This window comes from Bacillus sp. ISL-75, from assembly GCF_018613095.1.
The window spans coordinates 1-54,075 of the sequence record NZ_JAGGQX010000033.1 but is presented as its reverse complement, the minus strand read 5'-3'; the positions used below and the strand labels follow the sequence as shown (position 1 = coordinate 54,075).

The 54,075-nt window shown below is 39.3% G+C and carries 45 protein-coding genes, 1 rRNA gene and 1 riboswitch; of the genes, 19 read left to right on the top strand and 27 right to left on the bottom strand.

All coding sequences use genetic code 11. The features are described from left to right. Positions 1-324: 324 nt before the first annotated feature. A riboswitch (cyclic di-GMP riboswitch) is annotated at positions 325-410 on the bottom strand. 501 nt (positions 411-911) lie between these two features. Next, on the bottom strand, positions 912-1,379 hold the full coding sequence (locus J7E63_RS15240) for a VanZ family protein (protein ID WP_215013770.1): 468 nt from the start codon (positions 1,377-1,379) through the stop codon (positions 912-914). 323 nt (positions 1,380-1,702) lie between these two features. Between J7E63_RS15240 and J7E63_RS15235 the strand changes: the two genes are divergently transcribed. Together J7E63_RS15235 and J7E63_RS15230 are read left to right on the top strand one after the other, a co-directional pair. Then, entirely contained in the window at positions 1,703-1,906 is a 204-nt protein-coding gene (locus J7E63_RS15235; RefSeq protein ID WP_215013768.1) for a DUF3311 domain-containing protein, read from the top strand. After that, complete coding sequence (locus J7E63_RS15230; RefSeq protein WP_215013766.1) at positions 1,906-3,405, top strand: sodium:solute symporter family protein; 1,500 nt, start codon at positions 1,906-1,908, stop codon at positions 3,403-3,405. The genes J7E63_RS15235 and J7E63_RS15230 overlap by 1 nt, the downstream gene beginning before the upstream one ends. Before the next feature lie 94 nt (positions 3,406-3,499). Here the strand turns inward: J7E63_RS15230 and J7E63_RS15225 are convergent, their stop codons facing one another. Beyond that, positions 3,500-4,132, bottom strand: coding sequence for an FMN-dependent NADH-azoreductase (locus J7E63_RS15225; RefSeq protein ID WP_215013764.1), 633 nt, complete (start codon positions 4,130-4,132; stop codon positions 3,500-3,502). Between the two features lie 439 nt (positions 4,133-4,571). On the opposite strand from J7E63_RS15225, the gene J7E63_RS15220 reads away from it, so the two are divergent. Beyond that, positions 4,572-4,769, top strand: coding sequence for a twin-arginine translocase TatA/TatE family subunit (locus J7E63_RS15220; RefSeq protein WP_215013763.1), 198 nt, complete (start codon positions 4,572-4,574; stop codon positions 4,767-4,769). 62 nt (positions 4,770-4,831) lie between these two features. Beyond that, positions 4,832-5,554 (top strand): twin-arginine translocase subunit TatC, encoded by a 723-nt coding sequence (gene tatC / locus J7E63_RS15215; RefSeq protein ID WP_215013760.1) that lies wholly within the window; start codon positions 4,832-4,834, stop codon positions 5,552-5,554. 145 nt (positions 5,555-5,699) lie between these two features. Here the strand turns inward: tatC and J7E63_RS15210 are convergent, their stop codons facing one another. The 3 genes from J7E63_RS15210 to J7E63_RS15200 form a co-directional block, all read right to left on the bottom strand. Next, complete coding sequence (locus tag J7E63_RS15210) at positions 5,700-7,142, bottom strand: alkaline phosphatase PhoX (RefSeq protein ID WP_215013751.1); 1,443 nt, start codon at positions 7,140-7,142, stop codon at positions 5,700-5,702. A 660-nt stretch (positions 7,143-7,802) separates the two neighbouring features. Next, positions 7,803-8,030 (bottom strand): DUF2187 family protein, encoded by a 228-nt coding sequence (locus J7E63_RS15205; RefSeq protein ID WP_215013749.1) that lies wholly within the window; start codon positions 8,028-8,030, stop codon positions 7,803-7,805. A 237-nt stretch (positions 8,031-8,267) separates the two neighbouring features. After that, the gene (locus J7E63_RS15200) at positions 8,268-8,723 is read right to left on the bottom strand and encodes an N-acetyltransferase (RefSeq protein WP_215013747.1); all 456 of its coding nucleotides are present in this window, start codon (positions 8,721-8,723) and stop codon (positions 8,268-8,270) included. 334 nt (positions 8,724-9,057) lie between these two features. Between J7E63_RS15200 and J7E63_RS15195 the strand changes: the two genes are divergently transcribed. After that, positions 9,058-9,828 carry an IclR family transcriptional regulator gene (locus J7E63_RS15195; RefSeq protein ID WP_215013745.1) on the top strand — a complete coding sequence of 257 codons (771 nt, stop codon included), beginning with the start codon at positions 9,058-9,060 and terminating at the stop codon, positions 9,826-9,828. Positions 9,829-10,090: 262 nt separating this feature from the next. Then, on the top strand, positions 10,091-11,440 hold the full coding sequence (locus J7E63_RS15190; protein WP_215013743.1) for an MFS transporter: 1,350 nt from the start codon (positions 10,091-10,093) through the stop codon (positions 11,438-11,440). A gap of 171 nt (positions 11,441-11,611) precedes the next feature. Here the strand turns inward: J7E63_RS15190 and J7E63_RS15185 are convergent, their stop codons facing one another. The 11 genes from J7E63_RS15185 to J7E63_RS15135 all read right to left on the bottom strand — a co-directional run bounded on the left by J7E63_RS15185 (position 11,612) and on the right by J7E63_RS15135 (position 24,702). Then, positions 11,612-12,070: an IS200/IS605 family accessory protein TnpB-related protein gene (locus tag J7E63_RS15185; RefSeq protein WP_308161963.1), complete on the bottom strand. Its 459-nt coding sequence runs from the start codon at positions 12,068-12,070 to the stop codon at positions 11,612-11,614. After that, positions 12,071-12,385, bottom strand: a complete 315-nt coding sequence (locus J7E63_RS15180) for a transposase (protein ID WP_308161962.1) — start codon at positions 12,383-12,385, stop codon at positions 12,071-12,073. Beyond that, positions 12,361-13,107, bottom strand: coding sequence for a hypothetical protein (locus J7E63_RS15175; RefSeq protein WP_215013737.1), 747 nt, complete (start codon positions 13,105-13,107; stop codon positions 12,361-12,363). The genes J7E63_RS15180 and J7E63_RS15175 overlap by 25 nt, the downstream gene beginning before the upstream one ends. 492 nt (positions 13,108-13,599) lie before the next feature. Next, on the bottom strand, positions 13,600-13,758 hold the full coding sequence (locus tag J7E63_RS15170) for a hypothetical protein (protein WP_215013735.1): 159 nt from the start codon (positions 13,756-13,758) through the stop codon (positions 13,600-13,602). A gap of 702 nt (positions 13,759-14,460) precedes the next feature. Further along, a complete protein-coding gene (locus tag J7E63_RS15165) occupies positions 14,461-16,065 on the bottom strand; it encodes an amidohydrolase (RefSeq protein WP_215013733.1) in 1,605 nt (534 codons plus the stop codon). Positions 16,066-16,082: 17 nt separating this feature from the next. Further along, on the bottom strand, positions 16,083-17,915 hold the full coding sequence (locus tag J7E63_RS15160) for a hypothetical protein (protein ID WP_215013731.1): 1,833 nt from the start codon (positions 17,913-17,915) through the stop codon (positions 16,083-16,085). A 428-nt stretch (positions 17,916-18,343) separates the two neighbouring features. Beyond that, complete coding sequence (gene argB, locus J7E63_RS15155; RefSeq protein ID WP_215013729.1) at positions 18,344-19,117, bottom strand: acetylglutamate kinase; 774 nt, start codon at positions 19,115-19,117, stop codon at positions 18,344-18,346. An 18-nt stretch (positions 19,118-19,135) separates the two neighbouring features. Beyond that, positions 19,136-20,365 carry a bifunctional ornithine acetyltransferase/N-acetylglutamate synthase gene (gene argJ / locus J7E63_RS15150; RefSeq protein WP_215013721.1) on the bottom strand — a complete coding sequence of 410 codons (1,230 nt, stop codon included), beginning with the start codon at positions 20,363-20,365 and terminating at the stop codon, positions 19,136-19,138. Between the two features lie 12 nt (positions 20,366-20,377). After that, on the bottom strand, positions 20,378-21,412 hold the full coding sequence (argC, locus tag J7E63_RS15145; protein ID WP_215013719.1) for an N-acetyl-gamma-glutamyl-phosphate reductase: 1,035 nt from the start codon (positions 21,410-21,412) through the stop codon (positions 20,378-20,380). Positions 21,413-21,480: 68 nt separating this feature from the next. Then, positions 21,481-23,466, bottom strand: coding sequence for a hypothetical protein (locus J7E63_RS15140; protein WP_215013717.1), 1,986 nt, complete (start codon positions 23,464-23,466; stop codon positions 21,481-21,483). A gap of 15 nt (positions 23,467-23,481) precedes the next feature. Then, positions 23,482-24,702 carry an ATP-grasp domain-containing protein gene (locus J7E63_RS15135; RefSeq protein WP_251033551.1) on the bottom strand — a complete coding sequence of 407 codons (1,221 nt, stop codon included), beginning with the start codon at positions 24,700-24,702 and terminating at the stop codon, positions 23,482-23,484. Positions 24,703-24,907: 205 nt separating this feature from the next. On the opposite strand from J7E63_RS15135, the gene J7E63_RS15130 reads away from it, so the two are divergent. The 4 genes from J7E63_RS15130 (at position 24,908) to J7E63_RS15115 (ending at position 29,024) form a co-directional block, all read left to right on the top strand. Further along, positions 24,908-25,471 carry a GNAT family N-acetyltransferase gene (locus J7E63_RS15130; protein WP_215013713.1) on the top strand — a complete coding sequence of 188 codons (564 nt, stop codon included), beginning with the start codon at positions 24,908-24,910 and terminating at the stop codon, positions 25,469-25,471. Positions 25,472-25,822: 351 nt separating this feature from the next. Continuing rightward, the gene (locus J7E63_RS15125) at positions 25,823-26,563 is read left to right on the top strand and encodes a GntR family transcriptional regulator (RefSeq protein WP_215013773.1); all 741 of its coding nucleotides are present in this window, start codon (positions 25,823-25,825) and stop codon (positions 26,561-26,563) included. A 273-nt stretch (positions 26,564-26,836) separates the two neighbouring features. Then, positions 26,837-27,556: a purine-nucleoside phosphorylase gene (gene deoD, locus J7E63_RS15120; RefSeq protein WP_215013711.1), complete on the top strand. Its 720-nt coding sequence runs from the start codon at positions 26,837-26,839 to the stop codon at positions 27,554-27,556. A 91-nt stretch (positions 27,557-27,647) separates the two neighbouring features. Then, positions 27,648-29,024 carry an MFS transporter gene (locus J7E63_RS15115; RefSeq protein ID WP_374193739.1) on the top strand — a complete coding sequence of 459 codons (1,377 nt, stop codon included), beginning with the start codon at positions 27,648-27,650 and terminating at the stop codon, positions 29,022-29,024. Between the two features lie 206 nt (positions 29,025-29,230). Here J7E63_RS15115 and J7E63_RS15110 read toward each other — a convergent pair whose 3' ends face one another. The 4 genes from J7E63_RS15110 to J7E63_RS15095 form a co-directional block, all read right to left on the bottom strand. After that, a complete protein-coding gene (locus tag J7E63_RS15110) occupies positions 29,231-30,871 on the bottom strand; it encodes a bifunctional metallophosphatase/5'-nucleotidase (protein WP_215013707.1) in 1,641 nt (546 codons plus the stop codon). A 220-nt stretch (positions 30,872-31,091) separates the two neighbouring features. After that, positions 31,092-31,514 (bottom strand): HIT family protein, encoded by a 423-nt coding sequence (locus J7E63_RS15105; RefSeq protein WP_215013699.1) that lies wholly within the window; start codon positions 31,512-31,514, stop codon positions 31,092-31,094. 204 nt (positions 31,515-31,718) lie between these two features. Further along, the gene (locus tag J7E63_RS15100; RefSeq protein ID WP_215013697.1) at positions 31,719-33,167 is read right to left on the bottom strand and encodes a L,D-transpeptidase family protein; all 1,449 of its coding nucleotides are present in this window, start codon (positions 33,165-33,167) and stop codon (positions 31,719-31,721) included. A 444-nt stretch (positions 33,168-33,611) separates the two neighbouring features. Further along, a complete protein-coding gene (locus J7E63_RS15095; protein ID WP_215013696.1) occupies positions 33,612-34,778 on the bottom strand; it encodes an IS256 family transposase in 1,167 nt (388 codons plus the stop codon). A 508-nt stretch (positions 34,779-35,286) separates the two neighbouring features. On the opposite strand from J7E63_RS15095, the gene J7E63_RS15090 reads away from it, so the two are divergent. Further along, complete coding sequence (locus J7E63_RS15090) at positions 35,287-35,769, top strand: sigma-70 family RNA polymerase sigma factor (protein ID WP_215013695.1); 483 nt, start codon at positions 35,287-35,289, stop codon at positions 35,767-35,769. A 319-nt stretch (positions 35,770-36,088) separates the two neighbouring features. After that, positions 36,089-37,198 (top strand): FtsZ/tubulin family protein, encoded by a 1,110-nt coding sequence (locus J7E63_RS15085; RefSeq protein ID WP_215013694.1) that lies wholly within the window; start codon positions 36,089-36,091, stop codon positions 37,196-37,198. 75 nt (positions 37,199-37,273) lie between these two features. Here J7E63_RS15085 and J7E63_RS15080 read toward each other — a convergent pair whose 3' ends face one another. Continuing rightward, positions 37,274-38,026 carry an ABC transporter permease gene (locus J7E63_RS15080; protein WP_215013693.1) on the bottom strand — a complete coding sequence of 251 codons (753 nt, stop codon included), beginning with the start codon at positions 38,024-38,026 and terminating at the stop codon, positions 37,274-37,276. Beyond that, positions 38,023-38,754, bottom strand: a complete 732-nt coding sequence (locus J7E63_RS15075) for an ABC transporter ATP-binding protein (protein WP_215013772.1) — start codon at positions 38,752-38,754, stop codon at positions 38,023-38,025. The genes J7E63_RS15080 and J7E63_RS15075 overlap by 4 nt, the downstream gene beginning before the upstream one ends. 185 nt (positions 38,755-38,939) lie before the next feature. On the opposite strand from J7E63_RS15075, the gene J7E63_RS15070 reads away from it, so the two are divergent. Next, on the top strand, positions 38,940-40,556 hold the full coding sequence (locus J7E63_RS15070) for an immunoglobulin-like domain-containing protein (RefSeq protein WP_215013692.1): 1,617 nt from the start codon (positions 38,940-38,942) through the stop codon (positions 40,554-40,556). A gap of 591 nt (positions 40,557-41,147) precedes the next feature. Here the strand turns inward: J7E63_RS15070 and J7E63_RS15065 are convergent. Beyond that, complete coding sequence (locus tag J7E63_RS15065; RefSeq protein WP_215013691.1) at positions 41,148-42,524, bottom strand: MFS transporter; 1,377 nt, start codon at positions 42,522-42,524, stop codon at positions 41,148-41,150. Positions 42,525-42,640: 116 nt separating this feature from the next. Here J7E63_RS15065 and J7E63_RS15060 point away from each other — a divergent pair, with 116 nt between their 5' ends. Next, the gene (locus tag J7E63_RS15060) at positions 42,641-42,979 is read left to right on the top strand and encodes an ArsR/SmtB family transcription factor (protein WP_215013690.1); all 339 of its coding nucleotides are present in this window, start codon (positions 42,641-42,643) and stop codon (positions 42,977-42,979) included. A gap of 471 nt (positions 42,980-43,450) precedes the next feature. Here J7E63_RS15060 and J7E63_RS15055 read toward each other — a convergent pair whose 3' ends face one another. The 3 genes from J7E63_RS15055 to J7E63_RS15045 form a co-directional block, all read right to left on the bottom strand. Then, positions 43,451-44,413 carry a bile acid:sodium symporter family protein gene (locus J7E63_RS15055; protein WP_215013689.1) on the bottom strand — a complete coding sequence of 321 codons (963 nt, stop codon included), beginning with the start codon at positions 44,411-44,413 and terminating at the stop codon, positions 43,451-43,453. A 275-nt stretch (positions 44,414-44,688) separates the two neighbouring features. Continuing rightward, the gene (locus J7E63_RS15050) at positions 44,689-46,623 is read right to left on the bottom strand and encodes a PTS fructose transporter subunit IIABC (protein ID WP_215013688.1); all 1,935 of its coding nucleotides are present in this window, start codon (positions 46,621-46,623) and stop codon (positions 44,689-44,691) included. A gap of 757 nt (positions 46,624-47,380) precedes the next feature. Then, positions 47,381-49,297, bottom strand: coding sequence for a BglG family transcription antiterminator (locus tag J7E63_RS15045; protein ID WP_215013687.1), 1,917 nt, complete (start codon positions 49,295-49,297; stop codon positions 47,381-47,383). Between the two features lie 395 nt (positions 49,298-49,692). On the opposite strand from J7E63_RS15045, the gene J7E63_RS15040 reads away from it, so the two are divergent. The 5 genes from J7E63_RS15040 to J7E63_RS15020 all read left to right on the top strand — a co-directional run bounded on the left by J7E63_RS15040 (position 49,693) and on the right by J7E63_RS15020 (position 53,503). Further along, positions 49,693-50,646, top strand: coding sequence for an L-lactate dehydrogenase (locus tag J7E63_RS15040; RefSeq protein WP_215013686.1), 954 nt, complete (start codon positions 49,693-49,695; stop codon positions 50,644-50,646). Between the two features lie 42 nt (positions 50,647-50,688). Beyond that, entirely contained in the window at positions 50,689-51,912 is a 1,224-nt protein-coding gene (locus J7E63_RS15035) for an MFS transporter (protein ID WP_215013681.1), read from the top strand. Between the two features lie 576 nt (positions 51,913-52,488). Continuing rightward, a complete protein-coding gene (locus J7E63_RS15030; protein ID WP_215013679.1) occupies positions 52,489-52,707 on the top strand; it encodes a DUF1659 domain-containing protein in 219 nt (72 codons plus the stop codon). 39 nt (positions 52,708-52,746) lie between these two features. Continuing rightward, positions 52,747-52,965: a DUF2922 domain-containing protein gene (locus J7E63_RS15025; RefSeq protein WP_214712402.1), complete on the top strand. Its 219-nt coding sequence runs from the start codon at positions 52,747-52,749 to the stop codon at positions 52,963-52,965. A 259-nt stretch (positions 52,966-53,224) separates the two neighbouring features. Then, positions 53,225-53,503: a DUF5683 domain-containing protein gene (locus J7E63_RS15020; RefSeq protein WP_215013677.1), complete on the top strand. Its 279-nt coding sequence runs from the start codon at positions 53,225-53,227 to the stop codon at positions 53,501-53,503. A 373-nt stretch (positions 53,504-53,876) separates the two neighbouring features. Here the strand turns inward: J7E63_RS15020 and rrf are convergent. After that, positions 53,877-53,993 (bottom strand): 5S ribosomal RNA (gene rrf, locus J7E63_RS15015). Positions 53,994-54,075 lie beyond the last annotated feature (82 nt).

Sequence of the window (54,075 nt, the reverse complement as noted above, 5' to 3'; positions counted from 1 at the left end):
CGTAGAGGGGTTCTACGTTACCTAAAACGTCCGAAAATTTTCAGTACAGTCACGTAGAGCTACCAGGTGACGAAAATGTGATTGAATCTCTGATCGCCTGACCTAAAAATAAAAAAACAACCCCTAAAAAGACGGGATTGTTCTAGAAAACGCTTTCAATTTATTGATGTGTTTCGATTAACTGGTCTCCTCTTTTCGCTGCAACCATTAGACTCATAATCAAAAGCATAGAGAACGATCCAACAAATAGGCCTGCAATAAATATAAACATAGTATTACCTCCTAGAGTGTGTTTCATAATTCGTAGTAAGGTGATCGATCATATTCGGTAACTGGCTAGCATAGTTATGACAACCTTAGCCCCTCTAGTTTTGCGACACCATCTTTCAATGGGAGTGCCCTTTCGTACGAACTAAGTGTTTATTTTCATATTATACCATCTATTACTAGGATTAAATAGCCCTATAAACCTATTTAATATGAAAATAAAGTGACGCAACGACAGTCTATCATCCATTTGCACTTCACCACATTTATTGTCGAAATATTTTTTCAATTTTCGCACATTTCTACGTTTTTCCCTAACAGTTTTTGGGTATCATAAGGGAAACAATCTGAAAATTTAACACCCCTTAGTAGGGGAAGGCCTATTTGAGATCTCAACTATTGAAAGCGTTATCAATAAAACTCAAAAACCATAAATGTTTATCTATGTCGATCATAGGAGTGGATTTCATGGACAAGCAGGGGAATCTATTAATTGGATTAATTTGGGGTACATCACTAAGTGTTCCGTTATGGATTGCGTTTTTCGGTTGGATCAAAGTAATCACTCATTTTATTTTCTAATAGGCTGGACCGGCAACAGTATCATCTAAAAAAAGCGTAAAAATCCTTATCTCATAAGGGTTTTACGCTTTTTTTTTTGATAAAAATCGATTCACTATCCCATAAATCACAATTCCCACTATCGCTCCCGCACTATCAATGAAAACATCTTTTACATGAGCCCCTCTGCCCGCTACAAATAACTGGTGGAATTCATCAGAGATCGCAAAAAGGACACAGATCCCAATAACGATCAAAAGGCGTTTAATTCCTATGACCCGATTAACTCCTAACGCAATCTGCACCCATATTGCAAGTACCAGGTAAATAAAGAAATGCGCATTTTTTCTTACGATATGATTCAAACTGTCCAAGTTTAATTCCGTTTCAGGAGTAATCTTCTCCACGGTTTCTACAACTTTCTCCGTTACCCCTATACTAAGCTTGTCAGAATTCTGAGCTGGCTGAGCTGAAAGATTAAATATGAGTAGCATCCAAATGACTACCATTAGCCATGGTAAAAGGTACATGAGTTTTCGATATTTTAACATGACTCTCGCTTCATCTCCATTTGCAACTCTGACTATCCAAAATATATAACCTCCATTCTACCATTTTTTCAGAGAATATAAAATTATAGTAAAATTTTTAAGCGACACTTATTTCCGTGATTTTTTTAAAATAATAATTAATTCTAAATAAATCCAATAACTAATAATAATTTGTTAATTTGAATTTTACAAATTATTAAAAAATTACCTTGTAATCTCTCGACAAAATTGTTATTATAACGTACATGTAAAATTAAAATTATTTAACAATACTATTATTAAGACAATAGTACTATTTGAATATCAAACAGGAGGTACACTAAATGAGCAGAAAATTCATTAAATTATTATTAATTATACTCCCTATTATTTCTCAGTTAGCCGTTTTACCTTTCGTAAATCGAATTGACCCTGTTGTTTTAGGATTACCATTCCTTCAATTTTGGCTCTTTTTATGGATCGTATTAACACCTTTATGTACGTTTGGGATTTATCAACTCGACAAATCAGAAGGGAGTCTTGACTAATGCAGGGAAATCTAACAGCTTTGTTAATCACAGTATTCATTGTCTTGACCGTTGTTTTGATTGGATTTATAGCAGGGAGAAATAAATCTTCACGAAGCTCAGTAGAGGAATGGTCTGTTGGCGGCAGACGCTTTGGCGGATTGCTGGTTTGGTTTTTAGTAGGCGCTGATTTATATACAGCATATACATTTTTAGGATTAACAAGTACATCCTACGCAGCGGGAAGTCTTGCATTCTTTGCTATCCCTTACTGTATTTTAGCCTATTTTGTTTCTTACTTTTACCTTCCTAAACTCTGGAAAGTAGCGAATCAATTTAAGCTAACCACACTGGCCGATTATGCGCGGGAGCGTTTTGGCAGTAAACTTCTTTCTTCTATTATTGCGATTGTCGGCGTATTGATGCTTATCCCGTATATTGATTTGCAGTTAGCCGGGATTCAAGATACGCTTCAAGTAGCTGGAACAGGTTATATTAATGTGAAGGTAGTCGTCATTACTTCATTCCTTCTTGTGGCACTTTTTACATTCTTTAGCGGAATCAAAGGCCCTACTTATACAGCAATCATTAAAGATGTTCTCGTATGGGCGATTATGTTATTCCTTGTGGTTTCTCTGCCGATTATCCATTTTGGCGGCTGGAGCCCGATGATTGATACACTTGTGAAGGAATCACCGCAATTGCTGACGATTCCAACCGACGGCCCCAAAGGCATTCCATGGTTCATGACAGCATCTGTAGTCTCGGCCTTGGCATTATTTATGTGGGCTCATGGAGCAACAGGAGTATTCACAGCGAAAAGTGCGGATGCCATTCGAAAAAATGCGATGTTCTTGCCTTTATATAATATAGTCTTAATTCTGGTCATTTTTCTTGGCTTTGTTGCTTACCATGTGTTACCTGCCGGAAGCAATCCGCGTTTTGCCTTTTTAAATCTAATTCAAGTTTCATACGGCGGTGTTGGACAAGGGTTAGCTTATTCAACGATTGCCTTAGCATCTTTAATTCCATGCTCAATTATGGCCATCGGTGCTTCCAATTTATTTGCAAACAACATTTATCGTGATTTAATCAATCCCAACGTAAAAGGGGCTAAATTAACTCTCGTCACTCGTTCCATGGTGTTTGTTGTCATTGGTCTTGCTTTATTATTTGGACTGTTATTCCCTACAGCACTAGTATCTTTGCAGCTTTTAGGTGTTTCAGGAATGGTTCAAATATTCCCTGCGATTGTTGTCAGCTTATTCTGGAAAAATCAAACGAAAGAGGCAACAATCATTGGATTGATTGTGGGATTGGCAACAACCTTTACCGTATATGGAACAAACAGCTCACATGGAATTTATGAAGGGTTCTGGGGTTTATCAGCAAACTTTTTATCCATTATTATTTTGAATCCTTTTTTCACAGCAAAAGCGAAACATCAAACAAATTCTGTAAAAGAGTATCTGTTTAATTCTTCCAATCCTACACAAACAAAACATAGAAAAGAAGCATAATAGGTTCTTTTTAGTTTGGAGAAATGCATAGAAAATGCCCTGGGAGAGATAGTCTCACCAGGGCATTTTTATCGATTATGAACTTTGATTCGAATTACGCTGTTACTGCTGAAAAGTTCTTCGCAACTTCTGCAACTTTTGCTAGACCTTCAGCAATAATAGTTTCAGCTTGTGCTGGCATCGCGTTATGACCTTCGATAATTACTTCATCAACGATTTCCATACCGAATACGCCGCCAAATACATTTTTTATATACGTTGCTGCCATTTCCATTGGTGCAGTTTCAGGCGTTGAGTAAATGCCTCCGCGAGCACTTAGGATAACGGCTTTTTTGTCAGTCATTAAGCTGATTAATTGACCAGTTTCACTGTATTTAAATGCGAAACCAGCTGCGTATACATAGTCAATAAACGTTTGTAATTTAGCAGGGATCGTTAAATTCCAAAGCGGGAAGGCAAAAACCACTACGTCCGCGGCAGTTAAGGCATCCATTGCTTTTTGTTTAGCAGCTAAAATACGTTGTTCGACATCTGTCATCTCTTCGCCTGATTGTAATTTACCGAACGCGTTGAATAAATCTTGACCAAAGTAAGGCATATCTTCAGCAAAAACATCATAAGTCGTTACATTGACGCCTTCTAAGTTCTCCATGAAAGTTTCATACATTTTACTAGAAACAGCTTCAGAAGCTGGACGGTTGTTTGCTTTCACTACTAATACATTCATCTATTTAAACTCTCCTTAAGAATTGTATTTATTTTTATCTCGAATTCATAATATATTAAATACGAGTTTTCGGCAAACCAAAGATACTGACAAAGTAGGGTGATTTTTCCATTTACTGTTTTTTGAAAAAAAACTAACAGATTCATGGGTTGATTCATTAACATCGTTACCGTTGTCTTCTTTTTTCTGTGGTCATGGTAACGATTAGTTTCTATTCGTTCCTGCTGACTCCGTTTTTCCTTGGTCACGGCACGATTCGCTTCTTCCCCATCTCGAACATATTTACAGATAATTAAAAGAATTAATCGTTTATTTACAATTCTTTACACTCACTTAATTAACATCGCAATAGTAGTAACCTATAATCATAGATGGAGATGAAAATCCACTACGTACTTTTTTCTTAGGTATACAGCCATATAAGAGGAGGAAATTTTAAATGCTACAAAATATTGGGATTCCTGGTTTGATTCTTATTCTTGTAATCGCCTTAATCATTTTCGGCCCTTCAAAATTACCGGAATTAGGCCGCGCGGTTGGCTCCACATTAAAGGAATTCAAAAATTCAACAAGAGATTTAGTTTCCGATGAAGAGCCGGCAAAAGCACAGCCCAAAAAGGAGGAAAAAGCCATTTAATCCAATCATTTTTTAGGAAGATGTAAGGAGGCTTGCATCTTCTTTTTCATAAGGAGGACCCGATGAAAAACAACGATATGGCCCTGATTGGTCATTTTGAAGAATTACGTAAACGTCTCATTTTCGTACTAGGAACTTTTATCCTGTTCTTCATTGTATCCTTTATCTATGTACAGGACATTTATCACTGGCTAGTGAAGGACTTAGAAGTGAAGCTGGCCATATTAGGACCGAGCGACATTTTATGGGTCTATATGATCCTATCAAGTGTCGTGGCCATTGCAGGAACCATCCCAATGGCCGCCTATCAAACTTGGCTGTTTGTCCGTCCCGCATTGAAAGAAACGGAACGTAAAGCAACGCTGGCTTATATTCCAGCACTATTCCTTCTATTTATTATCGGAATTTGCTTTGGTTATTTTGTCATTTTTCCAACGGTATTTCAATTCCTCCTCTCGATGTCAGAGGAAATGTTTATGACCTTTTTTACAACAGAAAAGTACTTTATGTTTTTAATTCATATGACGCTTCCATTTGGATTTTTATTTGAACTTCCAGTGATTATCATGTTCCTAACAAGTGTCGGAGTGCTGAACCCATATAGATTGCAAAAGATTCGAAAATACGCTTATTTTATACTAATATTAATCGCAATCTTCATCACCCCGCCGGATTTTCTATCAGACATATTGGTAATCATCCCCCTGATTTTCCTATATGAATGCAGCGTTCTATTATCAAAGGTCGTGTATCGGCGAAAACTACAAATGAATCTAGCTGCGTAAATGATAAAGAAGTCTTAGTCTAAATGCTAAGACTTCTTTTTTTTATGAAATGGTCCATCAACGAGCCATCCAATATAAGTCAAAAAGAAAAGATGTAAACCAGACACAGGGCCGGTTTACATCTTTTTATAGATTCATATAAAGGTTAAATCTTCAGACCGTGGCGCTCAAATGCTGCGGCTTCTAGAATCGACATTCCTTGACTCTCGGCAAACTGGGCAACCTTGCTAGAAACCTGTGGTGCAAAATTTTTCGAAGGAGCAGCGTAAGACATTTCCCTTGCACGGGCAGAGTTACTACGTGCAAATGGACCCCAGATCGCAAAGGTTTTGCCTGGGCTTTGAATATTAACAAACAGCGTGTTTCCGTCAGGCGAGAAGGTAGGCCCTGTCATTTCAGATCCATTGAGACGATTGTGAGCAAAAGGATAGATTTTGCCTTCAGGTGTAATTCCCATAAGTCGATCGTCACCTGCTCCATCTTCCACAAACCAAAGGTCGCCCCATGGAGTCATAGCAATGTTATCCGGAGATTCCATGTCTTTTGCATCTGTTGCCTCATAGAAAAGTTCCAAGGTATTGGTGCCTGGAATGTAGCGGTAAATGCGTCCAAGATTTTTTTCGCCGGCAGAGCTGTCATCGAACCAAAAGACACCCGCTTGGAAGAACGCTCCCTCTAATTTTTTGAATTCAATACAGCCTTGTGCCTTGGCATCCTCGCGGCATAAATGAGGATCTAGTTCCTTCCAGACAATCTTAAAGGTTTGTCCTGTTTTAAATGTGCTTGCTGATGGGCCAGCTACCTCTTCAATCGCCGCCGCATAAAGCTTGCCGCCTTTTTGCAGGGCACCCGGCTGTTGGGTGGTATCATTTGGGATAAAACGATAGAAATAACTTGGAGTTGCATCCTCAGTCAAATAAACATATCCTGTCGCCGGATCAATCGCACAGGCTTCGTGAGAAAAGCGTCCCATTTCCTTAATTGGAGTTCTGGACATTTCATTCTCAGGCTGCTGCGGGTCCACTTCGAATACATATCCGTGCGTCGTCGTACGTGTTTCTTCACAAGTCAGCCACGTACCCCAAGGTGTCGCTCCTCCTGCACAATTTCGAATGGTACCGGAAGAGGTTACATATTCTTTGATGACGTTCCGATTTGGGCTAATAACTAGCGCAGTTGTCCCCCCTGCAGCTGCGGCATCATAAGGCTTGGTTCCAATCACCGGATTTGCTGCACCTGGACTCAATTCATGATTACGAACAAGAATGGTTGTATTGTTAGGTCCTTCAAAAGCTGCCATTCCATCAAAGGCGCCAGGGATTTTTCCGCCGTTTGTCAGCTGACCGCCCTCTTCGGAAATAATCTTATAATGAAATCCCTTTGGAAGATCGAGAATTCCATTCGGATCCTGAACCAAAGGACCGTACCCGCCAAAACCGCTGGTTGGATTATTCGCAGTATCCGCAAATGCTTTTGAACCTAGTGTTAACACTCCGGTTGATCCAAGCGTAATTGCAAGTGTGCTCATTCCTCCCGCTTTTAAGAAATCTCGTCGATTCATGCCATCTTTAGATACTTGATTTTCCATAATTTAAATATTCCTCCTCATAAATGCCTTTTCTATCTATTTATAGTTTAACTAGCAATCCTTAAGGATTAATGGAAATTTTGTAAGGATTAAGTAAATAAGTTTAAAGAAATGTAAACATACTCCGAAGAGGCTAAATGAATGAGGCTGTTATATGGACGAGTGAATCATTACAAATATGATCCACAATTAGAGGTAAATCCTTTCAATCGGTTCCCATTTCATATCTTAAAATTTTAGAGAATGAACGGTGTCGTAAAAGTCGTTTCTAAATATACGAAGTATTGATCGTATTTCAAATAAAAACTGGATCGCGATTTAATCGATCCAGTACATTTATTTATATGGGTTTTTCTTATAATTCTCCTTCATCCTTGATTTTCCATATAATATAACGAATGATGTTAAGTATTTTACTACAAGGACAATCTATATCTGTCCCTAGTATCGGCCCCACCTACGCCAGATACGCTGACGGCCACGCATGCCATCCAACCCATTATTAATTATAATAGAAAACGCTTACATTTTCAAATTTAAATTGAATTTTCAGAAAAATTTTCTTATAGTTATAAATTTACTGTTCATTTTAATGGGCAAAATCCTCCCTTTATCTTCTCTGGTAAAACGAATTCTTGTCCAAAAAAAGAATCAGTTCATTTAAAATCGGGTATATATGACGTTTGCTTTCACATCATGCACAACCAAAACCTTGTAATTTTTATGTGCCACAACGGTTCTATTTCCTTCAAACTCCCAATCTGTCTTATTTTCGATTATATTCACAATGACGGAATTTTCATTGACTTTCTCAACGATCCCTTTAATTCCATTCTTAAAAAGAATATGATCTCCCATTTCTGCTATTTCTTTTGCTTTGAATATCATTTTTCCCCTCCACAGAAAAAAACAGTTAGCCTATTACTTTTTCTTTCTTACATGATTTCCTTATGAACTCTTTTCTCTCATAGTTTAATGTATGTCTATTTGTAATTTTTTCTTAAATAATGTTAAAAGAGTCACCTTTCTTTTCTTCCATTTTAGTTGCCACACACATAATGGCGCCATCCCTATTTCTCTTGTAAACCGCGAATTAATATCACTGTATGCAACCTATCTGACTCCTTACCCAACATACTTAATCATTGCGACTTCATCACAGCAATTAAACTTAGGACAATTCATACAATCCAACCACACTTTTTCAGGCAAAGTCTCCTTTGCTACGATCTTAAAACCACACTTTTTGAAAAACTCTGTTTCGTATGTGAAAGACATTACACGGCTAATTCCAAGTTTCGGTGCATCACTTATTATACGATTAACTAATTTGCGACCAATACCTTTTCCTGCATAATTGGGGGAAACAACCAAAGATCGTATCTCTGCCAGGTCCTGTCCTATAACATGTAATCCTGCAACCCCTAGTATATTATTATCCTCTTTCATAACATACAAACATTGTAAATGTTGATAGAGTGATAAATACGTACGAGGCAATACGATTCCTTTTTCAGCATAAATTTGGATTAAATTATAAATATCTTTAACATCACTTGTCACTGCATGATAAATATCCATTTTGTATCTCCTTTTGCAATAATTATTTATAAATATACAATAATACGTATTTTTATTCAATGATTATCAGGCATAAAAAATTTTTTTAACCCCTTAAGTAAAAAATAGCTTGGATCAACCTCTAAACATTGGCCAGCGAATTTGGCGTTGAATGACCTTGTTCTCTATTTTGATATTTTTCATAATATTGCCAACATTATTAATAAAAAAAGATTCAGAAAATTAAAGTCACCTATTTCTTTTCTACGTATCATTGGTCATGAATAACTGTGGGATATGATTCACCGCTATGCTAATATAGGGAATAATAAAGAGGGTTTAAAGGAGGGTCACAATGGAAGTCACCAAAAAAGGAACGACCATTCAATCATTACAAATCGGAATGGGTATCCTAGATTTAATGGCCAAACAAGGAAGGCCATTAAAATTTACCGATATTCAAGATCTAACACAGATTACAAAAAGTAATCTTTATAAATACTTAAATACCTTTACACAATTAGGAATCCTTTATCGGGATAAAGCTTCCGGATCCTATGTCCTGGGAAGTAAGTTAATTGAGTACGGAATGGCAGCAGTCGATCACGAAAACGTTATCGATCGGATCACCCCTTACTTACAAGAGCTGAACGAAAAAAGTTCAAGCACTGTCCTTTATTCCAGTTGGACCCATAATGGTCCAATGATCGTTAAAGATATTAACACCAATCGTGGGTATAATATTGGAGCTCAGATCGGAACCTTACTTCCCATTTATTCCTCAGCCGGGAAAGTATTTATGGCCTTCATGGATGAGCAAACGATTCGTGAGTGGAAAGCGAGGGAATTGCTACAAAGTCCTCCAGACAAGGTTAGCCAACTGGAAGTAGAACGCAGATTGATTCAGGAGAAAGAAATTGCTTTTGCAAGGGAGCCGCTGGTATCATCCGTGTCCTCCGTTTCGTTCCCAGTCTTTAACTTTAAAAAGAAACTCCTTGGAGCTGTAACGATTGTAGGTTTTTCCGAATTAATCCCCAGTAATGAAGAAGAGGAACTAAGTCAATTTTTCATCCAAACCAGCAAAGAAATATCCCGTAGTTTCGGATTTTTATCACGTGAGGAATAGGTATAAATAGGAATACGTCAAAAAACCAAAAGCGGGATAATCCCCGCTTTTTTTGTGTGTATTTAACCATTATAAGAATGCCGAATTTACTAAAAACTATAAATATTATAATTTTTCTATTGAAAATAAAGAAATTGACCTTTATAATCTCTAATTAGATAACATTATTCACTATATCTATAATTAGTATGATGCTTACGAGCTTAATTGCATTACCGTAAGCGCTGTCATTAAGTTTGAAATGAAAAAAGGGGGAGAAAATTTGGCAACAATTAATTCGACAGAAATTATTGCTAACAGTAAATTTAACCGTTTTCATCTAGGCTTACTACTATGGAGCTTCTTCATCATATCGTTCGACGGGTATGATCTAGTCGTCTATGGAACCGTCGTCCCAACTTTAATAGAGAAATGGAACCTTTCCCCTGTTGAAGCAGGAGCCATCGGAACCTATGGATTATTTGGGATGATGTTCGGTGCCATCCTTTTCGGAACACTCGCAGACCGGATTGGAAGAAAAAATGTAATTGCAATTACCTTAGTGTTGTTTAGCTTCTTTACCTTCTTATGCGGCTTTGCAGAAACACCCACTGTTTTCTCAACCTTTCGCTTTTTAGCAGGATTAGGACTGGGAGGAATCATGCCAAATGTCATCGCATTATTGACAGATTATGCCCCTAAAACCATGAGAAGTATGATAGTTTCCATCGTATTATGCGGCTATTCGATTGGGGGAATCCTTGCTCCGTTATTAGGAATCTTTTTAATGCCTAAGTTCGGCTGGGAATCGATCTTTTGGTTTGCAGGTCTGCCTCTATTACTGGTGCCTTTTATGTATAAGCAACTACCTGAAACAGCAAGCTACCTGATACGGACAGGCAAAAAGGAAAAATTGATCTCTGCACTTACTAAGGTAAGCCCCGGATCAAAATTTAATAAACATGATGAAATCGTAGAAATAAAATTAGAAGAAACAAAAGTTCCTATTATTGGATTATTTAAAGAAAAAAGAGCATTAAGTACCGTTATGTTTTGGATCGCCTTTTTCAGTTGTTTATTGATGGTTTACGGTTTAAATACTTGGCTTCCTAAGTTGATGATTGAAGCAGGATATGGACTTAATTCCAGCCTAACCTTCCTCATTACCCTTCAAGGTGGTGCCATTATCGGAACGCTTATCATTGGACGACTTTGTGATAAATACGGCTCCAAAAAAATGCTCATTCCGATGTATGCATCAGGGGCAGTGGCGTTGACATTGCTCGGATTTGGCGGAAGTTCATTTTTGATCTATCTCTTAGTAGCCATTGCAGGTGCTGCGACCATCGGTGCCCAAAATATAGTCCAGGCCTATGTGTCACAATACTATCCTCCAAATATAAGATCCACAGCATTAGGGATGGCTTCCGGCATCGGAAGAATGGGTGGTATGCTCGGACCACTTTTAGGCGGATTCCTGTTATCTGTTTCGTTACCGATTCACTTAAATTTCATTGCCTTTGCCATCCCTGGTTTAATAGCAGCAGCGGCCCTAGCTATCATACCTGTTAGACATGCGTTTTCTAATGAAAATGATACCAAAAATGAGTCGATTACAACCCATGTGAGTTAATATCAGGAGGCTCGGTTTTTCCTTTTAAAACATGTCTGGAGCCATATGATAAAGCCTTTCAATGCTTAATTAATCAATGAGTATCCCCATAGCTAAAGCTAGGGGTTTCGAAAGAATAGGCTTTAAAGCCGCATTGTCTTTACGAGGGCTACCACAAGTCCCGCTACTACATCAGACCGAGGCCTTCAGCTTTGCCTTTCTTTTCTTTATGATGATTATTTTTCGTGGGGATTGGAGGAACTGTTTTCTCTCCAGTCCTTCGAAGACATCATTGGTATGTTTACGGACAATATTAAAAGCTCCATTCACATCGGCATGGATCAATATCTTAGAACCTTTGATTTTGTAAAAAGCTCGACTGCTTCTATACCCGCTAAAATTAGTTTGGTGCTCTTCCCCGTAAATTGGAATCGGGTCATGATTCAAGAAACTAGATTTAGAGGTATAGCTTTCTTCTCGGACAATGACTTGAATTCCATGTCGTTCTGCTTTGTATCGAATCATTCCAATGAAAGTGGCATATGGGATTTGTATGAAGGTTTGTTTACTAGTCCTTTGCATATCAACCTCCATCTTCCAACCTTCATTTTTACCTATGATGATTGTATCAATGGTTCTTTCTTGAGCAATCTAGACCACTTTTGCACTAGCCTTATGTAAAAAATCCATGACTCGATTGTTTCTTTTTCGGTCTAATGAAATTAATCTTGTGCTGTTAAACTTCCCTTCCTTTGGTCCTTTTCCATTTCGAAGGATACTCATGTATTTGGCTCTTAATTTGTTATAGTATTGATTGATCGATTTTAACCATTTGCCCTTGATAAGCAGAGGCTTTAGCCCCGTGTTATCGATGATAGTTGCCAGGTTATCTACGCCCAGATCAATACCCATAACTCGTTTCGGCTCAAAAAGCCATTCATCTAATTGTTTTTCTGATCGTTTGATCTTTTTTCATCTTCACTTTTAAAAACGACTTCCATTACATACCGCCCATAGGACGGGACAATCCGCACTTGTTGTAGTTTACCATCTATATGTGCGATTTTCCCTAGTTTTAATGTAAGAGGAGTTCCTGGTAATGAAAGAACATTTCCATTTTTAATTTTGGTAATTTGATTGGTTAAATAAGAAGTCGTACGTCCATTCTTCGGTTTATACTTAGGAATCTTTGGCTTTCCTGAAAAGCTAGTAGGCATGGTTTTATATTTCTTAGAGGCTTCGAAGAAACTTTTCCAATCATCATATACCTTTTTCATGGTTTGTTGATTGGACTGTGAGGGCATAGAAAGGTAATCGGTTTGTTTCATCACTTTAAACAGTGCTTCTACAAAGTTATAGGGAAGGAATGCTTTTTCTGGATGGGGCATTTCAAATAACTTCTGTTTTGGCTCCAAAACGTGACCATTATTATCAATTTTTTTAGGCTTAGATTTGGCTCTCTCAAAACTTTTTAGACGAATTTTATTCATTTCAGGTAAATGGACTTGAATATCTGTAAGAACTTGAAGTTGATTTTCATTTCTTGTTTCTTTTTTTAAAGCAGTGTAAACCTGTCTAATATAGTAGTTGGTGATATTGTACAAGTTTTTCGGTTTAAAACAGAGTGAGTCACAGTAGTCGAACAATTCATGTTCCGGATGAATTTGAATTTTATAGGATCGATACATATCATTCCCCCCCTCTCCAAAAGGAACAAGTGTTCTATGTGTATATTCTTATTATAACAAAGAATTTCAAAGAATGTATAGTAAAACTACTTGCATTATCCTAAAAAAACGAAAAAAAACAGCTTATATCCCCATATCTAAAGCTAGGGGTTTTACGCTGCTTTTTTAAATAAATGAGGTCTTTAAAGCCCTTATCATAAAGGAATGCAGAAAAGGTATTTTTTAATATTGAGTAATCCAAAGGAAAAATCAGTAGTATCTGTCTGTCACCAATTTTGAGTCAATTACGAGTTACTTTTTGATACAAATGAAAGTAATTGTTTATTAAAAAAGGGTAGATCGTTAGAAGATCAATAGACAACTAACGACTTGCCCTTTATTAAGTGTGATTCGTTAATATTCTAGATTGTGAATGAGGGCTGACTGTTCAGTTAGGCACTGGAGAGTTAGTCTCATTTTCAACCTTCTATTCTTCATTAGTACGCAAATATCTTAAGCTGCTTCCTGTTGGAAACAAGGATCATTGAAGTATACAACTTCAGAAAGAATTTTACAGCCCTTCATGTATTTGAGAGCCTCTCTTGCTGCTTCTTCTGTTTCAAATTCAAACATGGAAATATTTGAATCTAAATAACGAGTGATAATCCACATAATTTTCCTCCTATGTTTTATAAATCATTTCTGTCCTACCGACAGACGTCTAAAATTTGGCTAAATATACATAAGCTATGTTTAACCTCAAGGATGATTTAGCATGATGAAATCCGCACTCTAGGATTTAAAGAAGTAATTATTCATTTCCCAAACCAATGATAATGCAAAAATGGAAATAAATAAAATGCAATATAGTTATAGTTACAAATAAAAAATTTTTATATGGTAAAATTTTGGAAGAGGAAAAGTGGATTACCGGGATTGGAAATACTGAAGGTCCTTTAGTCAGAAAAACCTAACGAAGGCCCAGCTTTTGTGACTCTATAACCTTGGTCTGAGGCGGTTGCAATCCCTTCTCAGGATGTATAGATTAGTAAACTCCTGAAATAGGACCAGCTCTTACATTGGGAGCTGGTCTTTTTTTAAAAAAACTCATTTTGAACTGTTACGGAGAACCTTATCATAAGTAACTGCGAAAAATGAAATGATAACTTGGTTTTATTTTTGTTATTTTGCACACGAAAAGGGAACCAGATGGTTTAACAGCCTGTTTACTAAATATAACCAAAGAAACAAATTTTTACTTTCAGAATAACAGGTGGTACCACCTGTCTGGATACAGTCTCAAGAGTATGCAAAGACAAATATAGATCATGTAACATACCTCAAACTACAGCTATTTAGCATTTTGTAAAAGAATTATCTTTGAAAAACTAAATTTCCACCCATATAAGTTTCTTTAACTAGAATAGTATCAATCTTGTCGATACTAATTTCAAATATGTCCTGGTCAAGCACAATAAAATCAGCATAATTGCCTAGAGCAAGCTGTCCAACATGAGGGATCCGTGTGATCTCTTGTGCTGCTTTTGTGTAAAGCATGATGGCGGTTGATACATCTATTCTTTGCTCTTGTCCAGTATCAGAACCATCATAGGCCAAGCGTGTAACAGCAGACTTTATCCCAACAAATGGATTTACAGGATCAGCCCAAGCGGTCGCAGGGGCATCGGAAGAAAACGCCACTTTTATACCTGCTTGGAGCATAGATAGAATAGGGTAGGTTTGTTTTGTACGCTCAGATCCAAGGTTTTTATGGTAGCTCTCAATTTCCGCAAATACAAAAATGGGCTGAGTAACAAAGGCAATACCTGTTTCTGCAGCACGTTGGATGGCTCGAGGTGAAGGCATTGCCGCATGCTCAATCCGAATAGACGGACCATTTGTAAGCCAGCCTTTTTTGCCATAGAAAGTGTCAATGATTAAGTCAATCGCCTGCTCGCCCATCGCATGGACAACTAATTGAATATGGTTCTGTTCAGCTGCTTCTGCAGCAGCTAATAACTCTTCCTTAGATGTCGTTTGAATACCGTAATTTTCTTCTTCCCCTAAGAATGGTGGATTGACCCATGCTGTTTTTCCAGAGACGCTTCCGTCTGAGAATAACTTGATACCGCCAATGTGAATTTGATTTTCGTTGTTCATGTTATCTGACCTCAATAAAGGTTGTTTCTTTAAATCTTCCCATAGATAATATAGAACAGTACGTTGTTTTAGTCCTTTTTTGACCGCTGATTTATACATGTCCATGTAATCAGTTGGCAGGATTCTACTTGAAAGGTCTGTAATGGCTGTGATTCCATGTGAAAGTAGAAAAGGACTTAATTCGGCAAGTGATGCCGCGTTTTCTTCAAGAGATTTAGCTGGCATAATGTGATGGACGAGATCTTTCGCATTTTCTCGTAATATTCCTGTTGGTTCACCATTTGAATCACGATCAATCTTTCCGCCTTGTGGATCAGGTGTATCTTTCGTAATGCCTGCTAGATCCAATGCTTTGCTGTTTACAACTGCAATGTGGGTACAGGTCCGGCTAATGAAAATCGGAATGTCAGCTGTGGCTTCATCTAAATCCCAGCGTGTTGGCGCTCTTCCTTCCGACAATTTCCCTTCATCATACCCCCAGCCTTCAATCCATTTACCTACTTCATCGGATTTACATAAATTCCGAATTTGTTCAATTAAATCAGCTATTGAATGGACAAGTGGAGGGGTGCAGGCAATTTGGGTTGATACATTTGCAAGCCACAATGGGTGTAAGTGGGCATCGATAAGACCTGGAAGCACCCTGTGGCCTTTAAGATCCACACAATCTCCAATTATATTTTCTAAATCTGATTGCTCACCAATCCACATGATCCTGCCGTCACGCACAATCATGGTGCTTGCATATGGTTGTTCTGGATTAGAGGTGAAAATTTTCCCATTAATAAAAGTCTGTACTGAATGTTTTTGGATTGCCATTTGACTTTTTCCACCCCTCAATTTTCTGGTTTTGGAAAGTGATAAGCATATAAGAAGTAGAGGAAATCATCAAAAGGAAGGGACGACTCACCCTCGAGCTCACCATTTCCGGAAACACTTGTTTTGATGGAGTTTCCCCATACTTGAAGGCTGTCGTTATTTGGATTGTAAAAGTAAACGCGAATGCAGCCTTTTGGGTCATGGCAAACTCTTTGAATAAGTACTGCATGGGCCCCAAGCACTTGACCAGATTGGTTGTAAATGGTAATCCCAGCAGGCTGGGGAAGACCTTGATTGACATTTGGATTACTAGAAGGGTGATAATGCCGATAGAATCGGGCTGTAAAGTCAGCATCACTATAAATATCTGAAAACTCGGTCCAAATTCCTTTTATATGAAAAGAAGGGTTGATCCATCTATGGGGATCCTGCCCACGTCCATTCGCAGCCTTTAACATTTCAAAGTAGATTGAATCAAGGTGAGGGATTAAGAGTAGTGAGACGGTGTCAATATTGTCCTCATCGTCCAATGAAACATGAGGAAGGGTATCGGAAGATATGGGTCTTCCCTCAAAATTAATGGTGATCTTACCATGTTCAAGAAAATGATTAAATAATTTGAGCAGCAAAACAGGTTCCTTTTGTGACCAATAACTGAGTGCTCTAGTTGATTGGCATGTTGGGTTAAACCCTTGGCCAATCCCTAGGGGCTGCCCTAAAACGCTTATCATTCCTGAGACTATAAGAGAACGAATTGCGGATGTATCTAATATTTTATGAACGTCTATAAGCCTATTCTTAATGTTATTATGAATGGGAACCTCTATAAGTCTCTTCATTTCAATTATAAATTCGCTCGTAAATACATCTCGCTGCAGAAGGTGTATCAAACCGTAAATGCTTCTCCTAGTATTCATCGTAACGGCCGAAGAGATTAAAGAAGAAACAAAAGGCAGATTCGAGCGAAGGTTTTCCCTGGCTGTTTCGTCCACGCCCAGCAGGCTCTGCGCCAAGTCCGACTTTTCTTTATTAATAAATTTTAAAAATAATACATGGAAGGGTGAAACAAGACCGGTATGCTTCATGGATTCTCGCAGCTGCTTGGCTTCCTTGATTAGTAATAAATCATTACTGGCCTTCAGTTTATTTTCATAACTTTCCCTAGCAGCGGCTGCCAAATCCGATGGTAAATAGACCGCATTTTCGTATTTCATCAAGCTTGAATCCAAAACTTTCTGGCCGTCGGCTAATCTTCTTGCATTCGCAATCAATTTCAGAATTTTGTTCGTTACGATAGGCCTTTGGACAGCAAGATTATCAACTTCCTGATACAAAATTTGAAAAACATGGGAAGAAAAACAATGGTCTGAGATAAATCCTAGAATCTGTGACGCCTGTTTGTCTTTGTAAAGCTGCGTTACCCGATTTTCTTCCGTTTCCTTCATTAAAAGAAGATCCAGGTTCAAAGCCATGACCTTCGTCAAAAATTCAGTTGCATCAGCCGCCGACATTTCTGGATGTACATAATCACCTCTGGCAATAGAGAGAATTCTCAGATCGCTCATTGCCTCAGCTGCTGCCGTAATGCCGCCGGCATGCAAAGTGCCCCTTACAAGAGTAGGATTAAGCTTGCGGACATTTTCCCATGGCTTCCCCGCAAATACTCCGGCTTCATCAAAGACATGCGCATATTTAAAAATCTCTGCCAATCCATTCGGTTCTTTGAGAAGGGCAGCAGCTTCTACAAAAACTGCCTGTTGAAATAAACTTTTATTTAATGCGGAAGTTTTCCATAACTGATAAAAGGCCCTTTGAAACGAATCCTCTGAAGTAAATAGAAAAAGTCCCATATATCCATTCCCTTCCCTGCTATTACCTTCACAGTATCATATTGAAAAAAGATAAAGAGAATTACTTATTAGAAGAAAAAATTACAAATGCTTCATTGTAATCGAGATAGTGATGGCGATTCAGATGGTAAATTTGTTCTTCAACTTACCATCTGAACTGAAGAGACTCAAATTGGAGGGATGCGATAGTTTGATGATTTTTATGAATATTCATTAAATTCAAATTATTATTTGATAAATTTAACACAAAAAAGTGGATATTTCAAATAATAATTTCTTTTTCATTTTGCGGATACAGACTTTAAGTGCATGAGCTAGGGTGGCTCAAGAAAATACCTCTCCACTAAAATTTAAAATTGAATATTGTTATTTAACCAAGCTAAACTAAAAAAGGACCATGAAATTGTATTTCAGGTCCTTTAAGTGACTCAATTTGTGATCGGCTCCTTATCATAAAATCTTGTACCATGCCATTTGCCTTTTTCAAAAAATGGCTTTTTACCAGAAACAATCATGACGCTTTCAACACCTGTTTCCACAACCGTAAGCGCGGATTGAACTTTCGGAATCATCCCGCCGCTAATTTCACCATTTGCAATATAGGTATTTACCTCTTGTTTAGAAAGGTCACTAGCGAGCGAGCCCTCAATGAAAACTCCATCCACATTGGTTACAAATAGGCATTGTTCTGCATCAAGGGCCTTAGCTACCTCTGCTGCCGCATAATCTGCATTAATATTAAGTTTTTCGCCATTTTCAGTAATCCCTATCGGGGTAATGACAGGAATGTAGTTCCCATTAACGGCAAGTTGTAAGTATTCTGTATTCACCTTGCTGATTTTCCCAACAAAGCCAAGTTTTTCACGACTTATGAAATCAGCTTGTAAACAATCGCCATCGCTTCCATTGATTCCGATAGCGGGGAATTGGTGCTGCTGAAGCATCGCTACAAGCTTTCTGTTCGTCTGGCCCGATAGAATCATTTCAGCAATTTTTAGTGTTTGCTCATCTGTTTTACGAAGTCCATTTACAAATTGTGGCTTCACATTAAATAATTCGAGCATGCCATTAATATCTGGTCCGCCGCCATGGACAAAAACCAGTTTAAAACCTTGCTTTTCCAGTTCGGAAAGACTTGTAAAAAAAGAGGATGTTAACTCGTCTAAAACACTGCCGCCGCATTTGATAACAATATATTTCATCCTTTTTTTCTCCAATCCTTACGTACGATAGCTGGCATTAATTTTGACATAGTCATAAGATAGGTCACAGCCCCATGCCCTACCGGCTCCTTTACCCACATGCAGATTAACTAAAATCTTAATCAATGGCTGATTTAAATAATTGCGTGCTTCGTCCTCTGAAAACACACATGGTACACTATTTTCCAGCATTTTAATGGGGCCGATGGCAATGTCGACTGTATAAGGGTTAATCGCGGCTTTTGTCTGCCCGATCGCGCCGATGATTCGTCCCCAGTTGGCATCGGCACCAAATATGGCGGTTTTCACTAAATTTGAACCAACAATTTGTTTGGCAATGAATCTTGCATCCTCATGATCCTTTGCTCCAAGTACCTCGACTTCAACTAACTTCGTAGCTCCCTCTCCATCCATAGCAATTTGCTTTGCTAAATTTTCACAAGCCTTTGTTAAAAGCTCAACAAATGTTTCCCATTCTGGATGTTCTGGAGTTAACGGATTATTCTTTGCCAGCCCATTTGCCATAACGAGCACCATATCGTTTGTAGAGGTATCTCCATCCACGGTAATTTGATTAAAAGTATTATTGGTTACCCTTTTTAAGGCTGCCGATAAATTTTCAGAAGAGATGGCTGCATCCGTTGTTAAGAAACCAAGCATGGTAGCCATGTTCGGATGAATCATGCCCGACCCTTTTGCCGCTCCCCCAATCTTAATGGTTTTGCTGTCGATTACGCTTGAGTATCCGCAACTTTTCATCACAATATCGGTCGTCAGAATTGCAGCTTGAAAATCAACTGCATCACTGTTTAATTTGCCTGGTGATAATGATTGAATGCCGTTTGTGATTTTATCCATATCTAAATACTTACCAATGACACCTGTCGATGCGACAGCCACATAAGTTTCCTTAATATTGAATTTTTCAGATGTTAAGGAGCGCATTTTTAATGCATCCTTGTGTCCTCTTACTCCTGTACAAGCATTGGCACAAGCACTGTTTACAACAACAGCCTGTAAGAGCCCTTCACTCGCAATGCTTTCTCGAGTTACTAGTAAAGGAGCCGCTTGGAATTGGTTTGTGGTATAAACTGCTGCAGCTGAAGCCGGGATTTCACTAATAATGACCCCTAAGTCCTTTTTAGCATATCGGAGGCCTGCATTGACCCCTGCTGCCCGAAATCCTTGTGGCGATAAAATATTCCCATTTTCAATTTCAACTAATTTATCCATTAACAATGTTTGCATTCCAAATCCTCCTTAAGGGTACAAGGGAATAAATTCTAATCCCGTTTTCTCATCTAATCCATTCATCAAATTGGCATTTTGAACCGCCTGACCGGCAGCACCTTTCATGAGATTATCGATGACAGAAACAATCGTTAACCTTCCTGTTCTCTCGTCAACATGTAAACCAATATCACAATAGTTGGATCCTGATACTTCCTTTACAGAAGGAAAATTACCTATCTTCCTGATTCTTACAAATGGGCTCCTCAAATACTGTTCATTATATAATTCAATGAGTCTATCAGTATTGACATTTTCTGTAAGCTTTACATATATGGTAGCCATGATTCCTCTTGTAATCGGCAGCAAATGTGTATTGAAAGTAATAGATGAAACTCCTGCATTCCAAAGGTTCAATTGCTGCTCGATTTCAGGAATATGCTGATGTTCGTTTACCTTATATATTCTGAAATTTTCATTCATTTCAGAGAATTGCAAGCTTTTAGATACAGATCTTCCAGCTCCGGAAACACCAGATTTTGCATCAATGATGATCATATCCGGGTCAATCAGTCCCTCTTTTACCACTGGTGCAAGACCCAATAACGTGGCTGTAGGGTAACAGCCAGGATTAGCGATTAATTTAGCATCGATAATTTTTTCTCTATTCCATTCACTCAACCCATAAACAGCTTTATCCAATAAACTTCTTTCAACTGGTTCGTGCTTATACCATTTCCTATACATTTCTCCATCGGTAAGCCGCAGGTCACCAGATAAGTCGATAATTTGAATACCTGTCCCAAAGAAGGCTGGAACAAGCTTACTAGATACCCCTGATGGGGCGGCTATAAAAACGATATCTGAATGCTTCGCTATTTCTCTAGCATCGATATGCTCAAGTTTTAAGCTTGTAATTCCATTCAGATGTGGAAACTCTTCATATAATGGAATCTCATCCCTAGTCGTATGCACAGATTGTATACTAAATAAAGGATGATGATGTAATAGGCGAAAAAGTTCACCACCGCCATATCCAGTAGTACCAATGATAGATACTTTCATTACGATCCTCCTCGGGCACAACTTGTATATTTATTACTAGATCTCTTTTTCAAGGTAAAATTAATCATTTAAAGTAATATTGGATTTACATGATCATGCCACACATAATTTTTCCCCCAGCTGTCTTTTGCCAGTGCTTCCACTTCTTTAACAAGGCTGTCTTCAACCATATAGATGTCTCCTTGTTCGTATGGGTTATAGTGAAAGGCGTACATCCTTGATAAAAACTCGTGAAACGGCAGGGACGATTCACCTTCAAGTTCACCGAAACCTGAAACGCTCGGCTCTATTCCTTGACCCCAATTCTGGCCGCTGTCGTTGTTCGGATTGTAAAAATAAATCCGGTAATCCCCGCTCTGATCTTTTTTAATCCTTTGTATCGATACGGCGTGAAGTCCGAGCAGCGTCCCGTGTGCGTTTGTCGTGAAAATGCCAACCGGGTTTGGAAAAATTAATTCGTACCCTTCATTATAATCCGGATGGTGGGTCGCATAGAACAGCCTGACGAAAGTGGAATAATTTGCGACTTTCAGTGAGAATGGATCGATTACATTAATAAAGCCCTTCGGTATCCACTCACCGTAAAATTCTGGGTTCACCCACTTGTGACCGTCCTCTCCGCGAAGGAGCGTCCGTTTCATCATTTCGTTATAAATTTTATCGAGGTGGGGTACAAGAACAATCGATACAGGATCCAAATCTTGGTGGATCTCTCCAGCAACTCCCCCCGCTAGGAGGCTTGAGTGGATTGTCACCCCTTCAAATGTCATGTCAATATCATTATCACGGGCGGCACGGGCAATGTATTCGAGAAGCTGGCTGATTCCATGCTGGGACCAGAGAGATATGGCTCTCGCTGACTGGCAGGTTGGATTGAGACCCTGGCCTACACCAAGAGGTTGTCCGAGAACACTAATTACTCCAGCAACGAGCACACCGTTTAGGCTAATCCCGCACTGTTCATATTCAGGCTTTGAAAGGATTTGCTTGACCTCAGAATGGATCGGGAGTTCAAACAGGCGGCGAATGGCAGGCAGCAGGTGATCCTGTGTCAGAGCTCCGCGGTCAAGCATTCTTGCAAGGCCGTAAATGGCTTGCCGTGTTTCAGGAAAAATAGACAGCTGAATCATGTCATGAATCAGTTCTCTATTGGCATTAAAGCTCGCAGTCCCTGTTTCCGATAAATCAAGGGCAGCTGGAATCAAGTCAGGATACTTCCGGTTAAGGAACCGTAGCAGCACGGCATTATAGGGTGAAACAAGCCCCGTATCTTTTAACGCTCCTGCAAAAATCTTAGCCTCAGCCTCAAGCTCATCAGCATAGGCATCCTCTAAACTGAGCCTGTATTCCCTTTGATTGGAGGCATCCTTGCTTAGAGGTGTAGGTGCAGTGGCAGCACGTTTGTATTTTTTTAAAGCTTCCGAAGTTTTTTCATCCATTACACTTTCAATTAGTGGTTCAGACATGCTGATAATGTCTAAAATCCGCCGGGGCATAATCGGGCGCTGTACTGTCAGACGGTCTATCTCCTGAACAATTTTATCAGCGATCGCCCTGAAGGAAAGCTCTTGACCCAGGTAGTGGAACAAGCGCTGTGCCCGAATCATATGATCTTCTAATCGAAGCCGGTTTTCCTCGATTTCCGGAGGGAACAAAAGGTCGAGATTTAGAGCCAGGATTTCATTTAAAAATGCTCTTGCCTTTTCCTGGCTTAAGCTTTCATGTATGTAATCTCCTTTGGCAATGGCAAGCATTCTCATTTCACTTAACAATTCAATAATGGAATGAACATCTTTAAGCTTTAATGAACCCCCGACAAGCGGAGGCTGCATTTTCGCCGGGTCCTCCCATGGGCCGCCATGGAAAACGCCAGCTTTGTCAAACCTAGGGGCATGTCCATAGAGAATGGCCATTCCATCATCTGAACCAGCAAGTTCAATTGCCAGTTGAAAGACGTCAGTCTGGTACATGCTTTTCGCGAATGTCTTAGCCTCTTCAAGCCTGTCTAGTGCCGTTTCAAATCTATTTTTTAAGACTTCTGTTAGGTTACTCATCCTTCTCTTCCCTCCTTAAAGGTAAAAATCATATTTTTCATATTTTTTCATGAGTGTCCTCATTACTTCGCTGTCATTCCCAGAGAAGAAAATCGTCCCGTAATGGTTCCCAAAGCCCACCCGTTCTGCCACTTTGGATGTGACAGGAATGAACATATCATGTCTTTCAAAATAAGGATGGTTTTTGAGTTCAGCAGGTATATTCAGTTTTTCAATGATTTTTACGTTTGGATATACCATAAGGCTGCCAGCATACCCCATTGCAGATACCACTTCCTCAGGGAAAAAGGCCTCAAGTTCTTCTTCTGTTGTATCGGGGTCGCTGCACAGCACCTGGGCCTGAAACGCGCTGAAGCCGTATGCCTTTTCGATCAACTCAAAAATATGTCCACCAGGAACACGAGCAGCCACCTCACCGAAATTCAATGTCCCATCCGGAGCAATGAAATATTCAGGGTGTATGAGGCCATATTTGATTTCGAAGGCGTCCACAAGCTTCTCAATCGCTTCCTTGATCTGCGGCCGCCATTCTTCAAGGGAAGGGGAAGCAGGAACGAAGTTAGAGTGACCAAGCTTTACGTACTCGGTAATATTTAGGAACCTCACCTTGCCGTCATGGATAAAGGCCTCACAGGAGAATTCCTGACCATCCAGATGGCTTTCCATAAGAAGTGGAAATTCAGAATCAGAAATTTGCTCAATCTCATGTCGATCCCGAATCATGTAATGACCGACTGTACCTGCTTTATTAAATGGCTTCACATGGATGGGGTCATTCGGATCACCATCCAGCTTGATTAATGCCTCATTTACTCTATGTAAGAAGCGATAGATATCATCCTTGTTTTGAGCTTCCGCAAATACTCCCACACGGATGCCTGCCATTTGTGCTTTACGCTTCATCAACCCTTTGTCTCGGAGTAGCAGAGATTTATGGAAAATGCGTGGGTTATTCTGGAGCCTTGCATTCATGGCGCCAGCCCATTCAACAGTTTCCTCGTAGATTGGTACAGCAATTTTTGTATTAAGATCCTTTAAATTTTCGTAGAGTTCATTCGACCGCTCCTCTAAATGGTCGAATATCCATGGGACAAACTGGATTCCATGGGTGGCAGCAAAACCTTCAAATTCAGGGGGACCAACAACCACATATGGTCGATTCATTTTGTCAATCGCTTCAATTGCGTGCAGGCTCCAGCCCAGTAATGCCGTTATTTTATCCTTGTTCTCTTTCATCTGCATAACTCTCCCTATTTGAAATATTTAAAAGATCATAACAGCCCTATTTTAGCAAAATTAATTATTATAATTTTCAGATTTACAAAAACCATACAAATATTCCAAACTATCTTAATAAATAATTTACATTGATTTACTAAAATAGGGGAGACATCAGTATAGATGTTGTCATAATCAAAAATTCGGGCTAAGGGGTAATGTGATGAGAGACTGGTATAGTAGATTGACTGATTATTTTCCAGAAAAAGAAATGAAATCCAAAAAGCACTTTGAAATCCTTTTTCAAGAAAAACAAGGAATCTATCAATTAGAGGAAAGCCAAGAACATGTACTAGTCTACTTCGAAAAGTCTGATTATATCTTCATAGACTATATACTAGTGTCCCGAAACAACCGTGGAAATGGGAGAGGCAGTACGATCCTTGATCAGCTAAAACGAAAGGGGAAAGCGATCATACTAGAGGTTGAACCAGTTACTCTTATAGATCCCGACTCGGAAAAAAGAATACACTTTTATGAAAAAAATGGTTTCTTTAAGAGGGATACCATTCGTTATGAAAGAATCCATATGGTCACAAATGAGTTGAATAAAATGGACATTTTTTGCTGGTCACCAGTACATAGAACGGAAGAATGGGTGTATGACCGAATGAAAACTATATATGATGATGTACATGCTTTTAAAGCCAGGGAACTGTATGGGCGCAATCCCCAGTCTGTATCAGATGTCCTCGGGTTGAGAGAATTAACGTATAGTAAAGCTTAGTTGAAATTGTTATACAAGTCTCTAAAGTCAGTCCCACACTAAGTTATGTGTTGGGGACTGGCCCTTTTTTGTTGGTGACAGATCAAAGCAAAGAGACACCCGGACCGAAGTCATTAGGTGTCCTTTTTTTTAAAATGTACATCCTTTATAACCATCCACCAATTTCTAAACTCGTCAGGATAATTTCAACAACAATCAAATCCATTCCACGAATAATCCTCGGATCGAATGGCTAATCGTGGAGAAACCATCCATTATATAAAGTTGAATAATAAACAGAGATTAGCTTGTATTGTATTTTAGGTTGTTTATATAATGAATAAGCAAGTCTATTTAAAGGTGTGTAGGCAAATGAAAGATAAACTTGATGATCTTAATAAAACCAAACGGCCATTATTTGCGATTGTTTATGATAAATTATATAAACTTATTATGGATGGAACGTTTCCTCCTGACAGCAGGCTCCCAACGGAACCTGAATTGGCAAAAGTATTTGGTGTCAGCAGAATGACACTCAGACATGCTTTGTCGCTATTACAAGAAGATGGCTTGGTAAAAAATATCCATGGGAAAGGTAATTTTATTACAAAATTCCATCATAATAGAAATATGGTTGGACTGGAAAAGCTGGGGAATCCTTTATACAAATGCTATCCTGGAAAAGTGGATGACGTAGAACTGGATTTTAGAATTGAACTAGTAAGTGACTATGCCAAACAAGTACTGCATCGCAATATGACCGCAGTTGTTGCTTATGAACGGTGGTATAAAAGCGGTGATCAGGTAGTAGCATATGCTTTTACCATTATGGCAATAGAAGCAGTTTCTGAATTAAATTTAGATTTACAGAATGAACAACAATTATTAGAAATGCTTGATCAAAAAGTATATGAACTTGCGAATTCATCCACTATCGAAATTAAGCGTTCCAAATCCATCAATAAACCATCACTAAAATATCAAATTTTTAACGCAGAAGAATGTGATTTGATATTAGAAAGTGTATACATCAGCGACAAATATCCTGTTGTCTATAATAAATACTATATCCCAACTGAGTTCAGTCAAATTACTATCAATGTATCCAAATAATTTTCAGGCTGACAAAAAATAAATAAATTCATTGAAAGCAGTGTCATTTCTTATAAAATGCACTGTTTTTTTATTTGGCTGTAAAAAAAATATATTGTTATCAGATTTATGGTGTGATATTCTTTTCATTATGAATTGCATACAAGTTTTTATACAACTATACAACATTGTTTTAAAATGGACTTAGCATGAAGTAAATGTAAGCGGAAACATGTAGAGTGTGAAGGTTACTTTTGGTAACTCCGCAAAATTCTAATAAAAGGAGAAATTAAAATGAGTACACGTGAACTAAAAGAAACAGCACATATCAAACCAAATGGGGTAGAGATTGCAGAGACCATCCTTTTACCAGGGGACCCATTAAGAGCCAAATTTATTGCCGAGTCCTACTTGGAAGACGTGGTACAGTTCAATTCCGTTCGTAATATGTTTGGCTATACAGGAACTTATAATGGAAAGAAAATATCGGTTATGGGAACAGGAATGGGGATGCCTAGCATGAGTCTTTATTCTTGGGAACTGATTCATGTATTTGGTGTAAAAAACTTGATTCGCATTGGTTCATGTGGTGCAATTCAGGATCATTTGAACTTGTATGATATCGTTTTCGCAATGGGTGCCTCGACAGATTCCCATTATGTACATCAATATAATCTTCCTGGACACTATTCAAATATTGCATCTTTTTCGCTATTGGAAAAAGCCAAAAAAGTGGCTGATGAAAAAGGCCTTCCAGTACATGTTGGAAATGTCCTTACAAGTGATATTTTTTATAATGCGGATCCAACAGCGGTAGAAAAATGGAGTAAAATGGGGATTTTAAGTGTTGAAATGGAGACTGCGGGACTTTATATGAATGCTGCCCATGCAGGGGTTAATGCACTTACGATTTTAACGGTAAGTGACCATATTTTTAGAAATGAACAAACAACATCGGAAGAAAGAGAAACAGCCTTTACCAATATGATGGAAATCGCATTGGAACTTGCTTAAGCGGAGCACTATCCTGAGTGGCAGCCAATAATCTAGGCAACATAGAAACGACTTATTTCTGGAAGAGGAGGAGAATAGTAAAATGACTACAATGAGTGTAAGTGAAAGTGTGACGGAAGCTCAGGAATATAATGTGAAAAAAGCTGTACCTATTATCTTACTATTATTTTTATTATGTTTGGTCATTGACAATTCCTTTAAAATTATTTCGGTAGATATGGCAAAAGATTTTAATATTTCTGCAACCACGGTTAGCTGGCAAGCCACCTTGGCTGGACTTATGATTGGAATCGGAGCAGTTGTATACGCAGCCCTGGCGGATTCCGTCAGTATTAGACGACTTTTTATTGTGGGTATTATGTTAATATGTATCGGTTCAGTTTTGGGTTATATTTTTCAGCATTCGTTCATCCTGGTTGTTTTTTCACGCATTATCCAAACCGCCGGGTTAGCATCAGCTGAAACGTTATATGTAATATTTGTGGCTAAACACTTGCCTCCAAGTGAACAAAAGAAGTTTTTGGGATTAAGTACCAGCAGTTTTGCCCTTTCACAGGTAATTGGAGCATTGACTGGGGGATATATTTCCACTTATTTTCATTGGACAACTCTATTTTTAGTTCCATTGGTAACCCTTTTTACCCTTCCTTTTATTTTGAAATATCTACCAAAAGATGAGAGGAAAGGCGGTAATGTTGATGTAATTGGCTTATTTCTAGTAGGAGCTATCGCTGCATCCCTATTGTTATATATTACTGGTTTTAACTATATTTATCTTCTCGTGTTTATTGCCACAATTGCCTTGTTCATAGTTTATATCAGCAAGGACTCTAAAGCTTTCATTGGCATTTCATTTTTCCAAAATAAGCGTTTCATCTCTTTGTTAGCCATCGCTTTTGTTATTTACTCAGTGCAATTAGCGTATATTTTCTTATTTCCGTTTCTCCTTGAAAAGCTTTATGATTTGAAACTTAATACCATTTCATTATTGCTAATTCCAGCTTATGTCTTAGCCGCCACTGTTGGGGCACTTTCTGGAAAAATCGCTAGGGTATTAGGAACCAGGCAATGTATTACTATTGCAATGGTTGGTATTACAACCAGTCTATTGGTAGGCGGATTTTTTGTACAAAGTTCTGTGATTGTGTTCGTATTTTCCATGATGTTATTCTCTAGTTCGTTTGCGTTAATGTATGCCCCGATGATTGATTCATGCGTTAGCACTATTGCGAAAGAAAACTCGGGAACAGCGGTCGGATTTTATAATTTGATTCTTAATGTAGCTGCTTCCATTGGAATAGCCTATACAGCAGCAATGATGGATAACTCATCAATGAATGGAAATATCTTAGAACATCTAAATAATCCGGACGCTTCCTTATATAGTAATATTTTATTGGTTCTTTCACTCATTACTGTTTTCAGCTTATTCCTGTATTGGGCGTTAGTAGGACGATTTTCAAAATAAATATTTAAGAAGTGATCACCCAGCTGTAATATAGATTGGGCTTGGCATTAAGCCAAGCTTTTTTATTTTTTAGGATTAAATTGTGTTAATTTTAAAAATGAGGGTGACAATAAGGGTAATTGTCACCCTCGCCTGCCTTTACTGCACACTTAGAGTGGCAGCTTGGTAGTTTACTGAAAATGTAGAACAGGTCTCCTAACATGGGGTTATTTAATTTTCGTGACTCGTCCTTCGATCAATGAAGCAAATGGCTGCTTCAGCTGCTTCACATAATTTTCAAAGACATCGATGTCAACCGGTCCGTCCACTTTGTTTGTCCCTTCAAGGAAAACGGTGAAATCGTCACCGCCATTAGCCAGGTAGCTTGTAACTGTAACTGTATATTTGGAATCAGGGTTAATAGGGGTCCCGTCAGCACGGAAGATATCAAGGACTTTTCTTTTCGTACCCTTAGTTCCGCTCCAGGTGTATTTCAGTCCGGAAATTTGCAGCATACGCACGATTCCCTTCGGCTGCCATTGCTGATTCAAGACTCGGCGAATTTGGTCGCCGGTCAAAGTCACTTTAACTAGATTGTTTTTAAACGGTAGAATGGTGAACAGCTCTCCCCAATTGACCTCCCCAGCTTGGATATCGGCCCGGATTCCAGCAGGGTTCATAAAAGCGAAGTCAGAGTTCATGGCTTTTCGTTGGGAATCGGCAATCAGATTTCCTAAAGCGGATTCACCGCTTTTGTTCTTAATGCCGGTAATGTCGTTTTCAGCCGTTCCAACGACTTTACTTACGATGGGAGCAACCTTGGCCTCGTACTTTTTCACCATTTTCTTAATTTCCTCGTCCGGTTTGATGGCATCCTGATAGACGTTTACAATTTCAGCTTTTTTGGTCACGATCTCTTTAGTTGCCGGATCAAGCTCTAAGTCTACGTCGGAGAAAGCTGTTCCGTAAGAATAAGCTTCAACAAGCAGCTTTCCGTCCACTTCTGCGTTAAGATACGTATGAGTATGACCGCCAAACATCACGTCTACTTCATCGTCTACCTTTTTGGCGATATCAATGATGTCTCCGGTAGCGGCACCAGACAGGGCGGACTGACTGCCACCATTGTGCGCAAGAACGACGATAGCTTTAACGCCTTGTTTTTTGAGTTCTGCCACTGCTTTATTAATGGCTTTCACTTCATCTGTGAACTTTACTCCCACTAATACACTCGCATTCGCAATCTTGGGGGTATCGCTCAATACAACTCCAATAAATCCGATCGGTATGCCATTAAACGTTTTAATTTCATAGGGAGGGAGAATCAGTTTACCCGTTTTTTCGTCAATAACGTTGGCACATACATAAGGGAATTGAGCACCTTCAAAGTATCCGGCCTTCGGGTTGGTTCCACCGTGGATCAGGCGCATCATTTCTTTCACACCCCGATCAAATTCGTGATTCCCTAACGTTCCCAAATTAAAGCCTATTTTGTTCAACACTTCAATCGTAGGTTCATCTTGCAAAAGTGAAGATACGGGTGCGCTGCCACCAACCATGTCACCTGCATGGACCAAAAGAGTGTTTTTGTTCTCCCCTTTCCTTTGCTTCAAATAGGCTGCTAGATATTCGACTTTGCCCATATACCTTCCGTTAAATTTACGGGTCCTGTCCAATTGTCCGTGCAAATCGTTAAGGCCGAGTAATTGTACTTGAATGAAACGGTTCTTATCATTCTCGGTGTTATTGGGTATGCCTGGAGATTCAGAATTTCCGTTGGCCAAAACAAAACCCGCAGATATTGTGGTCGTAAGAACAATAGCAGGAATTGCCTTTTTCACTGCGTCCCAATTCAAAGTTGCCCTCACTCAGTTCTCCCCTCCCAATCCTTTAGTGGATTACTACTTTAGGATAAGGAGAAATTGTTAATTTTAGATAACATTCCCATAAATTTTAAGTTAATTTAAGCCATTTTTTTAAGGCAAACAAAAGAGAAGTGCGCTACACTCACACTTCTCCCTCTTACGGCACGGAAATTTTACTCGGTACCGACCCTGATTCAATTTTACAAATAACTTTCAATAGATGTTACAGAGCTCCTTTTATTGTCTCAATCATGTTATGATATTCTTCTTCTGTTAAGTATGTTTTTCCTGGGTTCATCTCGAAAGTGGACCCCCAATTTTCTTTTCCTTCATACTTAGGCACAATGTGCATATGTAGATGATGTAACGTATCACCATACGCTCCATAATTAATCTTATTTGGTTGGAAAGCCTGATCGACCGCTGCAGCTACCTTTTTTACATCGTTCATAAAAGACGCTAATTCATCATGACTGAGCTGAAATAGTTCTTTAACATGATCCTTATAAACTACATTACATCTGCCAGTATACGTCTGTTCTTTAAAAAGAAAGACTGTTGAAACCTCCAACTCACATATTTCAATCATAAGATTGTCTCGTCTTTCATCCTTCATGCAATACATACAATCTTTATTTAGTTCCATCTTTTTTCTGCCTCACTTATTTATGAATTTTGAACCTATCTCTATAGTACCTCAGTTATGAAAAATATATTTAGATTTGGATTCCTTAATAGGCCGTCAGGATGGATGATCGCTTTTTGTCTTTTTCTTGATGAGGCAAAAAAGTAGAAACTCCACATAAAAAATCAGGAAATCATTGACGATTTCCTGACTCTAATCGATTGTTTAATAGATGACCACTGGCTCGTATGTGCTGAGATTATTATATACGGTTTTCATAACATCTGGCGGTGTGTTGACACAACCATGCGATCCTGCTGTAAGATAGGCTTGGCTTGACCAGTTTGACCGGAAGCCCGCATCGTGAAATCCTTGTCCATCATTCGTAAAAGGAGCCCAGTAATTAACTTTTACGGAATAACCTGGTTTTCCTCCGAGTTCTCTGCCCGTTAGTATCGAAGGTGTGCGTTTATAAAGAATATACCACACTCCTTTTGATGTATCATTACCGGTGCTGTGTTTCCCGGTCACAACATTCGATGTGACGACTAATTTACCATTTTTGTAAATCCAAATCCGCTGTTGTGCAATCGAAACTTCAGCATATGTATCACCGATACCATTGTTTGATGTCGTTTCATAACCATAGCCTTCACCACTCCAGCCATGTCCGATAATATTAGCAGCAACGATCGATTTCTCGCCTTTTTCAAAAGCTTTCTTAATCTGTGTTGTTTCTTTTTCCACATCTAATGCCCAGCCATAGCCTTTTCCTTTTACAGTTTTGACTGCACCTGAATGGGTCTTAAATGTGAAATCTTTATCTAATGTGGATTGAGAACTATTAATTTCAGCAATTTTCTCGTTAATATCGCTTGGGTCAATCGTGACCTTCAAGTCTTTTGTCACAGAGGCATTTTTAATTAATTCGCTGCCTTTTAACGAAAAAACTTTATCCTGTACCTTATAATCAACGGTTTGCAGAAGGAGTTCTTCTAGCCTTTTCTGTTCATTTTTTACAATCGGACTGTCTTCTTTGATTGGCTGGATGTATACAGGGTTCAAACGGATTTCACTCGTATATCCCTGCTTTTCGTAGTCCTTTAATAGACTGGCGAAATCAAGCTGCTGTCCATCATTACTTTTTGAGACGACAACTTTACCTTGTTCCAAACTGGCCTTCGCATCTTTAGGCGCAGTTAAACTCTTATTCATTGAAAGTAGCTTTTCTTCCACTTGTTTCTTCATCTCTTGGCTGCGATACTGATCGGGTTGGCTCGGCATTAATGAAAATTCTTTTGCCTTTGAAGAAGGAAAATACGTTCGCTGGCTGTTTAATAATTTTTTAACACCTGCCAGATCCTTATCTGTAAAACCCATCTTCGTATCTTGTCCATCAAAAATTTGTTGTTGCCCGACATAGACGACGTTTTTTAAAACAGCTGTATTTAATTTGTTAAGTGCCTCGTCAGCAGTCAGTCCATTGACATTTACGCCATTAATCTTGATATTTGCATTAAAATGGTTGGCCTGATAATAGCTGATTGCCCCAAATATGAGCGCTATAATAATGATTATACCCGTTGTAATAAACTTCCAGTTCGTATACCATTTAAAAGATTTTGCCCGCCGTTCTCCAATTTCTTCCACTGATTCTTTCACAGCATTTTCCATTAAAATTCCCCCCGCATACCTAACAATCAAGCTTTCGACGTCTTTCGACTTGAAGCTTTTGGTTTTGCATCATAAATATAAATTATAGTATCAATTCTCAAATTTTACTACTATTCTACTAGATATAAAGTGTGAACTTTGTCACATTTTGTATCTGCTTGAAATTTTTTTTGTCTTTTTGTAATTTGGTTGCCTGAAGTTAGGGTTGGTTCAGTCAAGTCCTAAATATTGTGTAAATTGCTAAACAATGTTTTTAACTAAAAATTTGTTATATTTAATAAATTTGATTAACCGACTTATCCCCCTTAACATTTTTCGAGCGTTACTTCCATGGGTTTCAATCTCCATATCCAGTCAAGGGTGTCAAAGGCGGTTTTTCCTTTGATAGCCTTGACTGGATATGGAATAATCCATAAATGGAAGTACGTTGAAAATTAAACTTAGCTACCTTTTAATAGATTTTTGCTTTGAATAAATGGACTCTTGATAATGCATCAAAACAGCTCCTACTAAACGAAAAGCAGATTGTGTATTAGGGAAGATACGAATTACTTTTTCTCTTCTTCGGACTTCCTGATTTAATCGCTCAAGAGAATTTGTACTACGGATATGACAACGGATATCTTCTGGGTGTTCCATGTATTGGATGGTATCTTCGAATCCTTCATCTAATATTTTCAGAGCTTGTTCGTATTTAGAATTATCCCCAAACTGACTCATCAGTTCGTCTTTAAAATTCCGCATATCCTCAATTGTGACTGCATCAAAAATACGCTTAATCATCATACGTATTTCATCTGAGCCCTTTTTTGGAAGCTTTTCTAAGACATTTCGTTTAAAATGGACGTTACACCTTTGCCAACTAGTTCCAATAAATTCACGTTGAATCGCTTTTTGAAGCCCTTGGTGAGCATCTGAAATGACTAGTTTTGGGGATTGAAGGCCACGGGATTTAAGTTGTTGGAGAAAGCGACTCCAACTTTCATAACTTTCAGCATGATCCACACTTAAACCAAGTATTTCACGTTTTTTGTTTTCTGTAATAGCAGTGGCAATATAAACAGCCTTAGAGACGACACGGTGATGTTCACGCACTTTTATATACATTGCATCTACAAAAACAAAAGGATAGTACCTTAAATTTAAGGGCCGTTTGGCCCATTCATTGATAATAGGATCAAGCTTCTGAGTAAGTGAAGAAACAAACGATTTTGAGATACTTTCACCACAAAGTTGTTCCACGATATGTGTAACTTTGCGTATAGAAACGCCATTGATAACCATCTCTAGCATAGAGAGAACTAATGCCTGGTCACACCGTGAGTATTTCTCAAAAACTGAAGGTGAGAATTCACCATTACGAGTTCTAGGAACCTTTAGTTTTATTTTACCGATATTCATCGTTAATTCACGTTCATAGTAGCCATTACGGTAGTCACGACGCTCATTAGAGCGTTCATACGCAGCAGCGTGTAAATAATCATCTCTTTCTTTCTCCATGTACTCATTCAAAACCAGAACAACAGCTGATTTAACAACTGTGTCTATATTTGAATTCATTACTGATTCTTTTAAAAGATCCATATCTAGGCTAAACTGTAATTGGGTCATTCTTATTCCTCTTCTCATTGTTTATCGTCGTTGAAAACATTGTTTCCAAGAGGGATAAAAATGACCCCTTTCTTTTTACACAATTATATGGACTTAATCGTTGGTTCGGACTGAGCTTTCTTTTTTAACCAATTTCCAATAATTATCCAGCAAATGTCGTAAGTTTCTTAAATTATGTAATAAGTGTACGGAATTATGGAGTAAGTTCCTAGAGTTAGGTAGTAAGTGGACGAAATTATATAGTAAGTCCCAATAATTATGTAGTAAGTGTGCGGAATTATGTAGTAAGTTCCTATATTTATGTAGTAAGCATCTGCAATTCACCCCAAAATCGACTGAAACTCCAAAAAACGCCTCCAAAAATCAAATTTGCTAGTAAAAATTACCTCAATTAGCCCAAAATCCCTTCCAAAAGTGAATATTGTCCGTTCGATACGATCAAGCATTCACGCTATGGTAGAGGTACCCGGGAATACATGAAAAGCGCGCTTTCTGAAAGGACTTTCCCTTGGAAAGCTTTGAACAGTTAGTCGACCAGTACCAGCCCATGCTCCATAAAATCATGCACTCGCTCCACCTTTACAAGCACCATGAGGAATTCTATCAGCACAGTCTCATCGCCCTTTGGGAAGCCAGCCAGCGCTTCGACCCCCAAAAAGGGAGCTTCACCAACTATGCTTACACCTATATCAAAGGCTACCTTCTCATGGAATTGAAAAAATTACACCAAGACCAAGAACGAAATGTTCACCCTGAAGAGCAATTCTGGAACCTGGCAGCAGATCCCTATTCGGATGACCCATTACAGGAGGAAATTCTATTATCCTACTGCGAAACGCTGACACCGAATCAAAAGAAATGGCTCCTGTATACCATCCGTGATAGCCTATCAGTCAAGGAAATTGCCGAACTAGAAAAGGTATCCTTATCAGCCGTGAAAGGTTGGCGTAGTGGTGCCAGGGAAAAAGTAAAGAATTTAATACGGGAGTAGAATACGAGAGCAAGATTTATGCGTCCGGTCGTCATACCTGCGAAGGATGTCGAGGGAAGACTTCAAAAATGACTCATTAAAAAAGGAACCATGTTTAACTGCTGAACCAGACTTGAATACAAAAATGGTTCTTGGTGTCAGGCACCACAGATGGACAAATGTCCTTTCATGGTGCCTGACACCATTTTTAATATGTAGCGATTGTTAAGTCACAGTTGGTTTATTCATTTTTCAACTACTATTTTTAGGCATTTTTTAAATGATAAAGTCTAATTTCGAAAAACATGAGTATCATTTTAGTAATGAAGGAGGCGATCTGATGGAATCAATTGGGATTTTAGGAGTCGGGCAAGCAGGCGGTAATTTAGCGGAAGTTGCCTCATCGATGGGGTTTCAAACCGCACTTATCAATACGAACAAACGCGATGGCATAGTGAACACAAAAGTGGAAAGGAAGTATTTTGTTCCTGGTTACAATGGTGCTGGGCAGGATCGATCCATCGGTTTAAAAGCAGTTAACGATAACTACCGAGAGATTGTCGACTTTGTAAAGAATTCCTTTAAGAAAATTAAACTTTTATTAGTGGCCTTCTCAACCGATGGGGGTACTGGATCAGGGATGAGCCCGTTATTGATTGATCTGTTATTGGAACATCTGTCCGGCGTTAACATAGGTGCCATTCCAATTGTTCCTGATCGAAATGTATTAACAGGTAATCGCATCAATGCTACACAGTGTATTGAAGAGCTTTCCAAGATAAACTCGCTTTCATCGGTATTCCTAGTTGATAATGATCAAATGAGAAAGTTAAACCCACAATCCAGTAAACATCAAATCTACCTTTCTTCTAATCAACAAGTCATGGAAGCCATTAAGAGTGTGTTGCAAGTAACGAAAAAGAGCTCGTTTTACGGAAACTTTGACGAAACTGACCTAATGAATATTTTGGGAACAAGAGGTGTAACGATTATATCTTCTGCAGCAATTACCGATGCAAAAACAACCTCAGATGTTACTAGTAAAATACAACAATCTTGGGCTACCTCCGTATTCTGTCCGGTGGAGTCAACCGGTGTAATCCGCGCGGGGTTAATCTACGAAGGCCCGGAAAAAATGGCTAAACTAATTAATGTTCCATCCATTTTTGAACTGATTGGAGAACCACTCGAATTATTCGAAGGGACCTACTTCTCTGAATCAGATCCAACGGTAACGACTATTTTGGCGGGACTCGCCTTTCCTTCACGGCGCCTGCATGCCCTTGAGGAATCCCTAGAAAAAAACAAAGATCGGTTACAGAACCTAGTCAAAAAGGAACATACCCAGAAATATGAATCAAAAATAGCTTGGGCATCAACCCTAAAAGCCAAACCTCAGGAGAGAAAGCCCAGCACCGTAACCTCTAAGTTAGATAAATACCAAAAATAAGAGGAATATATAGTTATTGGTGTCAGGCACCACAAATGGACAAATGTCTTTTCGTGGTGCCTGACACCATTTGCATTATTTCCCCCTTAGTAACTGCATGCGCTCGTTGAAAAGGCTTGGGTACGATAAATATCCGAGCATGGCGCTTGTGACTGCAGCGGTTGTTAACAAGAGAAAGAGAATGAGCAATTGAAATTGGACTGCTTGCATAGGGTTGGCTCCTGCGATGATTTGGCCACTCATCATTCCCGGCAACTGGACGAGGCCGATTGTTTTCTGGCTCTCAATGGTCGGAATCATGCTTGCTTTTATAGAAGTGATGAGCTGTGTGTGTATGGCTTGTTTAGGTGTTCCGCCGAGTGACAGGATGAGTTCCGCCTCATCTTGATGCGCCTCTACTTCTGCTGTGAATCTGTTGAGGAAGAGAATAGCGAGCACCATCGAATTTCCGATGACCATTCCGCTAATTGGGATAATGTATTGGGCCGTGGCAGGTGTGATCTTGAATCCTAATAAAATACTTTGTGTCAACACTTCAATTACTAATAATGTGACGATCAATTTCCATGTGATCCCTTTTATAGAAACGCCTTTTTTTCGGGCACTTTGTGTCGCTGCGGCAATCATGATTGTCACCATCAGGAAAATATACATCATATGTTCGGAATCAAATACAAACTTAAGAATATACCCAACCGCCAATAATTGAATGATGGAACGTATCACAGCTATGATGGTGTCTCTTTCCAGTCCCAAGTTAAGCGTTTTGGATAAAATAATTGGAAGGAAAACGAAAATAAGGGCAATAGTTAAGTGGAGGTAACTCATTCCAGATCCCCCTTTACAAAAAGTTGTACTTTCTCATTAACAGGAGCGCGCAGTAAGCTGCTTTTTCCTGTTTCAATCACTTCACCATTCATCATGACCCAAGTGTTGTGTCCAATCGTCATTGCCTGCTGTAAATTATGGGTAATCCAGATGATAGTGGTCCCGTATTTTTGATTAATTTTTACAATGAGTTCTTCGATTTCCAGCTGTGATACACGATCAAGTGAAGAAGTGATTTCATCAAGCAATAATATCTGTGGATGGTTAACAAGTGTCCTTGCTATCGATACTTTTTGACGTTGTCCTCCTGATAAATCCTTGATAGGTCGAAGCAAATATTCCTCCTCTAACCCCACATCATGCAATAAATTTTTTGCATCTTTTTCAGCTAGTTGTTTTCCTTGCAATGCTAATGGTAAGGCAAGATTTTTTAGAACACTGCCATTAATCATTGGCGCACTTTGAAGTGCAATCCCCACAAGCCTGCGTAATTCCACGGGTTCATAGCTGCAGATAATGTTACCTTTGATATGAATTTCTCCCGCACCAGGTGATAGCAACCCATTACATAATTTGAGCAAAGTCGTTTTCCCTGCTCCTGAAGGCCCCACTAAAGTGGTAATATAACCTTCGGGGAAAGATCCCGTAATATTTTTTAAAATATGGTTACCATCAAGTGAATAATTGACATGATTAAAATGCACGGCGGGTTTATAGCCTGAAGTCATCAGATACACTTCCTTTAAAAAAGAAAACAGCAAACCCTCATACTGTTCTGTTTTCTTCATATTTTATATTCCGAGGTCATCTTCCTAAAAATAACAAATCCTTACAGCGGCGTCCATACAAAATTACCAGTCACTATGTTATGATAATACTAGACAAAGATATTCATAGACTGGAGTTTTGATACGTGAAGCTACCTTTTTTCAAAGCAGGACTATTAACCTGTTTAACTATTAGTTTGTTTTATGGGAATGCTTCTGCAGAGTCAGATTTATCCGCCAAATGCGGTGAGATTAAACCGAATGTCAATCCACCTTTCCAACAAATTAACTGCTTACTTACCAATGCAGCAGTAGCGGCTGACATTCCTCCTGAAGTGGTAAAAGCCGTGGCTACACAGGAAAACGGGAGCTGGAAACAATTTGACGATGCTGGTGAGCCTGTTATTTCTCATGATGGTGGTATCGGTCTCATGCAGCTTACCAATCAAAAGGAATACGTCCAAGATAAGTTAAAAAACGATATCGTCTATAATATCGAGACCGGTGTAAGAGTCCTTAGCAGTATGTATACACGAACGGATTTGCCGAAAATCAAAGGGGCAGGACGCCAGGTGATTGAAAATTGGTATTTCCCTGTTATGGCATACAACGGGACAAAACCTGTGAACAGTCCGCTTAAACAAGAGACCGGTGAGAGAAATAAGGATGCTTATCAAGAACAAGTTTTTGCCAAATTAGAAGCTCAAAGTTATTTAGACGATACAAAACTAGCACAATACCCATTTAGCACATCTGATTTTGACTATGATCGTGATAGCACTGAAAGCATTAAGTTTAATAGGTTGGAATACATACTAACTGGTCAAGTACACAACTCCGCTTATTTTTTTAAAGTTGGAAACCGAGTGGTAACGACGGCGGACGATGTTAAATTACGAACAGCACCAGGTACTACGATTCTCAAAACCTTACCTAAAAATACAGCATTGATCATTGACGGAGAATTTACTTATGACTCTACAAATCAATATGTTTGGTACCCTGTTTTAACCGAAGACCATAAGATGAGAGGATATGTTTCTTCAGCTTATATAATAAAGGATACGGTGAAACCTGTCATTACAGGTGCCACAAGCAAATCTATTCCGATCAAATCCAATTTTAATGCTTTAACAGGTGTGAAAGCATTAGATAATGTAGATGGTGATATCACAAGTGCTATTCATGTGACGGGTATGGTTAATACGACGAAATTAGGCACGTACGATTTAATTTACAATGTAGCTGACAGGTCTATGAATGTGACTACAGTTAAAAGAAGAATAACAGTATATGATAATGTAAAACCTGTCATTTCAGGTGCCACCAACAAAACAATAAGACTAAATTCTTCATTTAATCCAAGAGCAAGTGTGACGGCGAGCGATAATATTGACGGTAATTTGACTAGTAAAATTACCGTCAGTGGCACCGTTAATACAAAGAAAAAGGGTACTTATACATTAAAGTACACGGTCACTGATTATTCAAAGAACGTTACCACTGTTACGAGAAAAATCACGATTGACAGTACAAAACCAGTCATTTCTGGGGCTAAAAATATAACCATTCGTTACAAATCTTCCTTCAATCCGAAAACAGGGGTAACCGCAAAAGACAATTTAGATGGCAGTTTAACCAGTCAGATAAAAGTAACAGGAACGGTTAGTACAAAGAAAAAAGGCTCCTATACATTAACGTACACTGTTACTGATAAATCCCAAAACACGACAGTAGTGAAGCGGATGATTACAGTAAAATAGGAACAGGGACATTGTCCCCTCTTTCAAACAGCTAGTGGGTTCAGACCCCCACTTAGCTAAAGTTTACAATGGTAAAGTATGATAGTGAGGCAGAGAGTAAAAGCTCTCTGTCTTTTCATTTTTTTGGGATTTATACTAATCAAACGTTTGTTTGAAATAGTTGCACGTACTGAATCATAACAATATGAAAACAGATAGATTAATAGGTCTATGAATAGAATTTGCGTTTTCCCAAATAAGTCCTCTAAAGTTGAATCCAGGTGGACTCACCCTAAAAGAAGCTCATTACAACTGAAATATTGTGTAAAATTACACTTCCATATTGGGTCAGAGTGTTCGTTGTTAAAGTCTATTTCTGTGTGAACCACCCTTTCGAATTTACGCCGTCTCCCTCTCCCCACCTTCAGCATCTATCTGTCTCTTCCCAATTCTCCTCTTAATCGACCTCATAACATGGTACGTGGTTGGTACAATAACCAAGGTTAATAAACGTATTACCAATAAATAAATAGTATTACTAGGGACTGAGAACCAGATGTAAATATCGAAAATCTCGTCCCTAGCTTATCTTTGGATAAAGTAAAACTATTGTTATGAAGTCATGGGTTTACGAAATGCAGATCGCACATAAATAATCCCGCAACCAATCGATAGGATGACTACAATTGTCAACCCCCAATAGATATTGCTGTATGCATGCGCTAATGGGAGGCCCTTTTGCCAGTTTAGAGCACTGGCCGTCATAGCAACACCGAATGCACCGCTGAAAAATTGAAGAAGCTGAAATAGTCCAAGTCCAGAACCAATCTGTTTTGGGAGTAATAATCTGGACATTTCATTCGATATGCTGCTTGTCAAGATTGTGAAGCTAATACTCATTAACATGTAGATGAACATGATTGCAAGATAAGAAGTTCCTTCAAACAAAGCGAATAAAACGACTGATGCCAGTAGGAGCAACGGAATATATCTGATGATCGAACTGTTTCCTTTTGAATCGATGATTCGTCCTACCTTTTGGGAGACAAGCATAGCTAAAAATGCACCTGGGAAAATCACTAGCCCAGCTTCGATAGCGCTAAGGCTATATTGTTTAACAAGGATTTGTGGCATTAAAAATAGTGTCGAAAAGCTACAGATATATGCCGCAATACCGACTGCTCCTAAAATTAGATAAGAGCGATTTAGGAATAGCGCTGGGAGCACGAAAGGTTCCTTAGCTGAGCGTATGCGGACGATGAACATTACAATCGCAATTAGTCCGGACACCAGCGCGATCCAGGAATGGTTCGTTAAGAAAAGAAGAAGTCCCGTCGTACCAACGCCTATGAATAGTGCACCTAAAACGTCGAAAGAACCTTTTTTGGGTTTTTCTTTTGGAATTAGAATCACAAAAAAAGGGACTAACAGTAAAGTTATCGAAGTCAAGACAAACAAAATATGCCAGCCCAAATATTCGACGATCGCGCCACCAACGACAGGCCCTAACCCTAGACCTAGCGATACTGAAGACAAAATCATAGCCATTGCTTTACCACTGCGCTCTATAGGAACGTAACGGGTGATTAGTATCAGTGACAAGGCTGGGATTGAACCCGCTCCGGATGCTTGAAAGATGCGCACGATTAGCAACATGATAAAGCTGTTGCTGAACAAACCTACTATCGCGGCAAGACTAAGAGATAAAACCCCAATAATGAAGAGCCTTCGGATTGGAACAAAATCAGCTAGTCGGCTATACGTAATTGATGAGATAGCGAATACGATAGAATAGCTTGTCACGATCCACGAAGTTGAAGAAGCAGATAATTGAAATGCTGCCGCCACGTCCGGCAAAGCTAAATTAAACATCATCGTGTTCATGATGACCAGTACAATCGATATACCAAGCAGGAGAGTAACCATTCCTTCTCTCATGGCGTGCTGCTCTGTAGCTTGGATAGAATTAATTGTAGTTTCGGATGTCATTTTTTTCCCCTCACTTTAAGTTCTAAATTTCGATAGTCATCGAACAATAGAAATAATATCATGTGCTATGGTATAATGCAATCATAAACTCGAAAAAATTTTAAGGAGGTTTTATCGTGAAAATTTTATTTCACCCAGACCGTGCAGATATTCATTTGTCCAACGTTTTATCTGCCTTAAGTGATCCTGTTCGTTTATTAATTGTCTCCAATATAAAAAATGCAGGTGAACGATCCTGTGGGGATATTGGAGTGCCCGTTGCGAAATCCACTTTTTCCCATCATACTCGTACGTTAAGGGAAGCGGGTATTGTGAATGTGCGCGTCCAAGGAACCCAGCGTTTCCTATCTCTAAGAACGGAAGATTTGGAATACCGTTTTCCAGGACTACTTTCTTCCATTCTAGACGCTTTTGAAACCTCCGAAGAGAAGAAACAGCTACTTAATCCAGAATAATCATCTTGTTCTTCTTTCTGAATTATTATTTTAGGGTACTTCCATTTTGGCTCTAAAAAATCTTATAGAAAATAAAAAAGTACAAAAACAAAAGACTGAGGTACTTTAGCCATTAAACTTGACCGTAGTTCCTTAATTAAAACTATGGATTTTTGTTTAAGCAAATTCACAGCTATGATGGGAAAACAAAATTACTGTTGTGAAATTAGAATTTTTAAATGACGAATAAGTAAGTAGTAAAACAATTTATTCAAAGTCATTGAATTAGAAATAAGCCCTTTCTTATTGAAAGTAATTACTAAGACCTTTGAAAGAAACAAGGCTGACCCTATATACTTCCAAAAAGAGATTTAAGTATATAGAGGAAATTAGGAACTATCTTGAAGAAAAGATCCAATCTTAGTTTGTAATGATTACTCCTTGTTAAAAAAAAGCGAAAACCACCCAGATAAGGCTGGATGGTTTTCAGTGTTAACTTACCTTTTTGATACTTTGATCATTTTGATCTTTTTCTTTCATACGGCTGAAAATATTAGCGAGAACGGAACCAGATAGATTATGCCAGACGCTGAAAATGGCACTTGGTACTGCCGCTAAAGGCGAGAAATGAGCGGTAGCGATAGCGACTCCCAAGCCCGAATTCTGCATACCAACTTCCATCGCAACAGCCTTTTGTTTTGCAAGGTCCATCCCGCATAAACGGGCAAAGAAAAAGCCCAGGAAGAATCCAAGCAGATTATGAAGGATTACTACACCAAAAATAAGTAGACCCGATTCAGCAATTTTAGTCGCGCTCCCTGCTATGACAGCAGAAACAATTAACACAATCGCAATAACGGAAACAAGCGGCAATGCTTTTGCACCGGCTTTTGCCTGTTTGCCAAAGAACTTTTTAATGATAAAGCCAGCTGCTAATGGAACAATGACAACTTGTACAATCGAAAGGAATAAGGAAACAACACTGACATCAACCCATTTGCTCGCAAACAGAAGAATAAGCAATGGTGTAACAATTGGTGCAAGAATCGTAGAAATTGAGGCAATTGCAACGGCCAGTGCCACATTTCCTCTTGCTAGAAACACCATAACATTGGAAGCAGTTCCGCTTGGACAGCATCCTACTAAAATGACACCTACAGCAACTTCTTCAGGTAAATGGAGTCCGACTGCCAATAAAAAGGCAAGTAACGGCATAATGATAAAGTGACCGATGACCCCAAGCGCCACTTCTTTCGGTCTTCTAAATACTTCTTTAAAATCCGATAGCTCGAGTGTCAGGCCCATTCCAAACATAACAATTCCTAGTAGAGGAACAATATATCCTCCCAGCCACACAAAGTTACCAGGATTAAGATAAGCAATAACCGCAAAGATCAATACCCATAACGTAAATGTTTTCCCAGCAAAGCTGCTGATTTTCTCGATGACTTCCAAAACAATTCCCCCTATAAATTAATTCCAACTATTTCAATAAATTTAATACACATTATATTAGAATAAATATTTAAAAAAATCAATATATTCTTACAAAATGTTACAAAATTTTCTGTATTGTTGATGCTTGCTTTCTGCTCTCATCATCATTGATATCGCAAACTCAAATGCGGCTTGACCAAGAGAACCATCCCCATGGTCTCAAAGACATAAAAAAAGCAGAGAGAAATTGCTCTCTGCTTTACTGTTTGATTCAGTTTACCTCCCACTGACCCCTAAATAGTCTCAAGAAGTTTATATGCTTCCTCTTTCGTCGTAACCTTTAATAGTTGCTCTCTAAACCCATCATCCATTAATTTTCGTGATAGCATTTGGAGAATCTTGAGATGGGCATCTCCTGCTGCTTTTTCCGGCACAGCAATCATGAAGATTAATTTTGCCGGAGCGCCATCTAAACTTTTCCAATTGACACCGTCACGTTTGATACCAAAGGCAACAGCTGGTCGTTTAACCGCATTGGATTTACCATGGGGGATGGCGATATTCATTCCAAGCCCAGTCGAACTTTCACTCTCTCGATTTAGGATCGCTTGTTTATATTCTTGTTTTGAACGTAAGACATCAGCTGTATCAAACTTGGCAATCAATTCATCGATTACATCATCACGTGTGTTGCCAGTTAAATCGGTATCAATTAATTCTATTGTTGTAATATCTGTTAACTTGCTAATATCGGTTTTAGAAACAGCTTCGACTTTTTCTTCACGTACTGGCGCCGCAGCACTAGTAACAGGACCAACACCCGCCGCTACCAGCACAGAACCATCTACGTTTTTCTTTAATGCCGTAACCATGAGGGCCGTTACAATCACACCAACAATAACAGCGATGAAGAACATAACCACATTGTCAACAGCACCTAATATAGCAACAATCGGACCACCGTGAGCAACTCTGTCACCCACACTAGAAAGCATGGCGATCACAGAACCTGCCATCGAACCGACAACGATACTTGGAATCACACGAAATGGATCTTGTGCGGCGAACGGAATCGCACCCTCAGTAATACCAAATAGCCCCATCGTGAAGGATGCTTTACCGGCATCTCTTTCTGACTGACTAAATTTGCGTTTGTTGATAAAAGTAGCAAGTCCAATTGGCGGGATACAGATCGCTACTGCAATGGGTCCCATAATTTCATAGTTACCTTCTGCAATCATGGCAGAACCGAAAAGAAAAGCAACTTTGTTGAATGGGCCACCCATATCGACCGCAATCATCGCGCCGAGAATCATCGCTAAGACGATCGAGCTTCCACCTTGCATGCTAGCAAGCCAAGTTGTTAATGCTTCGAACACACTTGCCACCGGATGACCAATGACGAAGATAAATAATAGACCGACAATAACACTTGAGATAATCGGGATAAAAATAATCGGCATAACGGGCTGAACCGCTTTTGGCACTTTAATTTTTTTAATAGCTAGGGCAACATAACCCGCTAAGAAACCAGCAATAATCCCGCCGATAAATCCTGCACCAGCTTCACTTCCGTAAAAACTACCATTGGCTGCAATATAACCGCCAATCATACCTGGTACGAGTCCTGGACGGTCAGCAATACTTACCGCAATGAAACCAGACAGTATCGGTACCATGAACATGAAAGCCGTGCCGCCAAGACCTTCAATTTGTTTCCAAAACGAACCTTCTGGTATTTTAATTCCACCTGGTGTTTGCTCACCACCTAGAGCTAATGCAATCGCAATCAATAATCCCCCCACGACAATAAAGGGAATCATGTAGGAAACCCCACTCATTAAGTGCTTATAAAAGCCGTTTTCCTTTTGTTTGCTTTTCTTTTCTTCACCAGACGGGGCTGATTCAGGTTTATAAACAGGAACTTCTCCGCTTTGAATCTGTTTGATCAATTCTTCTGGTTTGCGAATACCGTCTTGGACACCGGTGACAATTAATTTTTTGCCGGCAAAACGGTCCTTCTTAACCTCTTTATCCGCTGCAATAATAATGCCATCTGCTTCGGCAATATCTTGCTCCGTTAACGCATTTTCGACGCCAATCGAACCTTGTGTTTCCACTTTTATATCGATGCCCAACGCTTGGCCCGCTTTTTGTAAGTTTTCAGCAGCCATATATGTATGAGCAATTCCCACTGGACAAGCTGTAACAGCTAATATTTTCCCCATCGTGTTACCTCCTATTGTAAAAATAACTAAGTAATCGCTTTCTTAAATCTATAATATACCAATCTTGTTCAGTTAATTTTTTATCTTTTTACCGGAGACTGCGGTAAAAAAAGTTTAATGCGTTCCTATGTGACCTTAAACTTAGTTCTAGCTCCATTTCGGTCACGTAGAGCCCTCCTACGTTACCTCAAACTTAGTTCTATTACCACTTCGGTCACGTAGAACCTTCCTACGTGACCCTAAACTTAGTTCTATTACCACTTCGGTCACATAGAACCTTCCTACGTTACCTCAAACTTAGTTCTATTACCACTTCGGTCACGTAGAACCCTCCTACGTTACCTCAAACTTAGTTCTATTACCACTTCGGTCACGTAGAACCTTCCCTACGTTACCTCAAACTAAGTTCTATTACCACTTCGGTCACGTAGAACCCTCCTACGTGACCTCAAACTTAGTTCTATTACCACTTCGGTCACGTAGAACCCTCCTCCTACAAAACGGAGCTAAAGGTAACGATTAGGGGTTAATTGTGCCCGACACCTTAGAAAAACGGAGCTGACGGTAACAATTAGAGGTTAATTGTGCCCGACACCTTAAAAAAACGGAGTTGACGGTAACAATTAGAGGTTAATTGTGCCCGACACCTTAGAAAAACGGAGTTGACGGTAACAATTAGGGGTTAATTGTGCCTGACACCTTAAAAAAACGGAGTTGACGGTAACAATTAGCGGAGAATTGCAAAAAAACCAACCCGCTAGGCGAATTGGTCCAGTACTTGTAAAAATTCTTGATAATTCCTTGCAGCTGTTAGCGCATGAACGACCAAAGGCGCCTCACTCAGGGAAGAAATCTTCCCAATTACCCCGCGAAGCTCCCCTTGATTTTCTTTGGCAATGGCCAGCATGATGACAAGGGACACTCGTTCATTCCCCCACTCCATCCGCTCCTTCATGATCGCCGTGGCTAAAGCAGATTGGTGAATCATTGCTGGGTTTCCATGCGGGATGGCAATTCCCCCGCCGATGGCTGTAGCTGATTTCCTCTCTCGATTAACAGCACTATGAATATACTCTTTACTCACAAAGCCTTTTTTATAAAGAGCGTCCGCCAGCAATTCAACGACTTCATAGCGGTGTTCTTTTTCCACGTTAAAAAACACGAGCTCTTCCTTCAAGAAGGGAGAAAATACATGGGGCCCATGGTGTTCGGCACTTTTCTGCTTCAGCACCTCGACAAACTGATGTAACTTTTTCTTATCCTCTTGTCCAAACAACGGTGAAATCACGATGTGCTCAATATTTACTTTCTCAAGTGGAACCGTTGAGATAATAAAATCTGGATGCGTACTCAAATAATCCGGCACTTCCGCCTTTCCAATACAGGCGACAATCTCAATGTTCTGGTACTGCTGTTCGATTTTCGCCTCTAACAAATGCGACATCCCAATCCCCATATGGCACACAATCAACGCTTTCTTCTTTATATCTCTCTTTTTTTCCAGTCTTTCAACAGAGGCTTGAAAATGAAGGACAATATAGGCCGCCTCATCCTCAGGGATTTCGATCTGAAAAGTTTGTTTGATTTCTTCAAGCGTTAACATCACCATATTGAACATATAGGGATACATTTTTTTAATATTCGATAGAAGCGGATTGGTAATCGGAAAACCATATTTGATGCGATTGATGACCGAGTGCAAATGGACGGCAAGGCCATCGATTAAGATCGGATCCGCTTCATAATGAATGAGTGTCAACTTCTCCATCTTACGAACGAAAGCAAGAACAAGCTCAGCTGCCTCTTCATCAACGGTCAAATCTTGATTGACTTCCTCCCCAACACGCTTGCTGCTAATCAGGTGCCACGTAAAATAAACCTGCTCCACATCCGGAAAGATTAACCGAAAGGCCGACTCCAATTTTTCAAAAAACCAGCTAGCATATTGATATTCTCTGCGTTCAAACGCCATCACCTTTTCGGACTCTTGGACAAATACAGGCGACCGCTGCCGGGTCCGTTTCACCATAATCAGTGCATGAACGAGCAAGCTCTCTAAGGCATCATCTGAAAAGGCAATCGAAAATCGCCCCTGCATATCCTTAAGGGCATTCCTAACGGTCGAAATCTCATAGGGTAAAAATAAATCCAACACGACATTTTTTTCATGTAAAAATAGCTCAGACAAGTGCGCCAAAGCATTTCGTTTCTTCAATTCTGATCCTTGAATCACATTTCCCACCCGCGGCTTCGAAACGAGTTCGAGCTCAAACCGCTCGAGCCAATCCGTAATCGTCTCGATATCTTTTTTTATCGCCGCTTTAGGAACATAATATCGATCGGCAAAATGCTGTAAGGTGATCGCCTTATCACTTGTTAACAGCTGATAGGCCATTTCAAACAGCCGTTCTTCATTGGTTTTCGGCTCGCTCGAAAGAAGACTGCGCAAAATTTGCGACCGAGCACTTTCATCACTTTCAATCGCAATCCCAAGGCCCGGCTTCCGGATGAGGCTGGCGCTTGGATAATCGAGGAGGAACTCCTCCAATCGATCTAAATCGTTCCGAACCGTTTTTTCCGCACAATCAAGCTCTTCCGACAAATCCTTAATATGCAATACCCCTTCTTCATGAACGAGCAATATTCGTAGCAATTCTTTTTGTCTATTATTCATCCGTGCACCCGCTCTAAAAACAATATAGGTAAGTGTATCTTTATTTTGTCCGCTAATCAATTAAAACAATGCGAACGATGAACCTGGAACCCAAACAAGCTAAATTCCTTCCTATCCTTAGGCACCTTTATGCTTTTTTTTCGAAGAATAACCGTCCTCATAATTACTTACGCTTTTTTTCGAAAAATAACAGTGTCATACTTAATCACGCTTTTTTCAAAAATAACCATCCCCACACTTAATCACGCTTTTTCAAAAATGTAAAGGCTTCCATGGAAAGAGTCATATTTATGCCACAAATATTGTGAAATCATTCACAAACAAGTGATATACTAACACCGTTAACTTATTAATTACTAGCGAATGATGACATTTATATATAGGAGCTGATCATAATGGAGAACAGAAATAAAAAAGTAAATCGAGTGGCCTTAATTGGAACAGGTGCTGTCGGCTGCAGTTATGCTTATTCAATGATTAATCAAGGAGTGGCGGAAGAATTAGTTCTCATTGATGTCAATGAGGCAAAATCTGAAGGGGAAGCGATGGACCTGAATCACGGGATTCCGTTTGCTCCGTCACCTATCAACGTGTGGAGCGGGTCTTATCAAGATTGTGAAAGTGCAGACTTAGTGGTCATTACCGCAGGGTTGGCTCAAAAGCCTGGTGAAGCCCGATTAGAATTAGTGGAAAAGAACACGAAAATATTTAAACAAATCGTAAAAAACATTATGGCCAGTGGATTTGACGGCATCTTCTTGGTCGCAACAAACCCTGTCGATATTTTAACCTATGTGACCTGGAAGGAGTCTGGGCTGCCAAAAGAGCGTGTGATTGGTTCTGGTACCGTATTAGATTCAGCGCGTCTCCGCTTTGCGCTGGGTCAGCATTTCAATATGGACACACGAAATGTTCATGCCTATATCATTGGCGAACACGGGGATACAGAACTTCCCGTTTGGAGCCGTGCCTCAGTGGGTGTTGAAAGGCTTGAAGAACTTTCAGCAAGGAAAAACGAACCAAACAAAGATTGTTTAGAAGATATTTTCGTTAATGTCCGTGATGCGGCTTATCATATCATCGAACGAAAAGGTGCAACGTACTATGGAATCGGCATGTCCCTCGTTCGAATTACGAAGGCAATTTTAAACAATGAAAACTGTATCCTAACGGTCTCCTCCTATCTAGATGGACAATATGGACAGGAGGATGTATTTATCGGTGTTCCGGCTGTCATATACCGCGGAGGAATCCGTGAAGTGATTGAAATACAGCTAAATGAAAAGGAAAAGGAACAATTCAGCCACTCGGTTACCGTATTAAAAGAAACAATGAAACCTGTCATCTAGAAATGTTTAGAGTTGAAAACACGAATGAAAGCAGATGAGAGTATGGAAACGATTAATCATACAAAAAAAGGTTATTTTATGATGGCTGTTTTATGGCTGGCCTATGTAACCTTTGCCATGAACTGGGTGGCGGGCTCTTCCTTGACACCGCAAATAACCGAAACCTTTTTCGGTGGACCCGTGGATCCTATTATTTCTCAATTAGTGAACTATTCGATTACGACCGCGCGTGTCTTTGCCAACATCTTAGCAGCGATCGTGCTCATGAAATTAGGACCTAGAAAAGCGGCAGGTATCGCGATTGGCCTATTAATGATGGGACTTGTCGCGATTTATCTTCCGAATTATTGGGCCTATACCGTCGCTAGGATGGTCATGGCCGTTGGGGGCTCGATGGTCATTGTCTATATGAACCCCATCGTTGCTCACTATATTAAAAATTCGAACATAAAGCTGCGCATTAATGCCGCCAATACGGTGGCCTATAATGCCGGTGCCTTTATTGTCGCCGTCTTATTTACAGTTTTCGCCAAGCAAATGGTCGCCAACTGGCGTTTAACATTAACGTTCTTTGCCTCTTTAACGATCTTGTTTTTTATCGCTTGGCTTTGGAAAGCAGAGACCTTTGAAACAAAAGAAACGGGTGGTACCGCTGAAAAGTATGGCTATAAAGAGGCGCTCAAGGACGGATTTCTCTGGCGCTATGGCCTGGCGTTTGCTTCCTTTTTAACCCTGTATGTATTATCGCTCGTGAGCTTTAAAGCTATTTTTGATCAATATACCTTGTTAAATGGCTCTGTAACAAACCTATTAATCTCAGGTTTTGGCATTCTCGGAACATTTGCAGGGATTCGCATCGGAAATAAGGGCGTGCCACGGAAGCCAATCCTTCTGTTCTCAGGGATTGTCATGGTAGGAACCTTTGCCCTAGCCATTGTGTTTGCTAACAAGATTCCGCTTCTTGCTTACACACTCATTTCAATATCAGGATTTGCGATGTATATCCAGTACCCAATCTTTTTGAATCTCCCTCATGAATTAAAAGGGATGACTCCACAAAGATTGACGATTATGTTCGGACTTTTCTGGGCGATCGCTTATGCGGGCCAAACCATCGCGACGATTGTGTGGAGCTTTATTTTAGGCTCATCCGGATACACTGCTGCGATGATTTTCTTTATCGCTGCCTCCAGTGTGTACATCTTCTTGGTGGCGACCTTCCCGGAAACAAGACAGAAGGAAGCCATCCTACGGCGAGCAGCATAAGGAGGGACATGGGGGGATACGGTTCTTATGACTTTTAATGAGATTTGTGCCGACCATAAGAACCTTATCCATGGTGTCTACAACTTAGGTGGTGCCAGGCACTGCAAAGTGAAGTGCTGCCAACACTTTTTTTCGTTAACTTATACTTTTACCGACCTACATCTGAGAAAATTGCCTGTTTGTTATGTGGAAAAATAGATTCGCTGATAAAAGCAGGTTTTTCGCTGATAAATGTGCCTTTACCGCTGATAAAATAGTCCAGTCCGCTGATATCCTTCAATAATTCGCTGATAAGCTGCTCATTGCGCTAATTCCCCCCCCTCCAGGCTCCCTCCTCCGCCTAAAAGTTAGCTTTATTTGTGCAAATTTGGCTTTTATTTGCGGATCTACGGCTTTTATTTGCAGATCCACTGCTTTTATTTGCGGATCGTCTACGAAATCTCGAAAACTCTATTATAATGCCCTGAGATCACTATCCTCCAGGGCATTTTTCAATTTATTTAAAATTCTCTTCTCCCTCCCCTGCCCTTTTTGCCGACTTTTCTCTATATAGAAGGTGAAAGGTGGTGAGAGACAATGGCACAAGCATTATTAGAGGTTACGAAGCTTCGCATTGTGTTTGAAGCGGGCATGGATGACGAAGGAAATCCCATTCTCAAAGCAAAAACGTTTAGCAATGTCACAAAGGCTGCTACCGCAGATCAACTATCGCAAGCGGCACTAGCAGTAGCTGCTCTATGCAATGACCCGCTAAACAAAGTGGAGCGAAATGACAGCTCCGCGATTCTAGGTTAATAGTCTAACGAAATAATAAAGGGAGTGGAGGTGAAAGAAATGGCAAAAACATTGGAATTGCAATTTACCACAGAGTTTGGAAAGACGGCAAGCCTTTCCGTCGATAACCCTAAAGAGCCGATTGATGAAGAAGTTGTAAAATTATCGATGGCGCAGATTATTGCATCTGAAGTTTTCACAACGGCTAGTGGCAAGTTTGTAGCTGCAAAAGGAGCAAGGGTCATCGACCGAAATGTGACGGATTACGTGATTGCCTAATAAGGGAAAAAGGCCGGATTCATGATGAATCCGGCCTCTTTTTATTAATTAGAGAAGGATGAGAGAAAGTGGAACAGTTGATTCCAATCATCAGCCATATGAGATTCCCAGTCGACCACACAAAGCCTCCCCATGGTCATTCCTACTATTTTATAATAGAGGTATATGACTTTCTTACCAAAAAATGGACAAATAAAGGGAATTAGACTTACTATGTAGAAATTATAGTAACATATTCTTTTTTGGGGGAAATGGCACTATGAGACAAAGTCGACAATATAAATCTCCATTTGCTGCAATGTTATGGTCGTGTGTTTTACCAGGCTTCGGGCAATTATATAATAAAGATTATATTGTTGGCGCTGTGTTGATTGGCTTGGAATTTATAGTGAATTTGAATTCAAATTTAAACATATCCCTAATCGACTCATTTATAGGAGATATTAATTCAGCCCATCATGCGATTTTTATAGATGGGCGCTATTTTACCCATCCCTATACGGATATGGAATTTGGCAGGCATTTAATTCTGCCATAGCCAATAATAATAAGATGGTTGGTAAAGACCAACGGACATATTTATCTGGCTTCTTCCTTGGAATGGTATTAGGAATGGATTTCGGTTTATTTTGGCATGACACTAGCTTTATCAGACATTATACGGTTTTTAGATTTTTGGATTTCCCTGTCTTTAATGGACTTGCACTAGGTTTGTTAACAGGAACTTTCGGACATATAATGGAAATTGTATTTTATCGAAAACAAAGAGCGGCCTTTATAATATCTAAAAAGTAGGACCTACATAGAATAATGAATTAGACTAATGCTCAGTTATATTAATAACTACAGTGAACATCATACATATACGTTGAAAAACAAAAAAAACAACCTTTTCAGGTTGTCCTTAATTTGCCTGGCAACGTCCTACTCTCACAGGGACGCGTGTCCCAACTACCATCGGCGCTGAGAAGCTTAACTTCCGTGTTCGGTATGGAAACGGGTGTGACCTTCTCGCCATTGCTGCCAGACTATTTTTTTAGAGGAATCATTCCCTCAAAACTAGATAATGCAGAAGAAGTTTGTAAAATGAGTATGCCTTATAAATTGGTT

Coding starts and splice junctions, on each gene's coding strand:
- tatC (WP_215013760.1), top strand. CDS start 4,832: ATGAAAAACAACGATATGGCCCTGATTGGTCATTTTGAAGAATTACGT.
- J7E63_RS15130 (WP_215013713.1), top strand. CDS start 24,908: ATGAGAGACTGGTATAGTAGATTGACTGATTATTTTCCAGAAAAAGAA.
- J7E63_RS15175 (WP_215013737.1), bottom strand. CDS start 13,107: ATGTATCGATCCTATAAAATTCAAATTCATCCGGAACATGAATTGTTC.
- J7E63_RS15105 (WP_215013699.1), bottom strand. CDS start 31,514: ATGGAACTAAATAAAGATTGTATGTATTGCATGAAGGATGAAAGACGA.
- J7E63_RS15025 (WP_214712402.1), top strand. CDS start 52,747: ATGGCAAAAACATTGGAATTGCAATTTACCACAGAGTTTGGAAAGACG.
- J7E63_RS15165 (WP_215013733.1), bottom strand. CDS start 16,065: ATGGCAATCCAAAAACATTCAGTACAGACTTTTATTAATGGGAAAATT.
- J7E63_RS15235 (WP_215013768.1), top strand. CDS start 1,703: ATGAGCAGAAAATTCATTAAATTATTATTAATTATACTCCCTATTATT.
- J7E63_RS15030 (WP_215013679.1), top strand. CDS start 52,489: ATGGCACAAGCATTATTAGAGGTTACGAAGCTTCGCATTGTGTTTGAA.
- J7E63_RS15100 (WP_215013697.1), bottom strand. CDS start 33,167: ATGGAAAATGCTGTGAAAGAATCAGTGGAAGAAATTGGAGAACGGCGG.
- J7E63_RS15220 (WP_215013763.1), top strand. CDS start 4,572: ATGCTACAAAATATTGGGATTCCTGGTTTGATTCTTATTCTTGTAATC.
- J7E63_RS15205 (WP_215013749.1), bottom strand. CDS start 8,030: ATGATATTCAAAGCAAAAGAAATAGCAGAAATGGGAGATCATATTCTT.
- J7E63_RS15045 (WP_215013687.1), bottom strand. CDS start 49,297: ATGAATAATAGACAAAAAGAATTGCTACGAATATTGCTCGTTCATGAA.
- J7E63_RS15140 (WP_215013717.1), bottom strand. CDS start 23,466: ATGAGTAACCTAACAGAAGTCTTAAAAAATAGATTTGAAACGGCACTA.
- J7E63_RS15135 (WP_251033551.1), bottom strand. CDS start 24,702: ATGAAAGAGAACAAGGATAAAATAACGGCATTACTGGGCTGGAGCCTG.
- J7E63_RS15170 (WP_215013735.1), bottom strand. CDS start 13,758: ATGTGGATTATCACTCGTTATTTAGATTCAAATATTTCCATGTTTGAA.
- deoD (WP_215013711.1), top strand. CDS start 26,837: ATGAGTACACGTGAACTAAAAGAAACAGCACATATCAAACCAAATGGG.
- J7E63_RS15200 (WP_215013747.1), bottom strand. CDS start 8,723: ATGGATATTTATCATGCAGTGACAAGTGATGTTAAAGATATTTATAAT.
- J7E63_RS15075 (WP_215013772.1), bottom strand. CDS start 38,754: ATGACTTCAGGCTATAAACCCGCCGTGCATTTTAATCATGTCAATTAT.
- J7E63_RS15115 (WP_374193739.1), top strand. CDS start 27,648: ATGAGTGTAAGTGAAAGTGTGACGGAAGCTCAGGAATATAATGTGAAA.
- J7E63_RS15240 (WP_215013770.1), bottom strand. CDS start 1,379: ATGTTAAAATATCGAAAACTCATGTACCTTTTACCATGGCTAATGGTA.
- J7E63_RS15125 (WP_215013773.1), top strand. CDS start 25,823: ATGAAAGATAAACTTGATGATCTTAATAAAACCAAACGGCCATTATTT.
- argB (WP_215013729.1), bottom strand. CDS start 19,117: ATGAAATATATTGTTATCAAATGCGGCGGCAGTGTTTTAGACGAGTTA.
- J7E63_RS15210 (WP_215013751.1), bottom strand. CDS start 7,142: ATGGAAAATCAAGTATCTAAAGATGGCATGAATCGACGAGATTTCTTA.
- J7E63_RS15230 (WP_215013766.1), top strand. CDS start 1,906: ATGCAGGGAAATCTAACAGCTTTGTTAATCACAGTATTCATTGTCTTG.
- J7E63_RS15080 (WP_215013693.1), bottom strand. CDS start 38,026: ATGAGTTACCTCCACTTAACTATTGCCCTTATTTTCGTTTTCCTTCCA.
- argJ (WP_215013721.1), bottom strand. CDS start 20,365: ATGCAAACATTGTTAATGGATAAATTAGTTGAAATTGAAAATGGGAAT.
- J7E63_RS15085 (WP_215013694.1), top strand. CDS start 36,089: ATGGAATCAATTGGGATTTTAGGAGTCGGGCAAGCAGGCGGTAATTTA.
- J7E63_RS15225 (WP_215013764.1), bottom strand. CDS start 4,132: ATGAATGTATTAGTAGTGAAAGCAAACAACCGTCCAGCTTCTGAAGCT.
- J7E63_RS15095 (WP_215013696.1), bottom strand. CDS start 34,778: ATGACCCAATTACAGTTTAGCCTAGATATGGATCTTTTAAAAGAATCA.
- argC (WP_215013719.1), bottom strand. CDS start 21,412: ATGAAAGTATCTATCATTGGTACTACTGGATATGGCGGTGGTGAACTT.
- J7E63_RS15035 (WP_215013681.1), top strand. CDS start 50,689: ATGGAAACGATTAATCATACAAAAAAAGGTTATTTTATGATGGCTGTT.
- J7E63_RS15020 (WP_215013677.1), top strand. CDS start 53,225: ATGAGACAAAGTCGACAATATAAATCTCCATTTGCTGCAATGTTATGG.
- J7E63_RS15160 (WP_215013731.1), bottom strand. CDS start 17,915: ATGGGACTTTTTCTATTTACTTCAGAGGATTCGTTTCAAAGGGCCTTT.
- J7E63_RS15040 (WP_215013686.1), top strand. CDS start 49,693: ATGGAGAACAGAAATAAAAAAGTAAATCGAGTGGCCTTAATTGGAACA.
- J7E63_RS15065 (WP_215013691.1), bottom strand. CDS start 42,524: ATGACATCCGAAACTACAATTAATTCTATCCAAGCTACAGAGCAGCAC.
- J7E63_RS15195 (WP_215013745.1), top strand. CDS start 9,058: ATGGAAGTCACCAAAAAAGGAACGACCATTCAATCATTACAAATCGGA.
- J7E63_RS15050 (WP_215013688.1), bottom strand. CDS start 46,623: ATGGGGAAAATATTAGCTGTTACAGCTTGTCCAGTGGGAATTGCTCAT.